Source organism: Nonomuraea monospora (genome assembly GCF_039531895.1).
GTDB lineage: Bacteria > Actinomycetota > Actinomycetes > Streptosporangiales > Streptosporangiaceae > Nonomuraea > Nonomuraea monospora.
Genome location: NZ_BAAAQX010000022.1, coordinates 1 through 55,672, shown reverse-complemented (window position 1 = coordinate 55,672; position 55,672 = coordinate 1). Strand labels below are relative to the sequence as shown.

The following is a 55,672-nucleotide window of genomic DNA, read 5'->3' as shown; positions in this document are numbered from 1 at the left end:
ACCCGCTCGTCACGTACTTCGCCGTCCACGGCACCGCCCGCCCCGAACACGCCGCCCTCCTGTCCCGCCTCCTGCGCGAATGGCTATCCCGCGCCCACCCTCCGACACCGGACGAGGACGCCCTGCGCGCCGAGGCGGACGCCTGGCGGCGAGGCGACCTGTGAACTGTACCTACTAGTATGTAGGTCGTGGACACCAGGGAACGACTCATCGAGAGCACCCGCGAACTGCTGTGGGAACGCGGCTACGTGGGCACCAGCCCGAAAGCCATCCAGCAGCGCTCCGGCGCGGGCCAGGGCAGCATGTACCACCACTTCCACGGCAAACCCGACCTGGCGCTCGCCGCGATCACCCGCAACGCCGAGGAGCTGCGCGAACGCGCCCGCGCCGCCTTCGACGGCCCCGGCACCGTCGCCGAACGCGTCACCGCCTACCTGCGGCGCGAACGCGACGCCCTGAAGGGCTGCCCCGTCGGACGCCTCACCCAGGACCCCGACGTGATGGCCGACCCCGAGCTGCGCGCGCCCATCGAGGAGACGTTCGCCTGGCTCACCGGCACGCTGTCCGCCCTGCTCGCCCAGGGCCGCGCGGACGGCGAGCTGCACCCCTCCCTCGACCCGGCCGCCACGGCCGCCGCCCTGGTCGCGGTCGTCCAGGGCGGCTACGTGCTCGCCAGAGCCGCCGGATCACCGGACGTGTACGCACAGGCCATCGAAGGCGCGCTCGCCCTCATCCATTTCCAGCAGAAGGACAACCACTGACATGCCTTTCGTCCGCATCGATGCCCTGCGCGCCGACGCCGACCGGCTCGACGCCCTCGGCCGCGCCGTCCACGACGCCCTCGTGGAGACCATCGGCATCCCGCCAGGGGACCTGTTCCAGGTGCTCACCGGTCATGACGGCGTGCGCGGCCTGCTCCGGTACGGGGACTTTCCCGACATCCAGCGGGACGACGACCTCGTGTTCGTGGCGATCACGCTGCGATCCGGGCGGACGGCGGACCAGAAGCGGGCGCTGTATCGGCGGATCGCCGAGCTCGCGCAGTCTTATGCAGGGACGGAGCCGCGCAACGTGTTCGTCTTCCTGACCGAGAACGAGCCGATCGACTGGTCCTTCGGGGACGGGCTCGCTCAGTACGCCCCCACCGGCCCGGCCTGACGTTTTCAGCGGCCCGCCCACGCCGCCAACCCCTCGTGACGCCCGCCCACCGCCTCGAACACGGTGGTGATCAACGCCCGTCCCTGCGCCGCGTCCTCCACCGCCCCATCGGTCGTAGGCCGGCCACCCGCGGCCTGCGCGCCAGGTCATCGTGCGCTGGGTTATCGTGCGCCGGGTCATCGGGCCTGCAGACCGGCCGCGGCGTCGAGGATCGCCTGCTCGCGCTCCCGCCCGTCCACTGCCACATTGTCCACTTGGACACTGTCTGAGAATCTGTCAACGGCAGCAGGAGGGCGGTGGTGCCGATGAGGAGGACGCCCGCGACGGCGATCGCCGTCCGCCCGCCGACGAGCCCGGCCAGCACACCCCACAGGGCGGTGGCCGCGGCGGTCGCCGCGCGGCCGGTGATGGTCCAGGAGGTCAGCACGCGGGCCAGCGTCTCCCGAGGCGGGCGGCGCATCCGGTACGTCACCAGGACCGGATTGAAAACGCCCATACACGTGATCATCGCCATCTCGACCGCCATGACGACGACGAGCCCGCCCGTGCCCGGCCCGACGAACGCCAGCCCCACCAGCCAGAGCGCCCGCGCCGCCCCGGACCCGAGCAGGATCCGCCGCTCCCCGAACCGGCGCACCAGCGGACGCGACAGCCGCGCCCCCACGATGCCGCCCAGGCAGGGGACGCCGAAGCCGAGCCCGTACTCCAGCGGCGTGAACCCCAGGTCGTGCAGCATGAGGTGCAGCAGCAGAGGCGCGGTGGCCATGATCAGCGCGTTCACCAGCAAGGTGTTGGCGAACAGCAGGCGCAGGTCCCGGTCGGCGGCGATGGCGCGCCAGCCCGCCGTCACCTCCGCCATCCGAGAGCCGCCGGAGCCGCGCACGGGCGGGGCGGGCTCGGGCGCGGCGATCGCGCGGATGCCGAGCGCGGACAGCGCGTAGCTGACGGCGTTCAGTACGACCGTGGCGACCGGGCCGAGCAGGCCGACGAGCGCCCCGCCGACCGGTGGGCCGACGGCCGTGGACACCCAGGTGACCGTCTCGAACCGGCCGTTGGCCTGGACGAGCCGCCCGTCGGGGACGAGGGACTTCAGGTGCGCGCCGCTCGCCCCGACGAAGACGATGTCCGACACCGCGACCACCACGGCCACCACCAGGAGCTGCGCGTAGCTCAGCAGGCCCAGCAGGTACGCGGCCGGCACGCTCATGAGCACCAGGAAACGCACCACGTCGGCGCGCACCATCAGCGGGCGTTTCGCCCGGAACTCCACGAACGGCCCCAATGGCACCGCCAGCAGAGCCCCGGCCGCCCCGGCCGCAGCCGCCATCCAGGAGAGCTGCGCGGCGCTCGCGTCCAGCACGAGGACGGCGATCAGCGGCAGCGAGTCCAGCGCCAGCCACGTGCCCAGGGAACTGGTCGCGTACGCCGCCCACAACCGGCCGAAGTCACGCCCGAGACCGTCGCCGCCCGCCATCCCGCTCCTCCCGATCGCACCGAACCGGATGCCGATCCAACACGGGGGAGGGAAGCGCGCTCAAACAACGGACGCGCCCGCGAGCACAACCAGCGGTTGTCCTTCGAGGTGGGGCGGCTGGTCGAGCTGGGCGAGCGGGGCGGCTGGGCGAGCGGGGGCGGCTGGCCCACACGGCGTCTCCCGGTGGACGGGTCAAGCCGGGCCTCAGAGGGAAGGCCCGGCGGACGGGTCAGGCCGAGCCTCAGGGGGGAAGGCCCGGCCTGACCGGCTCACGGATGCCGCCGGTTACGGCACCGGCGGGATGTCGCCGGTTACGGTTCCAGCAGGACGCCGCTGGTTACGGCTCCAGCATGATGGAGTTGATCGGCGACAGGTTCAGCACATAGTCGCCGGGCGCGTACCGGTCGCCGCAGTTCTGCCCGCCGTAGGACTTGCAGAAGCGCACGCCCGCGCCGCCCGTCTGGTTGTTGACGACCAGGCGGTTGCCGAAGACGTTCTCCAGGTTGTAGGAGCCGTACTCGAAGTACATGTCCGGGTCGCCGCTGGCGGACGCGTCCGGGTAGATGCACACGTACCCGGACGGGCATGCCGCCCTCGCACGCTGCAGCTCCGTGGCCGCCGAGTGGTGCGGCGCGGCGGCGGCCGGGAGGGACAGCGAGGCGACGACCGCGACGGCGGTGACGCCGCAGGAGACGAGCGCGCTGCGAAGGCGGGACGTGCGGGTGGCGGCCTGACGGAGGTTCTCACGCATGGTGGTGCTGCTTTCTCGAGTGGTTCGACCGCGATCCGGGGGGTTCCCGGGCGGCGCTGTCCCAGTTGAACGGGGCCGCCGGGGTGTCCAACAGGGAGGCGGACGGACCCGTGCGGACTCGTCCGAGGTGGTCCGGGAACGCGCCGGACTCGGACAGTTCCCGGCCAGATCCGGACGCGGTGCGTAATGGTTCGTATACTTTCCGGCGTGGGTGGGGTCAGGAGCGGGCCGGGGTCCGAGGGGCCGACGAACGCGGGGCCGACGAACGCGGGGCCGACGAACGCGGGGCCGACGAACGCGGGGCCGACGAACGCGGGGCCGACGAACGCGGGGCCGCCGGCGGGGCAGGAGGGCGGGCCCGCGCCGGAGACGGTGCACAGCCATGCGGAACTGGTGGCGTTGCTGGCCGAGCAGTTCGCGCGGGCGGACGTGTCGCTGCGGGAGTTGCAGGCGCGCGCCGACCGGGCGGGCGGCACCCGGCTGCCGCGCGCCACGTGCGCCGACATGCTGGCGGGGCGGCGCTTTCCGCGCAAGGCGGTGATGGTGGCCTTCCTGCGCGCCTGCCAGGTGCCCGAGCAGCGGCTGCCTGCCTGGGAGAGGGCTTGGGAGCGAGTACGGCTGTCCCGCATGCCCCCCGCCGCCCCCGCCGCCCCCGCCGCCCCCGCCGCCCCCGCCGGCGACGCGAGGCATGGTGGAGCGAAGGCGGGCGACGCAGGGCCTGGTGGGGTGGGGGCGGGCGACGCGGGGCCGGTCGCCGTGCCCGTCCGGAAGCGGCGCAGGGCGCCCCTGCTGCTGGTGGCGGCGCTGGTCACCGTCGCGATCGCGTCCACCATCACCGCAGTAGCCTGGACGAGCGGCCAGAACACCCGCACCGACGACGGCCGCGCCTTCGGCCCAGGCGGCTCCAGCAGCTTCACGATGAGGATCGACCCGAACGGCGGCCCCGTCCGGCTGATCCGCCGCCTCGACGCCCGAGTCTCCCGGCAACGCGCCGCCATCACCCTGAACGGCGCCTCGGCAGGCCACTGGGAGCCGCTGCCCGACGGCTTCGCCGGATGGGCGGACCAGCACCTCGACCTCCCGCCGTCCCTGACCGCGGGCCGCGGCTCGCTGACCGTGGCCACCGCGTTCGTCTCGTCCGAGTGGGACTTCAACGAGTTCGGCTACACGGTCGCCCAGCAGTCCGACGGCACCTGGACGACCACCGACACGCTCGACGTCGGCCCGGCCCACACGGGCGCCGAGGCCGCGCACGGCTACCGCGTCTCGGGCGAGACCTTCCGCGGCACCCGCACCCTGGACGCCCCGCCCGAGGCGGACCGCCGCGCGGCCCCTCCCGTCCGTTACGAGGCCGAGGCGGGGCGGGTCAACCACGCGCGGGTGCGCCCGGGGGCCGTGGGCGCGTCGCAGGGCACGGTCGTGGCGGGCCTCGACCACCCGGACAGCTGGGTGGACCTGCGCGTCTACGCGCCGCGGACCGGCCGTTTCACCGCGCACGTCACCTACGCCGCCGGCTACGGCGACGCGCAGCACGCCGTGACGGTGAACGGCTCCACCGAGTTCACCCTCGACTACCTCCACCACGGCTGGGACGTCTGGCGGCAGGTGACGGCCTCGCTGCCGCTGACCCGCGGCTGGAACACGCTGCGCCTGCAGTACCACAACCGCTGGGCCGAGCTGGATCACGTCGAGATCGTCTGACCTGCGGGCGTCGCGCGCCCCCGGCGGTTAGCCTGGCCGGATGAAGACGCATGGTGAACTGAAAGGCTTCTGGGAGCGCCGCCTGCAGTCCGACTGGACGGAGAGCGGGGTCGGCTACGCGGCGCTCGGCCGGGCGTTCAACACCTGGATGTACCGCGTGCGCGCGGAGGTCTTCGACCGCGAGGCCGCCACGATCCCGCTGCACCTGCCCGACGCGCGCGTGCTCGACATCGGCTCGGGCACGGGCTTCTACGTGCGCCGCTGGCAGGGGCTGGGCGTCAAGTCGATCGTCGGCTGCGACCTCACGGCGGCGGCGGTGGAGCGGCTGCGCGGGCGCTTCCCCGGCGTGGAGTTCCACGAGGTGGACATCGCCGAGCCGGGCGACGTGCTGGAGCCCGGCTCGTTCGACGCGGTGTCGGCCATGGACATGCTCTTCCACATCACCGACGACGCCCGCTACCGGGCCGCGCTGCACTCGGTGGCGGCGGCGCTGCGTCCCGGCGGCGTCTTCGTCCTGTCGGAGAACTTCCTGCAGCGGCCCGAGCAGCGCGGCGACCACCAGGTCAACCACACGCTGCCGTGGATCACGCACGCTCTGGACGAGGCGGGTTTCGACGTGATGCGCCGGATGCCGATGCTCGTCCTGATGAACGCCCAGGTCGACGCGAACCCCGTCTGGCGCAAGCTGTGGGGCGGCCTGCTGCGCGCGGTCACGCTGAGCGAGCGGACCGGCGGCCTGGCGGGCTCGCTGCTCTACCCGCTGGAACGGCGGCTGGTCAGGCTGCTGCGGGAGAGCCCCACGACCGAGATGATGATCTGCCGCCGCCGCTGAGCGCGGGGGCGGAGCCGTCCCGTCAGGAGTAGAAGTGCATGACGACGGCCAGCCCGACGACGTGCATGAGCGCCACGGCCACGAGCAGCGACACGAACACGAACTTGGCGGGGCCGTGCTCGAAGTGCTTGCCCTCCTTCAGCGGCGGCAGCTTGGCCTGGCGCTCGGCGATGCGCTCCTCCAGCGGCTTGCGGTGAAACACGGGAGTCCTCCAACCCGCCGAATATCTGTTTGTGCCCTAATGGTTTGTACACCAAGTAAACTACCAGGGAACGACGGAGGTGCGCACCGATGGAGCCTGTGACGGAGACGACAGATCTGCTCGCGCTGGACCGGCAGGTGTGCTTCGCCCTCAGCGTCGCCTCGCGCGGCGTGATCGCGCTCTACCGGCCGCTGCTGCAGCCCATGGGGCTGACGCATCCCCAGTACCTGGCGATGCTGGCGTTGTGGGAGCGGGAGCCGCTGTCGGTCAAGGAGCTGGGGGAGTTGCTGCAACTCGACCCTGGCACCATGTCACCCCTGCTCAAGCGGCTGGAGGCGCTCGGCTACATCCGGCGCGAGCGCAGCAGTAAGGACGAGCGCGCCCTGGCGGTGACTCTCACCCCTGAGGGACGCGCGTTGCGGGCGCAGGCGGAGAAGATCCCGCCCGCCATCGTGGCGCGGCTCGGCATGAGCCTGGAGGAGCTGCAGCGGCTGCACGAGTCGCTGACGCGGGTGATCGCGGCCGCTCGCCCCGATTGACGGTGTGCCCGCCTCCGCGGTCGGGAGGCGGGCGTCTCAGTATGGGAGCCGGCGCCCGGACGGCGTCCGCAGATCCAGGTTCGGACGCGGGCGTGCCGGCTTGGGCCGCATCGTCGTACGAGTGGTGCGCATCTCGGATCTCCTCGCTTCGGTATGCCTCTTCTACGTCGGAGGCGAGGGTGGCGGATGACGTACGACTTCCGGGCGGCGACTTTTTGGTGATCTACAACGTAAAGGCGCCCGGTCTTGTGGCGCCTGGCATCGTGAGCCTATAGTCATCGACATGACTAGTAATGGAGATGACTAGCAAAGTGGCCCTCCGGCACGCCGTGCTGGCCGCGCTGCTCGACGGCGAGTACAGCGGCTACCAGCTCACCAAGATCTTCGACGTCGGCGTCTCCAACTTCTGGTACGCCGCCCCCCAGCAGCTCTACGCCGAGCTGACCAAACTGGAGGCCGACGGCCTGGTCGCGGGGCGCGAGGTCGTCCAGCGCGGCCGGCCGAACAAGCGGGTGTTCAAGGTCACCCAGGCCGGCCTGGACGAGCTGGCCGCCTTCGCCGCCACCCCCGCCAAGCCGTTGCTGCTACGCGACGACCTGGCCGTCAAGGTGCACGCCGCCGACCTCGTGGACACCGCGCCGCTGATCGCCCAGCTACGCGAACGCGCCGAGGAGGCCGCCGCCAAACTGGCCTTCTTCGAGCAGACCCTGCGGCGGCTGCGCGGCGACCTCGACGAGGAGGAGTTCCTGCGCGCGGGCGAACGAGCCGGCCCCTACCTGTCCTGCCTGGCCGGTTGCCGGTTGGAGCGGGAGATGCGTGACTGGTGCCTGGAGACCGCGCGGACGCTGGAGGAACGCGCGAAAAGGAGGGTGCGATGAGGTACACGAGGTACGTCGCCCTCGGCGACAGCCAGACCGAGGGCCTCGGCGACGGCGACGACGTCCTGGGCCACCGCGGCTGGGCCGACCGGCTCGCCGAGAACCTGGCCCGCGCCGAACCGGGCCTGCTGTTCGCCAACCTCGCCGTGCGCGGCAGGACCGCGGAGCAGATCCGCGACGAGCAGCTCCCCGCCGCGCTGGAGCTGCGGCCCGACCTGGCGACGGTCATGGCCGGCATGAACGACGTGATCCGCCCCGGCTTCGACGCCGCACGGGTGGCCGGGGTGCTGGAGGAGATGTTCGCGGCCCTGGTGGGGGCCGGCGCGCACGTCGTCACCGTGACGTTCCCCGACATCGGCAAGATCGCGCCGCTGGCCCGGCGGCTGGTGCCGCGCGTCCTGGACGTCAACGAGCGCATCAGGAAGGCCGCCGCCCGCCACGGGGTCACCCTGGTGGACACCTTCCCGCTGACGTACATCACCGATGCGCGCATGTGGAGCAGCGACCGGCTGCACGCCAGCCCCGAGGGGCACGCCAGGTTCGCGGCAGCGGTGGCGCACGCGCTGCAGGTGCCGGGCAGCGACGACACGTGGATGGCGCCGCTGCCGCTGCTTCCCGCGCCGGGTGTCTGGCGGTCGGCGGCGACCGAGGCACGGTGGGTGGCGACGTTCGCCGGGCCGTGGATCGGGCGGAGGCTGCGCGGGCGCTCCTCGGGCGACGGGCGGACGGCCAAGCGGCCGCTGCTCACCCCCGTCGCATGCGATCATGGGGACTCCCCGACCGTCCTCTGAGGTGCGATGAACGCGATCACGTACGCCGAGCCGTCCGAGCCCCATCCCGAGATCCCGCTGGCCGGCGGGGACGTCACCGAAGGCGTCGTGCGCGCAGGCGACACCGTCCGCCGCCCGGCCGGCCCGAACGCGCCCCTCGTGCACGCGCTGCTGCGGCACCTGGAGCAGGCGGGATTCGACGGCGCTCCGCGGTTCCTCGGCGTGGACGCGGCCGGGCGGGAGGTGCTCAGCTTCCTGCCCGGCGAGGTCGCCGGACGGCCGCGCCCGCCGTGGATCGCCGACGAGGAGCGGCTCGCCTCGGTGGGGCGGCTCGTGCGCGCCTACCACGAGGCCGTCGCGGGGTTCGCCGTGCCGGACGGGGTGCGGCCGGGCTTCGGCCTGGCGGAGCCGCCGGGCACGCCGCCCCCGCCGCCGTACCCGGTGGAGCTGGTGGGGCACATGGACTACACGCCGGAGAACATCGTCTTCCGCGACGGGCAGGCGGCGGCGCTGATCGACTTCGACCTCGCCAAGCCCGTCACCAGGGCCGACGAGCTGTGCAACGCGATGCTGTACTGGGCGCCGCTCGCCGACCCCGCCGACGCCGACCCGCTGCTGCGGGAGGTGGACGCGCCGCGCCGGTGCCGGATCCTCGCCGACGCGTACGGAATGTCGGACGTGGACCGGTCACGGGTGGTGGAGGTGGCCGTCATGCGGACGCGGCGGTCGTGGGTCCTGATGCGGCAGAACGCCGAGGAACTGGGCGGCGGCTGGGCGCGCATGTGGCAGGACGGCGTCGGCGACCAGATCAAACGGCGCGAGGCGTGGCTGGAGCGGCACGGGGCCGACCTCGAAGCGGCGCTGACCGCGCCATGACCTCCCCGTGATCGCATGGTGATCGCGCGCGGGCGCCGTCAAGAAACGGCAGCAGGTACGCCAACCGGGGACGGCGACCGGCCCGGAGCCGGATAGAGTCGTCACGATGATCACCTGGTTGACGGAGGCCCCTCAGCGAGGCGGCCCATGCCTCCAGCGAGGCCGCCCATGCCTCCAGGGAGGCGGCCCATGACGGAACGCCTGCGGATCACCGAGATCGAGCTCGACTCCCACGTCACCGTGGTCACCGTCAGCGGCGAGCTCGACCTGGACACCTGCCCCCTGCTCCAGGCCGCCCTGGCCAGGGCGCTGCCCCGGGTGGCGATCGACCTCGGCGCGCTGACCTCGGCCGACTCGTACGGGCTGACCGTGCTGCTCGCCACCCACCGGCACGCGCTCGAGGTGGGCGGGCTGGCGCTGGTGTGCGCGACCGGTGACCTGATGAGGGCGGTGTTCCGGCAGCGCGGGCTCGACCGGGTGCTGGAGCTGCGGCCCACCCTGGAGGAGGCGGTGGCCGAGCTGCGTGCGCTCTGAGCGGGCTCGGGTGAGGGTGGCCGCCCAGGGGCCGTGCGCCGATCAGCGGCGCGAGCGCGCGGATCAGTGGCGCGAGCGCGCCGGTCAGTGGCACGAGTTCGCCGATCAGCGGCAGGAGCGCGCCGATCAGCGGCGCGAGCACGCGGATCGGGTCAGGAGCGCGCCGATCAGCGGCGCGAGCACGCGGATCGGGTCAGGAGGCCGGAGTCGGGGTCTGCGTCGGCTCCTCGGTGGGGGTTTCGGTCGGAGTTTCGGTCGGGGTCTCCGTCGGGGTTTCCGTTGGCGTCGCGGTCGGCTCCTCGGTCGGGGTTTCGGTCGGCGTCTCCGTAGGCGTCTCCGTCGGCTCCGAGGTCGGCGGCTCGGTGGGGAGGTCGGTCGGCGTGACCGTCTGGGTCGGGGTGGGGCACGGCGTCGGGGTCTGCCAGTTCGGCACGATCCCCCACCACTGCTTGGCGCGCCGCCACTCGCTCTTGTTGCGCGGGTAGAGCCGGATGGGCTGCGACAGGTCGAGGATGTAGACCGCCCTGGCCGTCTGCCCGTCCGTGGTGGCCGTCACCGACACCCAGGAGTCCTGCGCGATCTGCCGTTCCTCGCCGTCGCGAAGCCGCACCTTGGGCCGGCGGGTGGCGTCCTCGATCGTGTACGCCTGCTCGAACCCGTCCTGGCTGCGCACCGTGATGGAGTCGGCCGCCAGCGCGGTCACCTGCCCGGTCTGGGTGAGCAGCGTGACGGTGCCGCACCCGTCCTTGGTGGCGACCGTGAACTCGCCGTGCATCGTGCCGACGAACGCCAGCGGGTTGATGGGCGGCAGTTGCTCGATGGGGATCGGCGTCGCGGTGGGCGTGGACGTGGGGATCGGCGTGGTGGTTGGTGTGGTGGTGGGGGTTTCGGTCGGGGTCGGGGACGGGGCCGGGGTGGCGGCGGAGGCCGAAACGGTCACCGCGAGGCCGCTGCTCGCGACGATCGCGATGGTGGCGATCTTCAGGAGATGTTGCGGGATCCGCCTGGGGCGGGGACGTTTCTCGTCCGGCTGCATGGGCGTCACCTGGTCCTCCACGGGTGTCGGTGGGAACGGATCGGGGACGGGAGCCCTCCCCGGCGCATGGCGGCGATCGCCACGGCGGCGTACGAAAAGGGCTGACTCGCGTCGTTTGTCGTAGGCGAACACGTCTGACTACGGCGCCGGCACCGCCCATTCGGTGGCGTCTGTGCCCGGCGCGGGCGCTAGCTCTGGTTGGACGTCGTACGGACTCGGTGGGTTCCCACCGGTTTCTTGATACTCGTCCCGTTAGTAGCGTCCGGCGTGTTCCAGCTTCGGCAGTTGCTCCGTGTGCTCGCAGAGCAGCAGCCGTCCGCCCCTGGCGAGCACCGGCAGGCACAGGCGCGCCGCGTGCGGCCGGGGACTGACGACGGCGAACAGGTGGCCGCGGTCGTGGGCGCGCCGCCCCGCCTCAAGCAGGACGCTCATCCAGCGGGTGCCCGTCAGCCGGCAGCCGGACAGGTCCACGGCCACCCGCGGATGCCCGTCCACGGCCTCGTCGAGCTGGGCGCGCAGCGCCGGCATCCGCCGGTCGTCGGCGGTGCCGGTGACGCGGACGACGGCCCAGCGGTCGTGCGTCAGAAGGTTCGACATGTAAGCCATGGCTCACTCACCTCACCTTGAGCAGGTGATCGGTCGCGGCCACGCCTCCGGACCCTCCTCATGCGAACACTACCCCTGCGCCGCCCGGCTAGCGGATCACCGGCGGTCCGGCGAGCTCGGTCAGGGCGCGGTGCAGATCGGCGGTGCCGGTGCCCGCCCAGCCCACGTACCCGTCGGGGCGGACCAGCACGAGGGGGCCGCCGGGCACGGCGGGCGGCTCGACCCGGACCCGGTCCTGCCAGCCGGTGACGTCGGCGTCGCCGACGAGGACGAAGCGGCGCTCACGCAGCGCCTCGTACAGGCGGTCGCCGCCCGCGAGCTGAAGGTCACCGGCGCGGGTGCCGACCAGCTCGTCCGCGCCGTGCGCCGCCGGGTAGTGGTAGCCGATGCCGCTGAGCTGCCCGGTGATCTTCTTGTGGATCTTGGGGATGGACAGCGCCTGGCGGGCGGCGAAACCGCGCAGGGCCTGCCCGGCGGCCGACTCGATCATGGCCGCCCTGATGATGGCGCCGCTGCTGCGCAGCACCGACCGGCCGACCGGGTGACGTTCGGCCTGGTAGGTGTCGAGCAGCGCCTCGGGCGCGCCCCGCAGCACGGCGGCGAGCTTCCAGCTCAGGTTGGCGGCGTCCTGCAAGCCGGTGTTCATGCCCTGGCCGCCGGCGGGGGAGTGCACGTGGGCGGCGTCCCCGGCGAGGAACACCCGGCCCGTCCTGTACTCGGGCACCTGCCGCTCGTCGCTGTGGAAGCGCGACAGCCAGCGGGGGTCGTGCATGCCGAAGTCGGTGCCCAGGGCGTGCCGGGTGACCTCGCGCACCTCGTCCAGGTCGAGCGGCGCGTCGTCGGGCACGGAGTGGCGGCGGTCCCAGGCGAAGACCCGGTAGTAGCCGTCGCCGAACGGGGCGACGAACGCGAACGCGTCGCCCACCCCGTTGACGGTCAGCATCTCGGCCGGCTGCTCGGCCACTTTCACGTCGGCGAGCATGATGGACTTCAGCACGGACTTGCCGGGGAAGGGCTGGCCGACGGCCTGCCGCACCGCGCTGTGGTATCCGTCGGCGCCCACGACGTAGGCGGCGCGGCGCTCGCCGGCCGGGGTGGTGACGGTGACGCCGGTGCCGTCCTGCGTCAGGCCGAGCACCTCGGCGTCGTAGACGATCTCGACGCCCGCCTTCAGCGCCCGCTCCAGCAGCAGGTGCTCCACGTTGTACTGCGGAGTGATCAGCAGGAACGGGAAGCGGCTGGGCAGCGTGCCCAGGTCCACCTCCACCCGCTCGAACAGCCGCACCTTGCTCAGCGAGGCGCCCATGGGCACCAGCCGGTCGGCCAGCCCGCGGGCGTCGAGCTGCTCCAGGGTGCGGGCGTGCACGCCGAACGCGCGGGAGAGGTTGGACACCTTGCCGTCACGGCGCTCCAGGACCGTGACCTCGATGCCCGACTCCGCAAGGTCCCCCGCGAGCAGCAGCCCGGTGGGGCCTGCCCCTACGATGATCACCTCGGCCATGACGCCTTCCCTTCAGGTCAACGCTTGTTGGCACAACTTAATCACCGCCTCCGCACTGGTGTCAACGGTTGTTGGCAAACAAATGTGGGCACCTAGCGGACGCCTTCAGGCGGTGCACGCCCTGACCAGTTCGGGGACCAGTTTCCGCAGCAGCTCCTCGTCGCGCGGGTCGGCGGGCGCGTACTCGGTGATGCCCAGCCCGGCGATCTGGTGCCGGGCGGCGAGACCGGCGACGGCCTCGGCGAGCGCCTCCGCGGACAGGCCGTCCGGCTCGGGGTAGCCGACCGAGGTGATCCCGTCCAGCACGTCGAGGTCCACGTGCACGTAGACGACCGCGTCCGGGCCGATGGAGTCCAGGCCGCCGATCCCGGCTCGTTCGATGTGATCGGCCTCGGCCGGGTCCAGCGCGCGGGTGCCCGCCAGCGCGATCTGATCGGGGCGCAGGGCGGGGGAGCGGGCGAGGTCGGCGGGGCCCTCGCCCTGCAGCGTGCGCAGGATCATGCCGTGGAAGGCGCCAGAGGGCGAGGACTCCGGGGTGTTCAGGTCGCCGTGGGCGTCGAACCAGGCGACGTGCAGCCGGTCGCCGTGCCGGCGCAGCGCCGCCGTGACCGGCTCCAGCTCCACGCCGCAGTCACCGCCGACCGTGACGACGAACCCGTCCCGGGGGAGTGCCTCCCGCACCCGATCGGCCGTCCCGGCGAGGGTGCCGCCGGTCTCGACCCGCACGTGCGCGGACGCCCCCGGCACCATCGCGGCCAGCCGGGCGGCCCCTTCGGCCAGCCTGGGGGCGGTGGGCGACAACGATCCCCGCCACTGCGGCACCTCTACAACGGTCAGCATGTCGCTCTCCTCATCGGTGGGTGGACCGACAGTTTCGACCGAGCCGAACGGCAACGTCCACTTAGTATTCCTGCACTGATCTATAAGATGTGCTTGATGTTGGATCCGGTACGGCTGCGCCTGCTGCGCGAGTTCGCCGAGCACGGCACGATGACGGCCGTCGCCGAGGTGTGCGGCCTGACGTCGTCCGCCGTCTCGCAGCAGCTCGCCGCCCTGGAGCGGGAGGCGGGGGTGCCGCTGTTCGAGCGGGCGGGGCGGCGGGTCCGGCTGACCGCCGAGGGGCGGCGGCTCGTCCGGCACGCGCGCGTCGTCCTGAACGCGCTGGACGCCGCCGAGCAGGATCTCCGCTCGGCCTCGACGCCGCGAGGGCCGGTCAGGGTGGCGTGTTTCGCCACGGCGGCCGTCGCCCGGCTGCTGCCCGCCATCGCCACGGCCCGGGCCCGCCACCCTGACCTGCACGTCATCGTGCACGAGCTGGAGCCCCGCGAAGCCGTCGAGGCGCTGCGCGCGGGCAAGTGCGACGTGGCGGTCGCGTTCACCTACAGCCTGATCCCGGAGGAGCCGCCGGCCGGGGTCACCCGCCGGTTCCTCGGCGTCGAGCCGATGCTGATGGCGCTGCCCGCAGGCCATCCGGCGGCGGCCGGCGAGATCGACCTCCGGGCGCTGCGCGAGGCGCCCTGGATCGCGGGCTCCGAGGGGACCAGCGACCACGAGATGCTCGACCGCGCCTGCGCCCTGGCGGGCTTCCGGCCGAACGTCGTCCACACGGCCGATGACTACGCGCTCGTGCTGCGCATGGTGCGGGAAGGGCTGGGCGCGGGCCTCGTCCCCGAACTGGTCGCGACCGTCGTCGGCGTCCCCGAGGGAGTGGTGCTGCGGCCCATCGCCGCTGTCGGGATCACCAGGACCACGCACGCCCTCATCCGCGCCGCCACCCCGGCCGTCAACGCGGTGCTCGACCTGCTCCAGCAGTAAATCTACATTGTAAAGGCGCCGGGGTCGGGTCGCTTAAGCTTTTTTCATGGATCAAACCCCCCGCATCGACGAGACGAAGCCGCATTCCGCCCGCGTCTGGAACTACCTGCTCGGCGGCACCGACAATTACCCCGTGGATCGCGAGGCAGGCGAGAATCTGCTGCGCGCGTTTCCCGATTTCGCGCAGGTGGCGCGGTTGCAGCGCGATTTCCTCAAGCGGGTGGTGAGCTTTCTCGTCACCGAGATGGGGATCAGGCAATTCCTGGACGTCGGGGCGGGCCTGCCGACGGCCGACAACACGCACGAGGTGGCGCAGCGGCTGGCGCCCGAGTCGCGGGTCGTCTACGTCGACAACGACCCGCTGGTGCTGGTGCACGCGCGGTCGCTGCTGTCGGGGTCCGAGCCGGGGGCGACGGATTATCTGGACGCCGACGTGCGCGATCCGGACGTGATCGTGGCGGGGGCGGGCAGGACCCTGGATTTCTCCCGGCCGGTCGGGCTGATCATGCTGAGTATCGCGGGTCAGGTGCCGGAGTACGACGTCGCTGCGGGGCTGGTCCGGCGATTCGTGGAGGCGTTGCCGTCCGGAAGTCTTCTGGTGTTGTCGGACGGGGTGAATGCGAATCCGGCGTTGGTGGAGGCGGTGAACGCCTACAACCGGCAAGCCGCGTTCCCGTACACGTTGCGTGCGCCTGAGGAGGTGGCGGGGTTCTTCGAGGGGCTGGAGCTGGTGCCTCCCGGTGTGGTGCCGACGCCGCTGTGGCGGCCGGGGCCGCCACAGGCGTCGTCGGGTGTGGTCAGCGCGGTGTGCGCGGTGGGGCGTAAGGCTTGAGGGGTCAGGAGAGCCAGCGGTGGGCGTACGTGCGAGTCCAGCGGTAGGCGAAACCGTGGAAGCGGTCAGTAGAGCCAGCGGTAGGCGCGGATGATGTCGGCCGGGTCGAGGTCGGCGGCGCGGTTGGCGTCGGAGGTGCGCACGGCGCGGAAGGCGCCGACGATCTCGTCGCCGAGCGCGGCGCGGATGCGCGGGTTGCCCTGGAGCGCGTCGAGCTGCTGCTCCACGGTGGTGGGCAGCCGGTGGACGCCGTGCTGGGCGCGCCGCTGGTCGCTCCAGGTGGCCGGGTCCTCCTGGACGGGGCCGGGCAGGGTCAGGCCGTCCTCGATGCCGGCCAGGCCCGCCGCGATGACGGCGGTGAGGGCGAGGTAGGGGTTGGCGGCGGCGTCGGAGGGCTTGAGCTCGACGTTGGCGTGTCGCGGGCCGAGCAGCGAGGTGGACGGGACGAGGCGGAGCGCCGCTTCGCGGTTCTCCACGCCCCAGCAGGTGTAGGCGCCCGACCAGTAGCCGGGTCGCAGGCGTTGCAGGGAGGAGAGGCTGGGTGCGGTGATGGCGACGATGGCGGGCAGGTCGCGCAGCAGCCCGGCGAGGTAGGCGGCGCCTTCCGGGGTGAGGCCGGCGGGGCCGTCGCCGCCGGACAGGAGGTTGGCGCCGGCGCGGGAGAGCGAGGTGTGCAGGTGCCAGCCGTTGCCGACGTGCCCGGAGGTGACAAGCGGGGCGAACGCGGCGCGCAGCCCGTGGGCGCGGGCGGCGGCGTGGATGGTCTGGCGGGTGAGGAGCTGGCGGTCGGCGGCGGTGACGGGGTCGGCGGGAGCGATGTTGAGCTCGTACTGGCCGGGGCCGTACTCGCCGTGGAGCTGGCCGATCGGGATGCCGTTGCGGACGAGGTCGCTCAGGAGCTGCTCGGCGAAGGCGTCCACGGCGAGCATCTTGGTGGGGCCGTAGGAGGGGCCGTCGTAGACGGGGCGAGGGTCGTCGCCGGTGTCGCCGGCCGCGCTGAGGTGGAACTCGATCTCGTATCCGGCGCGCAGCTCGATGCCGATCTCGGCGGCCTGGGCGACCTGGCGTTCGAGTGCGGTGCGCTGGTCGTAGGGCCAGGGGGAGCCGTCGGCGGCGACCTGGCGGCCGGGGGCCCAGGCGAAGGCGGGCTGCCCGGCGAGCTGGACGACGCGGTCGGTGACGGGGAACAGGCGGATGTCGCCGGAGGGGGTGCCGAGCGGGGGGTGGTCGAAGGTGATGGTGTCGTGGGAGTCGAAGACGGCGAACAGCGGGGTGATGCCGAGGCCGCGCTGGGTGGCGGCGGTGAACTGTTCGATGGGGACGGTGCGTGAGCGGGGGATGCCGTTGTTGTCGGCCCAGGTGATGATGACGCCGACGACGCCTGCTGCGGCGAGGTCGAGGTCGAGGGTCTGGGGGTCGGTCTGCGGTGCGCCTGTGGTGGTGTGGTCGAGCATCGGCATCCCCTTGTCGTGTGCGGCCCGCGTGGCACCTTATAGGTGGCGGGGGCCGGTGCGGGGGATGCCGCGCTCGGGAGTTTTGGCTGGTGGAGGGGTATGTCCGGGGTTGTGTGGCTTGTGTGGTGGCTTCAGCGGGGCGGGCCGGCGGTGATGGTGGCTCGGGCGTCGCGTACGCCGCCGCGCCACCAGCCCATGGCCTCGATCCACCACGTCATGCCGGCCGCGGTGTAGGCGTCGACGAAGCCGTCGGCGGCGCGTCCTTCGAGGGCGATGTCGTAGCCGTCGAGCGTGCCGCGCTGCTCGCCGAGGAAGTCGACGACCCGGGCGAACTCGTCCGGCGGGACGGGGCGGTCCTGGCCGTAGTCGTGGAAGGTGGGCATGGCGCCGTCCCAGCGGGCGGCCCGGCGGAAGCCTGCGCGGGTGGGCCAGCGGCCGGGGCACCAGATGGGGATGCGGGGGCGCTGGACGGGCTGCGGCGGGAGCTCCTGCCACAGCCGGGTGAGGTCGTCCAGGCCGCGGTCGAGCTTGGCGGCGCGGACCTTCAGGTCGGGGTCCTCGCCGAAGTCGGTGTACTCGGTGTCCAGGGAGCCGAGGCCCGCGCCGAAGACGAGCCGGCCGCCGGAGAGCCGGTCGAGGCTGGCAGTCTCCTTGGCGACGGTCTGGGTGCGACGGCGCGGGAGCGCCGTCATGAGGATGCCCAGGCGGACGCGGTGGGTGCGGGCGGCGATGGCGGACAGGGTGACGGTGGGGTTGGCGACCGGCCAGCCGGGGTCGTGGTAGAGGAGGTGGTCCCAGAGGTAGACGCCGTCCCAGCCGTGGTCCTCGGCGGTGACGGCGAGCTCGGTGAGGAGGGCCGGGTCGCCGAACTCGCCGACGTTGGGCAGGCCGATCGCGAAGCGCACCATGGTTCAAAGGTTATGGGTATTCAGCGGGGGATGAAGCCGCGGTAGACCACGCGCCGCCGCCACAGGACGGGCCACTGGCGATCGCGGATGCCGTTCAGGACGAGGGCGCTCATGGCGCCGGTGAGGAAGCCGCCCACGATGAGGCTCATGATGAGCATGAATGCGATGGCCATCAGAAATTCCCTTCGTCAGAAGTTGAATTTTGAACGTGATGGCGTGAACAGCGCCGGGTCACGCGGTATTCCGACGGGGGTTCAAGCAAGGCGGGGGGTCATGCAAGGCGGGGGGTCATGCAAGGCGGGGGGCCGGGCAAGGCGGAAGGTCTGTTCAGGCCGTGGGTGCCAGGTCGCGGCGGCGCAGGAACGCCAGCCCCGCTCCCGCCAGCCCCGCCGCCAGCACGGTGAGCCCGACCAGCGGCGCCACCGGCGACGAAGGCTCGTCCAGCAGCAGCGCGGGCACGTGCACGAACGGCGACAGCGTCGGCACCACCCCGTCGGCCAGCTCGAACTCCGCCAGCAGGTCCACGGCCAGGAACAGCCCGAGCGCGGTCCAGCTCACCGCCGCCGCCAGCCGGGGCAGCAGCCCGGACAGCAGCGTCGCGATCCCGACGACGGTCCACACCGCCGGCAGGTACGCCAGCGTCGCGACGGTGACCCCGGAGACGTCCCCGCTGGTGAGCCCGGCCGCCGCGCCCAGCATGCCCAGCAGCAGTACGGGGCCGCCGGCGGCGAAGGCGAGGTGGCTCAGCGCCCAGCGCAGCCGGCTGACCGGGGTGGACAGCAGCAGCTCGGCCCGGCCTGCCGCCTCCTCGCCCCGGGCCCGCAGGGCGGACACCAGCGCGGCTGCGGCCACGAGCTGGCTGAGCACGTACATGACGAAGGTGAAGAACACCTCCGAGATGCGGGCGCCCGGCCCGCCGACGGTCGCGGCCAGCTCCTGGAGCTGCGGCGTGTCGAGCTGGGCGTCCAGGCCGCGCGCCGAGACGCCGAGCAGCGCGCCGAGCAGGCCGAAGCCGATGGCGAAGCCGGCGAGGGTGGTGCGGTGCAGCCGCCCGGCCAGCCCGAACGCGCCCGAGGGGCCGCCGCCGGCGGATCCCGGGCGGGCGGGCAGGAGGCCGCCCGCGAGGTCGCGGCGGGTGGACAGCGCGTAGGCGGATGCGACGAGGGCGGCGGTGAAGGCCGCGGCCAGGCTCAGCACCCACCAGTGGTCTCCGGCGTACGGCCTGGTCAGGCGGACCCAGCCGAACGGCGTCAGCCACGCCAGGGCGGGCACGCCGCCGGTGTCCGCCAGCGCCCGCAGCGCGAACAGCAGCCCGCCGGCGGCGACGGCCAGGCCGCGCGCCGTGCCGGACGAGGCGGTGAGCTGCGCGGCGAGCGCGGCCACCGCGGTGAACGCCCAGCCGCCGGCGGCGGTGGACAGCCCGAACAGCAGGGAGGAGCCCGCGGGCAGCCCGGCGGCGACCAGGCCGGGCACCGACAGCAGGCCCAGCAGCAGGTTGGCGGCCAGGACGACGGTGAGCGCGGCGGTCAGCGGGGCGTGGCGGCCGACGACGCCCGAGGAGAGCAGCTCGCGCCGCCCGGTCTCCTCCTCGGCGCGGGTGTGCCGGGTCACCAGCAGGATGCTGACCAGGCCGCCGATCAGGGCGAGGGACGAGCCGAGCGTCCAGGCGGTCAGGCCGCCCACGCTGGCGGCGTAGATGGGGCCGCGGGTGGCGAGCTGGGCCGGGTTGCTCATGGAGGCGGCGGAGAAGGCGTCGCGGGCGGCCTGCCCGGCGTACAGGTCGGTGGTGGCGGCGGCGATGCCGGCGGGGAGCAGCGCGGTGATCGCGATCCACACCGGCAGCAGCACGCGGTCGCGGCGCAGGATCAGCCGGACCAGCGCCAGGGTGCCGGTCATCGGGCGGCCCCCGCGTAGTGCCGCAGGAACAGCTCCTCAAGGGTCGGCGGGCGGGTCGTCAGCGTGCGCACGCCCGCCCCGGCCAGCTCGGCGAGCACGGCGGTGAGGGCGTCGCCGTCCACCTGGAAGTGCGCGCGGGCGCCGTCGAGGGCCAGGTCGTGCACGCCGGGCAGGGTGGCCAGGCCGGGCGCGGGGCCTGCCAGCTCGGCCGTCACTGACGTGCGGGTGAGGTGGCGCAGCCCGGCGAGGCTGCCGGTTTCGACGGTGCGGCCGGCGCGGATGATGCTGACGCGGTCGCACAGCGTCTCCACCTCCGACAGGATGTGGCTGGACAGCAGCACGGTGCGGCCGTCGCGCTTCTCCCGCAGGACGCAGTCGTTGAAGACGGCCTCCATGAGCGGGTCGAGGCCGGAGGTGGGCTCGTCCAGGACCAGCAGCTCGACGTCCGAGGCGAACGCGGCGACCAGCGCGACCTTCTGCCGGTTGCCCTTGGAGTAGGTGCGGCACTTCTTGCGCGGGTCGAGCTCGAAGCGTTCGAGCAGCTCGGCGCGGCGTCTCGGGTCGAGGCCGCCGCGCACTCTGCCCAGCAGGTCGATGACCTCGCCGCCGGTCAGCGACGGCCACAGGGTGACGTCGCCGGGCACGTAGGCGAGCCGCCGGTGCAGCTCGGTGGCGTCGCGCCAGGGGTCGCCGCCGAGCAGCTCCATCCGGCCGCCGTCGGCGCGCATCTGGCCCAGCAGGACGCGGATCGTGGTGGTCTTGCCCGCGCCGTTGGGGCCGAGGAAACCGTGCACCTCGCCGGTGTTGACGGTGAGGTCCAGCCCGTCGAGGGCGCGGGTCCTGCCGAACGTCTTGACCAGGCCGTCGGCGTGCACTGCGGCGTTCATCGTTGCCCTTCGTACTTCTCCAGGCCGGTCCGCGCCTGCTCGAACAGCTCGCGGCCGAGGAACTCGGGTCTGATCAGGTCGAGCTGGGCCTTGCCGACGCGCACGGCGCCTTCCCGGCCGTAGAGGTCGGTGCCGAGGGCGCGGGAGACGTGCTCGTGCAGCACGGTGAGGCCGAGCTTCATCGCGGTCAGGACGGTGGCGCGGGCGCGGTGGTCGGTCCCGTCGGCGGGGTCGTCGCTCGCCAGGTGCTCCTCGGTGACGGTGACGAGGTCGTCGAACATGGCGGCGGCGGCCGGCGAGCCCTCCACGAGGGCGCGGCCGAGGTACTTCATCAGGGGCGGTGCGGTGCGGTGCACGCTGTCGACGAACTCGGGGTTCTCCAGGTTGCGGTCGGTGACGCCGGCGGTGACCTGGGCGCGGATGTAGGTCAGGACGTACTCGTCGCAGGCCAGCCGGAGGGCTTCCTTGGTGCCGAAGTGGTGCTGCACCAGGCCGGGGGAGACCTTGGCGGCTTCGGCGATGCCGCGGATGGTGGTGGCTTTCACCCCCTGCTCGGCGAAGAGCGTCATGGCGGCGTCGCGGATGCGGGCCCGGGTGGTCAGGTCCTCTTCGGAGATTGGTCGCACGACCAGGATTCTATACAGATGTATTGGAGGCGATGCAAGCGTTCAGGGAGCTGCTAGGCGCGTACGCCGACGAGCTTGACCAGGAACCGATCGACCTGCTCCTCCAGCGGCGGCCAAGCCATCGCGGGCTCGTTGACCCGCATCGACACCGCGCCGTGCACCGCCGCCCGCAGGTCGAGCGCGACCTCGGCGGCGTCACCGGCGGGCGCGAGCCCCTCGTCCATGCAGCGCCGCACGGCGGCGGTGGTCCGCACGGCCAGCTCCTGCTTGAACGCCAGGTGCATCCGCTGGTTGATGGTGCTCTCGTGCAGCACCTTGTACAGGCCGGCGTGGTCGCGCACCCACGAGCCGAGGAACAGCAGCCGCGCCCGCAGCCGGGCCACCGCGTCGCCGCCGCCGGCCTCGGCCGCCTCCAGGTCGCGCAGCAGGTCGCGGGTGCACTGTTCCAGGGCGGCGAAGACCAGCGCGTCGCGGTCGGCGAAGTGGATGTAGACGGACGTGGCGGCGATGCCGACCTCGCGGGCGACGGCGCGCAGCGACAGCGCCTCGTCGTCGCGCAGCTCGTCCAGCATCCGCAGGGTGGCGTCGATGATGTCGCGGCGCAGCCGTTCGCCCTGGCCGCGTTTGTTGCGGCCCCGGGTGGACGGGGAGGTCGGATCCATGATCGGCATTGTACGCAACGGCCGTTTCCTCACAGGTGTAGCGCTACGCGCGTCGCGACCGCCTGATCAGGGCCTCCGCGACGGCGAGGTTGACGACCCAGCCGAGCACCTGGCCGGCCGGGATCAGGCCGGGCGCGCGATCGGCGATGGAGGCCGCCGTCACGCCGAACGGGAGCTGCGCCAGCAGCATGAGCGGCACCACGATCCGCGAGGTGACGGCCAGGAACGTCAGCGCGTAGTTGCGCATCATCCACTCCCGGTGCCGGGCGAAGTCGCGGCGAAGCGCCGCCCGGTAGGCCAGAGCGCCCGTGACCAGCCACAACACGGCCGGGATGGTCAGGCCTACCTGCGTGACGAGGCGGCCCGACAGCAGCGCCACCGGGATCCCGGCCAGCGCGGAGGGCAGCACCCCGGCCAGCAGGTAGCAGCGCCCGATCGTGCGGTGGAGCCGCCGCCGCGCCCGTACGGACGGGACGAACTGCAACGGGCCCAGCACGAGCGCGACCAGCGCGGTGAAGACGTGCGTGACCAGCAGCGCGTAGTGCGCGCCGGAGCGCACATCGAGCCTGCTGTCGGCGAGGTCCAGCCCGGCGTACGGGGTGACGAGTACGGCGCCGAACACCACCGCGGCGGCCAGCATCACCCACACCTTGCGCGCACCCCTGGCAGGCCTCACCTTCATGTGATCAGCATGCGGGCGGCGCGGGCGCCGGGAATCAGCCCGGGGTCGACACCCGCGCTACACCTCCCGGCGTACGGCCACCGCGAGCGGCCTGACGGGCGCGCCCGTCGCGCCGACCAGCGGCAGCGGGTTGACGATGAGCAGGACCTCGCGGTGGCCGGCGTCCAGCAGCGGCCACAGCCGCATCGTCTCCACGATGTTGATCCCGGCCTCGACCAGGAGGATCCGGTGCACCGGCAGGGTGGCGTGGCCGCGTCCGGCGGGGATGTGCTCGAAGGCGATGCTCTCGCCGCCCACCAGGCGCGGGCGCCGCTCGGCCAGCCAGCGGCCGGCCGCGGCGCCGGGGCCTGGCGCGCCGCCGGACTGGCCGGTGAACAGCTCGCGCTCGCCCCAGTGCCGTGACCAGCCGGTGCCGATCAGCAGCGCCTCGCCGGGCCGCACCTCCAGCCCGCCGGCGGCCCTGTCCAGGTCGGCGGGGGTGATCTCGTAGCCGGGCGGCAGCGCGGGGACGCCGTGCGCGGCGGCCACGTCGAGCAGCACGGCGCGGCCCACGTATGGGTCGAAGGCGTCGATGCCCAGCTCCGTGAACCCGTGGTGGCCCTGCACCGACGCCGCGTCGAGCCCGCCGTGCAGCCTGCCCTCCTGCGAGACGTGGGCCAGCGCGTCGACGTGGGTGCCCACGTGGCCGCCCGTGACGATCACCTCGTTGGCGGCGGACCCGCCGTCGGGGCGCACCAGGTCGCCGTGGCGGCGCTCCAGCAGCATCCGGAACGGCACATGGTTGGGCGACTGGGGCATGCCGGTGCGCATCGGCTGGGCCAGGTCGAACACCTCGGCTCCGGCCAGCGCCTCCCACGGAACCTCCACGCCACGACATCCCTTCCTGGTGTTCCAATACGAGGAAAGCTGTTCCAAACTGTACGGCAGGAACGCCGCCGAGCAGCAGGGAATCCCATGCCGACGACCGAGCACCCCCGGCGCCGCGGCGCGGACGGCGCCAGCCAGACCGTCGCGACCGTCGAGCGCGCGGCCGACGTGCTGGTGCTGTTCGCCGACCCGGCCGCGCGCACCCTCGGCGTCACCGAGATCGCCGAGCGGCTGGAGCTGTCGAAGGCGGCGGTGCACCGGATCCTGGCGTCGCTGCGGCTGCGCGGCCTGATCGACCTGGACGAGCAGAGCAGGCGCTACTCGCTCGGCCTGACCGCGATGCGGCTCGGGCTGGCCTACCTAGACCGGCTGGACCTGCGCAGGCTGGCCGCGCCCGAGCTGGTCGCGCTGTCCACGGCGCTGTCGGAGACGGCCACGCTGTCGATCCGCACCGGGTACGCGCGCGTCTACGTCGACCAGGCCACCCCCAGCCGGGAGGTGATCATGGCGGTGACGCTGGGCGTGCCGTACCCGCTGCACGCGGGCGCCTCGTCGCGGGCGTTCCTGGCGTACCTGGCGGAAGAGGAGATCGACGACTACTTCGCCACGCAGCCGCTGACCCGCCTGACCGAGCGCACGCCCGTCGAGGAGGCCGCGCTGCGCAGGGAGCTGGCGGCCGTGCGGCGGCGCGGCTACGCCCGTTCGCAGGCCGAGCGGCAGCCGGGCTCCGCGTCCGTCGCCGCGCCGGTGCTCGACCACCACGGGCGGCCGGCCGGGGTGATCAGCGTGTGCGGACCGCTGGAGCGCTTCCGCTCCCAGGAGAAGCGGTGCGTGGCGGCGCTGCTGGAGACCACCCGCCAACTCTCGGCCCGGATGGGCCACACCGCCGCGGAAGGGACACCATGATGCGATACGACCTGCTCGTCAAGGGCGGGACCCTGGTCCTGCCGTACCACGGCGAGGTCCGCGCCGACCTGGCCGTGCGGGACGGCCGGATCGCCGCCCTCGGCGACGGCCTCGACGGCGGCGCGGAGGTGCTCGACGCCACCGGGAAGATCGTCTTACCCGGCGCGGTGGACGCCCACTTCCACCTGGGCATCTACCGCGACCTGGGGGTGGACGCGTTCGAGGAGACGCGATCCTCCCTGGTCGGCGGGGCGACGACGGTGCTGTCCTACTTCAGGACCGGTCAGCACTACCTCGGCAAGACAGGGCCGTACGAGGTGATCCTGCCCGAGGTGCTGGCCGCGGTCGCCGGCCGCGCCTGGACCGACTATGGCTTCCACCTGGCGCCGATGACCTCCGCCCAGATCGACGAGATCCCCGCCCTGGTCGCCGAGCACGGCGTCACCTCGTTCAAGTACTACATGTTCTACAAGGGCTTCGACCTGGCGGCCAACAGCCGCGACGCGCGGGCGTTCACCATGAGCGACGAGTACGACCTCGGCCACCTGTACCTGATCATGGAGAAGCTGGCCGCGACGCAGGCCGCCCACCCCGGCCGGCGGCTGTCGCTGAGCCTGCACTGCGAGCAGTCGGAGCTGATGCGCGTCTTCATCGACCGCGTCCGCGCCGGCGGTGGCCCCCAGAACCTGCGCGCCTACGCCCAGGCCCGCCCGCCGCTGACCGAGCAGCTCGCCATCGCCGAGGCGGCCGTGCTCGCCGGGCACACCGGCGTCGAGGTCAACCTGCTGCACCTGTCGAGCGCCGAGGCGCTGGAGGCGGCCGCCCGCACCCCGGCCAGGCGCGAGACCACCCTGCACCACCTGTGCCTGGACCACGACGACCTGGACGCGCGCGGCGGCCTGGGCGGCAAGGTCAACCCGCCGATCCGCACCCGCGAGCACAACGAGGCGCTGTGGGCGGGCGTGGCGGACGGGCGGATCGACTGGGTGGCCTCCGACCACGCCTGCTGCCTGGAGGAGCACAAGGGCGACGATCTGTGGCCGGCGCGGCCCGGGTTCGGCGGCACGGCGCTGCTGTACCCCGTGCTGTTCTCCGAGGGGCACCTGCGGCGCGGGCTGCCGCTGACCAGGATCGCCGAGGTCGCCGCCGCCGGCCCTGCCCGCGCCTTCAACCTGTGGGGCCGCAAGGGCGGCCTCGGGGTCGGCTTCGACGCCGACCTCACCGTCCTGGACCCGGAGCTGAGCAGGACCGTCAGCACCGACCTGCTGCTGTCGGGGCAGGACCACTGCCCGTTCGAGGGCGTCCGGGTGACCGGCTGGCCGGTGACCACGGTCGTCGGCGGCCGGGTGGCCTTCCACGAGGGCAAGACCGCGGGCGAGCCGTCGGGCTCGTACCTGCACCGCTGAGGGAGTGGAGATGGGCGCGCTGCCCCTGGACGACGTGCGCGTCGTCGAACTCGGCCAGCTCCTGGCCGGCCCGTTCTGCGGGCAACTGCTCGGCGACTTCGGCGCCGAGGTGATCAAGGTGGAGGACCCCGGGCGCGGCGACCCGATGCGCCAGTGGGGCAGGGAGAAGCCGTACGGGCGGTCGTTGTGGTGGCCGGTCGTGGCGCGCAACAAGAAGTCCGTCACCTGCGACCTGCGCACCCCCGAAGGCCAGGACCTGGTCAAACGCCTGCTGGCGGGCGCCGACGTGCTGCTGGAGAACTTCCGGCCCGGCACCCTGGAACGCTGGGGCCTGTCGCCGCAGGAGCTGCACGCGATCAACCCGCGGCTGGTGATCACGCGGGTGACCGGCTTCGGGCAGACCGGCCCGTACGCGCCGCGCGCCGGATACGGGTCGATCGGCGAGGCGATGGGCGGCATCCGCCACGTCACCGGCGACCCCGACAGGCCGCCCTCGCGGGCCGGGATCTCGCTCGGCGACTCCCTGGCCGCCACCCACGCCTGCGTCGGCACCCTGGTCGCGCTGCACCAGCGCGAGCGCAGCGGCCGGGGCCAGGTCGTCGACTCGGCCATCTACGAGGCCGTGCTGGCCATGATGGAGTCGTTGCTGCCCGAATGGCAGCAGGCCTCCTACCAGCGCGAACGCACCGGCCCCGTCCTCCCGAACGTCTCGCCGAGCAACGTGTACCCGACCGCCGACGGCGAGGCCGTCCTCATCGCCGCCAACCAGGACAGCGTCTTCGCCCGCCTGGCCCGCGTCATGGACCGCCCCGAACTGGCCGCCGACCCCCGCTACGCCACCCACGGCGCGCGCGGCGAGCACATGGCGGAGCTGGACGCGCTCGTCGCCGCCTGGACGGCGAGGCTGCCCGCCGAGGACCTGCTGCGCACGCTGCACGAGGGCGGCGTGCCCGCCGGGCGCATCTACACGGCCAAGGACATGTTCGCCGACCCGCACTTCGCCGCCCGCGAGGCCATCGTGCGGGTGCCGCACCCCGAGTTCGGGGAGCTGGCCATGCAGAACGTGGTGCCGAAGCTGTCGGACACCCCCGGCTCGGTCCGCACCGCCGGGCCCGCGCTCGGCCAGCACAACGACGAGGTCTACGGCGGGCTGCTCGGCCTGCCGGAGGAGGAACGGGCCGCGCTGCGCGAGAAGGGGATCATCTGACATGACCGACGACCCCTACGACGGTGTGCTGCCGTTCGGCGAGCGGCCCGCGCTGATCCTCGTGGACCTGATGGCCGCCTACTTCGAGCCGGGCGGCGGCCTCTACGTGGGCTCGCGCGACTGCCTGCGCTCGGCCGCGCGCGTGCTGGCGGCGGCCCGCCGGGCGGGCGTGCCCGTCCTGCACACCCGCGTCGCGCACACCCCCGGCGGCCTGGACGGCGGCCTGTTCTACCGCAAGGCGACGCCGCTGCGCGACCTGCACGGCCCCGCCGGGCGGCTCATGCCCGAGGTCGCGCCGGACGAGGGCGAGGTGGTCATCGTCAAGCAGTACGCCAGCGCGTTCTTCGGCACCACGCTCGCCTCCACCCTCACCGCGCTGCGCGTGGACACCCTGGTCATCGCGGGCGTGTCCACCAGCGGCTGCGTGCGGGCCAGCGCCGTGGACGCCGTCCAGCACGGCTTCGTGCCGATTGTGGTGCGCCAGGCCGTGGGCGACCGCACGGCCGCCTCGCACGAGGCCAGCCTGTACGACATCCAGGCCAAGTACGGCGAGGTGTGGGAGGAACAGGCCGTCCTCGACCGGCTCGACCGGCCCTCACTCGACCGGCCCGAGCCACTCGACCGGCCCCGATCGTGAGGATCACCTACGGCCCGTGGGGGCAGACGCTGGCGGAGCTGGCCGCCGCCGCCCGCGCCGCCGAGCAGGCGGGCGCCGAGGTCGTCTGGGTGCCCGAGCTGCACCGCAGCGCCACCGTCAGCGCCGCCGCCGTCGCCGTCGCGCTGACCCGCGCGGGCGTCGGCACCGCCGTCACGCTCGCCTTCACCCGCAGCCCCATGGTGACCGCGCTGGAGGCGCTCGACCTGGACGAGCTGACCGGCGGACGGCTCGTCCTCGGCCTGGGCACCGGCACCCGGCGGCTCAACGAGACCTGGCACAACGTCGCCTGGGACCGGCCGCTCACCCGGCTGCGCGAGACCGTCGAGGTGATCCGCGCCGTCGTCGCCGGCGGGCCGATGGCGTACGAGGGGGAGTGCCAGCGCCTGCACGCCCCCGGCTTCCTGCGGCCCTACGAGCCGGTCCGCACCCGCGTCCCCATCTACCTGGCCGCCGTCGGGCCGCAGCTCACCAGGCTGGCCGGCCGCATCGGCGACGGCTGGCTCTCCCACGAGCTGTGCTCGCCCGCCTACCTGCGCGAACGCGTCCTGCCGAACCTGCGCGCGGGCCTGGACGGCCGCGACAGGAAGGAGTTCGACGTGGTCGTCTCCGCCTGCTGCTCCCTCGACCCCGACCCGGCCGCCGCCCGCCGCGGCGCAGCCGGCACGCTCGCCTTCTACGCAGGCGTCGCCACCTACCGGGACTTCTTCGCCTTCCACGACCTGGCCGCCGAGCACGCCGCCGCCGTCACCGCCTTCCGCGCAGGCGAGCGGCCCGGCGTGCCGGACCGCATGATCGACCCGCTGGTCCTGGCGGGCACGCCCGACCAGGTGGCCGAGCGGCTGGCCCGCTACGACGGGCTGGCCGACACGGTCAAGCTCACCCCGGCCGCGCACGGCAACCCGCCCGAGCAGATCCGCCGGAACCAGGCCCGCATCATCGAGCTGATCGGACAGTTATGAGACCGCTGCAGGACGTCAGAGTCGTCAGCCTGGAGCAGTACGGCGCCGGACCGTTCGGCAGTGTGCACCTGGCCGACCTCGGCGCCGAGATCATCAAGATCGAGGACCCGCGCGTCGGCGGCGACGTCGGCCGCTATGTTCCTCCTTACGCGGATGAGGAGGACTCGTTGTTCTTCGAGACCTTCAACCGCAACAAGAGATCCATCTCGCTGGACCTGTCCGTCCCGGCCGGCCGCGAGGTCTTCGAGGACCTCGTCCGGCACGGCGACGCCGTCTACTCCAACCTGCGCGGCGACGTGCCCGCCAAGATGCGGCTGCGCTACGCCGACCTCAAGCACCTCAACCCGCGCGTCGTCTGCTGCTCGCTGACCGGCTTCGGCATGACAGGGCCGCGCGCCGCCGAACCCGGCTACGACTACATCCTCCAGGGCCTGGCCGGCTGGATGGACCTGACCGGCGAGCCGTCGGGGCCGCCCGCCAAGTCGGGGCTGTCCCTGGTCGACTACTCCGGCGGGCTCGTCGCCGCCCTCGCGCTGCTGGCCGGGGTGCACGCCGCCCGCCGCGACGGCACCGGCATGGACTGCGACCTGTCCCTGTACGACACCGCCATCGGCATGCTCACCTACGTCGGCACCTGGGCGCTGAACACCTCCTACGTCCCGGCGCGCACCGCCTCCTCGGCCCATCCGTCGCTGGTGCCGTTCCAGAGCTTCGAGGCCGCCGACGGGTGGCTGATCGTGGGGTGCGCCAAGGAGAAGTTCTGGCAGCGGCTGGCCGTCATCCTCGACCGCGAGTCGCCCGGCGACGCCTTCGCCGCCGATCCGCGCTACGCCACCTTCGCCGCGCGCCGCCTGCACGCCGGGGACCTGCTGCCCCGGCTGGCCGCGATCTTCCGTGGCAGGGACGTGGCGTGGTGGCTGGCGGAGCTGCGGGCGGCCGGCATCCCCTGCGGGCCGGTCAACGACGTGCGCCAGGCCCTGCGCGAGCCGCACACCGCCGCCAGGGGGCTGGTCGTGGAGACCGCCCATCCCCGGTACGGGACGGTGCGGCAGCTCGCCTCGCCCGTACGGGTGGGGCAGGAGCCCGTCGAGCACCGGCGGGCGCCGGGGCGGGGGGAGCACACGGAGGAGGTCGTGCGGGGGCTGCTCGGCTACCCGGCGGAACGCTTCGCGGAGCTGCGCGCGGCGGGCGCGTTCGGGGAGAGCCCATGACGGCCGCGAGCGCCGGGCGGGGAGAGCCCATGGCGGCCCCGGGCGGTGCTTCCCCGACCCAGGCCGCCACGCTCGCGTCCTGGGCGCTCGGCCTCACCCTGGACGCGGTTCCCGAGCAGGCCGTGGCGGCGGCGAGCCGGCACCTGATCGACGGGTTCGGCTGCGCCGTCGCCGGACGCCCGCACGCGACGCCCGCCATCGAGGTGGCGCTGGGCCTCGGCGGCCCGCCGCAGGCGACGGTCATCGGAACCCCGCACCGGGTCGGCGCCCCGGCGGCGGCGCTGGCCAACGGCACCCTCGTGCACGCGCTCGACTTCGACGACACCCACGCGGGCGGCCTCGTCCACGCGACCGCGCCGGTGCTGGCCACGGCGTTCGCGGTGGGCGAGGAGACCGCCGCCACCGGCGAGGAGGTGCTGGTGGCGGCGCTGGCCGGATACGAGACGATCTGCCGGCTGGGCGCCGCCGCGCCGCACGGCTTCCACGCGCGCGGCCTGCACGCCACCTCCGTGTGCGGCGTGCTCGCCGCCGCCCTGGTCGCCGCCCGCCTGTACGGGATGACGCCGCCGCAGGCGGTGAACGCGCTCGGCGTCGCGGGCAGCCAGGCGGGCGGGCTGCTGGAGTTCCTCAGCACCGGCGCCGACACCAAACGTCTGCACCCGGGGCTGGCCGCGCACGCCGGGATCCTCGCCGCCCGCCTGGCCAGGGCAGGCGCCACCGGCCCCGGCACGGTGCTGGAAGGCGAGCACGGGCTGTACGGGGCGCTGCTCGGCAAGGCGGGGCTGCGGCCGATGACCGGGCTCGGCGAGGTGTGGGAGGTCACCCGGATCACGGTCAAGCCGTATCCCGCCTGCCAGCTCCTGCACGCCGCCCTCGACGCCGCCGCGACCGTCCACTCCCCGCAGGACGTCGAGAGCGTCGTGGCCGAGGTGCATCCCGACGCGGCGGCCATCGTGTGCGGGCCGGGCAAGGATCGGCCGCGCACGCCGTACGAGGCGAAGTTCAGCCTTCCGTGGAGTGTGGCGGCGATGCTGCTCGACGGCGAGGTGGGCGTGCGCACCTACGAGCGGGTGGACCGGCCGGAGGTGGCGGCGCTGGCCGGGCGGATCACGCACGAGGTGGTCGCCTTCCCCGGCGTCGCCGCCGACCAGCCGGGGCGGCTGCGGGTCAGGTACGCGGACGGCCGAGGGGCGGTCGCGCAGGTGCCGCGCAGCTCGGGCGGGCCCGGTGATCCGGGGATCGACGAGCTGGTCCGGCGCAAGGCGCTGGCCGGTGGGCTGCCCGTCGCGGTGATCGAGCGGCTGCTACGACTGCGGGAGCTGCCCGAGGTGACGACGTTGACGGCCGGGCTCGCGGCCGTACAGGAGGTCTCATGAACGGGTCCGATCGGGAGGCACCAGTGAGCGCGTCCGTCGCGCACGGCACCGTGCGGCTACCCGCGCTGCCCGCCCCCACGGCGGCCGAAGCCTACGCGCTGGCCGCCTCAGCGCTCGCCCAGGCCGGGTTGAGCGGCGACGACGTGGTGCACGTCGTCGAATACGCCACCCCAGGCGGCGAGGCCGGGCGGTCGGCGGGATTCGGCGCGGTGACCGTGTCGCGGGTGCCGGTCGAGCGGCTGATCGCGCCGCACGACCGCATCGCCGTCGAAGTCACCGCCCACCCCGGCGGCGGCCACCGTACATCCACCCCCGCAGGCGTCGTCACGATCGCCGGAGAGATCGTCTACCTCCCGACCACCCTGCCCGCCGACCTGACGGCGCCCTTCCGCGACCAGTACCGCTCCTGCCTCGAAACCGCCGCCGGCCTGCTGGAGGCGGCGGGCACCGGCCTGCACGCCCTGGTCCGCACCACCGACTACACCGCGACCGCCACCCGCGCCGACTACCCCCGCTGCGGACGCCCCCGCAGGGAACTGCTCGGCGGCGGCGAGGGCGGCTACCCCGGCGCGGCCGGCATCCTCGCCGACCACCCGGTGGCCGAGGGGGCGATGGTGTCGCTCGACGCGCTCGCCTCCCTGCGCCCTTTGCGCGGCGTCAACCCCGGCTGGGCCCGCTACGACACGCTCACCTACCAGCCGGGCGTGGCGGCCGGCGACACGCTGTTCATGTCGGGCTTCGGCGCGCTCGACCCGGTCACGCAGCGGGCGGTGTCCGAGGGTGACCTGCTCGCGCAGGCCGGCCACGTCTACACCGCCATCGAGGCGGTGCTGCGGGAGGCAGGGCTGGCGGGCGACGCGGTGGTGCGGCTCGTCGAGTACGTCACGCCCGCCGCCCTGCCCCGCTACCACGAGCTGGACGGGCCGCGCGAACGCCGCTTCCCTCGCGCCCACGCTCTCACCTCGGTGGTCTGCTCGGCCCTGCTGCGCCCGGAGTTCCTCATCGAGGTCGTCCCGACGGCGGTGTTCCCATGAGGATCGACGAGCTGAAGGCGATGGTCGGCCGGGAGGTGACGTACACCGCGCCGGAGGAGCTGGGCCGCGCCGCGCTGCGTTACTTCGCGCAGGCGGTCGGCGACGACAACCCGCTCTACACCGACGACGCCTACGCCCGCGGGCACGGCTACGACGGCGTCGTCGCCCCGCCCACGCTGATCTGCGAGACCAACCAGTACACCGGGCTGCCCAGGGACGCCGACGGCTTCGCCGGCCACTCCTGGCGCCTGGACGTGCCCGGCGCCCGGCTGGTGCGGGGCGGCAACGCCTACGAGTTCCACCAGCCGGTACGCCCCGGCGACGTCATCACGGTCACCTGGCGCGTCCAGGACGTACAGGAGAAGGCGGGCAAGCTCTTCGTGATCTCCCGCGCCACCTACCGCAACCAGCACGGTGACCTGCTGGCGGTCAACGAGGAGACGCTGATATGGATCCCGGCACGCTGATCCCGCCGCTGCGGCGCCGCATCGAGCTGCCCGACATGATCGCCTACGCGGGCGCCACCTGGGACTGGCACCGGCTGCACTACGCCCCCGAGGGCCTGGACCGGCCGGTGGTGGACGGCCAGCTCTTCGGCGCGCTGCTGGCCGAGCAGCTCCAGGACTGGCTGGGCCCGCGAGCCCGCGTCGTCCGGCTGCGTTTCCGGTTCAGGAGCATGGTGTTCGCGGGGGAGACCGTCCGCTGCACCGGCCGGGTCATCGGCCACGACGGCGGGCTGATCACCGTCGAGCAGCAGGTCGAGGTGGTCGGCGACGGCAGGGTGGCGGTCGCGCCCGCCGGGGCGGCGGTGAGGCCGGGATGACGGTCGCCGTCGTGGGCGTGGCCGAGTCCGACCTGGGGGTGACCGGCAAGTCGATCCTGCACCTGCAGGCTCAGGCGATCACCGGGGCGCTGCGGGACGCCGGGCTCCCGCTCGGCGCGATCGACGGCCTGGCCACGGCCGGGGCCTCGCGCTTCTCTGCCGCGCAGGTCGCCGAGTACCTGGGCGTCCAGCCCGCCTGGACCGACTCCACGTTCGCCGGAGGGTCGGCCTTCGAGATGTACGTGGCGCGCGCCGCCCAGGCCATCGAGGCGGGCCAGTGCACCACGGTGCTGATCAGCTACGGCTCGAACCAGCGCAGCGCCCGGTCGCGTTCGCTGGCGGGCGTGGCCGAGCCGCACACGCCGCAGGCCGAGTTCGAGGCGCCGTACGGGCCGCTGTACCCGGTGTCGTACTACGCGATGGCCGCCCAGCGGTACCTGCACGAGCGCGGGGCCCGCCGCGAGGACCTGGCCGAGGTCGCCGTCGCCGCCCGCGAGTGGGCGCTGCTGAACCCGAAGGCCTACCGCCACCGCGCGGGCCCCCTCACCGTGGAGCAGGTGCTCGCCCAGCCGATGATCTCCAGCCCGCTCACCGCCCTCGACTGCTGCCTGGTCACCGACGGCGGCGCCGCCCTCGTCCTCACCACTCTCGAACGCGCCCGCGACCTGCGCCCGGACCCCGTCGTCGTGCTCGGTTACGGCGAGTCCACCACCCACGACGGCATGGCCGCCCCGTCGGACCTGCTGCGCACCGGCACCATCGCGGCGGGCCGGCGCGCCTTCGCCCGCGCGGGGCTCGGGCCGCGCGACGTGGACGTGGCGCAGCTCTACGACTCCTTCACGATCACCGTCCTGCTCACCCTCGAAGGGCTCGGGTTCTGCGGGCCGGGCGAGGCGGGCGACCTCGTCCGGTCGCGGCGGCTGCCGTTCAACACGACGGGGGGCGGGCTGTCGTACTGTCATCCCGGCATGTACGGGCTGCTCCTGCTGGTGGAGGCGGTCCGGCAGGTGCGCGGCGAGTGCGGGCCGCGCCAGGTGCCGGACGCCCGGGTCGCACTCGCGCACGGCGTCGGCGGCATCTTCTCCACGCACGCCACCGTCCTGCTGGGGGCCGACCGGTGAGCGACGAGATCACCGCGCCGTGGTGGGCCGCCGCCCGCGAGGGACGGCTGCTCCTCCAACGCTGTACGGAGTGCGGCCACCTCCAGCACTACCCGCGCGCGTTGTGCACCTCGTGCGGCGGCGGGGAGCTGGGGTGGCGCGAGTCGGCCGGGTTCGGGGTCGTGGACTCCTTCACCGAGGTGCACCGGGCGGCGTCGCCGGGGATGGCGGTGCCTTACGTGGTGGCCAGGGTCAGGCTCGACGAGGGGCCCGTGCTGCTGACCAACCTGGTGGGGGAGGGGCCTTGGTGTTGTGATCAGCGCGTTCGGGTGGCTTGGCGGGACCTGCCGGAGGACGGGCGTCGCCTGCCGGTCTTCGAGAGCCTTCCCGTGGACAGTTGACCGATTCGTCCCCTTGGGTGGTGTGTGAGCGGCTACAGTCGATCTTTCATCGGCAGGTGGACGATCGGGGCGAGAGGTCGCATTGGGCACGCACATGTGGTCCGAGCAGCACGGGCGGCTGCCTGGTGGGCCCGGCGGCGAGTCGTTCGTGGGGCGGGAGGCGGAGCTGGGGCGGCTCGACGCCGCCCTTGCGATGCCCGGCGCCGTGCCGGTGGTCTTGATCGTGGGGGCGGGGGGAGTCGGTAAGACGTCACTCGCCCTGCACTGGGCACACCGCAACGCGGGGCTCTTCCCTGACGGGCAGCTCTACGTGGACCTGCGCGGCTTCGACCCCGTCGCCCCGCCCGTGACGGCGCAGGAGGCGGTGCGCGGCTTCCTCCTCTCCCTCGGCGCCGACCCCCGCACCATCCCCGCCTCGCCGGATGCCCAGGTCGCGTTGTACCGGAGCATGATGAGCGGGCGTCGCATGCTCGTCCTGATCGACGACGCCGCCTCCCCCGGCCACGTCGAGCCGCTGCTGCCCGGCACCGCCTCCTGCCCGGTGATCGTGACCAGCCGCCGGGCGTTCACGAGCAGTCGCGAGTTGCCGCCTCTTGAGGGGCCGCCGTCTGAGGGGCCGCCGTCTGAGGGGCTGGCGCTCGAGGTGCTGCCGCTGGAAGGGCTGAGCGAGCAGGAGGCGTCGCGGCTGCTCGTCCGTACGGTCGGGATGAGCCGGGCGCACGTGGTGCGCGACCTCGTCCCGCACTGCGCCGGACTGCCGCTGACCCTCACCCTCGTGGCCGCCCGCGTCGCGGCCCGGCCGCACCTTCCCCTGGACGCGCTCACGTCCGAACTCCGCGCCGCCGCAACCCGGCAGCCCACCCGCGACCTCACCCCCACCGAGACCGGCCCCAGCGAGATCACCCCCAGCGAGATCGGCCCGAGCCTCCGAGTCGCCTTCGACGCCTCCTGCCTCACCCTCGCCGACGACGCCAAGCGCCTGTTCCTGGCCCTCGGCCCCGCCCCGGTCCCCGACGTCAGCCTCGCCGCCGCCGCGTCGCTGGCCGCCGTCCCCGCCGCGCGCACCCGTACCCTGATGCGCCTGCTGGAGGCCGCCCACCTGGCGACCCAGCACCGACCGGGCCGCTACCGCATGCACGACCTGGCCCGCCGGTACGCGCTCCAGCACGCCGACCCCACCTCCTCGGCCACCGCGCTGCGCCGCCTGACCGACCACTACCTGCACACCGCCCACCGAGGCGAGCTCACCCTGGCTCCGCTGGCCCAGCCGATCTCCATGAACCCCCCGGCGCGCGGCGTGGACCTCACCCCGCTGACCACCGACGACGCCGCCCTCGAGTGGTTCGACGCCGAACACGACTGCCTCCTGACCCTCCTGCGCTGGACCGCCGACCACGACCGCAACGAGGACACCTGGCGGATCGCCTGGTCGATGGACGAGATGCTGCGCCGCCGCGGGCACGTGCACGAGCGCGTCCAGGTCTGGCAGGCCGCCGTGTTCGCCGCGGAACGGCTCGGCGCGGCCGGCGTCCAATGCCTGGCCTACCGCCGCCTCGGCCAGGCGCACGCCCAGGCGGGCGACCACGCCGCCGCGCTGCCCGCCCTCCGCCGCGCGCTGGCCCTCGACGACCACCTGCGCGAACGCCGCCGCCCGGCCCGCTCCACGGCGGTCACCGGCCACCTCGTCGGGTGACCGGGTTCACCGGGGCTCGCCGAACCAGGTGTCCAGAGCGACGGTGAGCGAGGCGCGGTCGTCCCCCGTCCAGGCGATGACGGCGTCGGGACGCAGCAGCAGCGCGTCCATGCCCGTCACGGCGGTTGCCACCTCCACCTCCACCCGGCCGGCCGCGTACCGGGCGAGGTCCCGCGTCCCGGGCGTGAGCAGGAGCAGGCCGCGGCCGGCGCGCATGTGCTCGTGCAGCCGCGACACCGCGCCGCCGCCGGACACCACCTCCAGGTCGGGACAGTGCCGCCCGGCCTGGTCCCGCGCGGGGTAGGGGAGCTCGTAGCGCAGGTTCACCGCGGACAGCAGTTCGGTGAAGTAGCGGTTGACGGCCGGGAGGTCCATCAGCTCCTCGATGACGTCCCGCAGCGCGCCGACGTGCGGGCCGGGCGCCAGCAGCGCGGACTGCGCCCGGGTGTTGCGCAGGACGGCCTCGCCCGCGGGGTGCCGTTCGGTGGTGTAGGTGTCGAGGAGAGTCTCCGGGGTGTCGCCGCGGATGACGGCGGCCAGCTTCCAGCCGAGGTTCATCGCGTCCATCAGGCCGAGGTTCAGGCCCTGGCCTCCGCTGGGGGAGTGCACGTGGGCGGCGTCGCCCGCCAGGAGCACGCGGCCGTGACGGTAGGTGTCGGCCTGGCGTGCCTGGTCGCCGAAGCGGCGGCCGTCGTGGATCTCCTCGATGACCACGTCGGCGCCGGTGACGCGGCGGATCGCGGCGGCCAGCTCACCTGCGGTCACCGGGCGGTGCGGCTCGTCGGCGGTCGGCTCACCGCCGGTCACCGTGCCGCCCGGTCCGCCCGCCGCCACCGTGCTGCCCGGTCCGCCCGCCGCCACCGTGCCGCCCGGCTCGTCGGCCTGCGCGGGCTCGCAGACGCCCGCCATGGTGCCGCCGCGCATGAACGTGCCGCTCTCGTACCGGCCCGCGGCTGGGATGTCGCCGGCGAACCGCACCCGGGCCGCGATCGTCCGCAGCAGCGCCGGGGTTCCGGGGAACGCGAAGCCGGCGAGCTTACGGACCGTGCTCCGGCCACCGTCGCAGCCCACCAGGAAGGGCGCGCGCAGGCGGCGTTCCCCCCGCCCGGTGGCCACGACGACGGCGACCGCACCGCCGTCGTCGTCGAGCGCGACCAGGCGATGCCCGCGCAGAATCGCCACCCCCAGCGCCTCGGCGTGCCCGCTCAGGATCCGCTCCAGCTCCGGCTGCCAGATCTGCGTGCCGGGCCGTCGCCCGTCCGGAACGAGCTTGTGGATGTTCGCGAAGTGCCCGCGGCTGCTCCCGTGGTCCCTGGCGAGATCCCGTGCGCCGCCGGGCTGCGCCTGCTCCAGCAGCGGCCCGAGCCCGCGCCGCCACAGCGCTTCGGTGGCGAGCGGGCCGATGCCGCGCGCCTTCTGCTCCTCGCCGGGCTTGTCCAGCCGTTCGATCACGACCGGACGGACGCCGCCCAGGCGGAGCTCGGCGGCCAGGAGCAACCCCACCGGGCCCGCTCCGACGATGATCACATCAGCGTCCACGACAACGCCTCCTTAACTTGTTAAGGGAGTAGCATGCCTTTAACAAGTTAAGGACGTCAAGGAGTGAACCGATGCCCATCGATGTGCGGACGGCGGTGCGTGCGGCACTGGAACTGGTGGAGGCCGACGGCCTCGACAAGCTCACCGTCAGAGGCCTCGCGACCCGCCTCGGGGTCAAGGCGCCCGCGCTGTACTGGCACTTCAGCGGCAAGCGGGCACTGCTCGACCACATGACCGACGCCATCGTCGCACCGGTGCTCGCCGAACTCCCACCACCCGGCGCGCCCTGGCTGGCGTGGCTGGAGGAGGCAGGGTTCGCCCTGCACGGCGCGCTGCTCAGCCACCGCGACGGGCCACGCATCGCGCTCGGGGCGGACCTGCGGGTGGCGCGGTCGCTGGGGGAGTTCGCCGAGCGCACGGTGGAGGTGCTGCACCGGGCGGGCTATCCGCTCGCCGACGCCACCCGGGCCGCCGGGGTGCTGGTCCACTTCATCCTCGGGCGTGCCGTCGAGGACCAGAGCCGGCCCCATGACCACGATGAGGTCGCTGCCATCGCGGCGATCCCGTTCCCGCTCATGGCGCGAGGGCTGCGGGAGCGTCACACGGCCGGTGCGACGGTGGCCGACGACTTCCGCTACGCGCTGGGCGTCCTGCTGGCCGGCCTCGCCGCGACCCGTCCCGCCTGACGTCCGGCTACGACGCCCGCACGGCCCGCGCCAGGACGTCGTCCGCCGTGCCCCCCGCCCCCAGCTTCCGCACCGCCTCCGCCAACTCGCCCACCCGATCCTCCGGCAGCGCCCGGCCCGCGTTGGAGCGGAACTTCGTCTCCAGCTCCGCCGCCGACAGCGGATGCTCCGGCCCGCCACGCGAGGAGTCCACCCGATGCTCCAGCGTCGAGCCGTCACGCAGCCGCACCCGCACCACCGCCGCGAACGCCGTCGGGAAGATCTCCGAGGCCCGCTCGTCGGCCACGCACCGCACCCGCCCCGCCAGCTCCAGCCGCGCAGGCTCCAGCGCGGCGAAGTCCTCCAGCGCCAGCCCGAGCCCGCCCCCGCCCAGCAGCGCGGCGGCCACCGTGTAAGGGGCGGAGAACTTCGCGTGGTACGGCGAGCGCGGCCGGACCTTCTCCTCCCACGGCTCCGCGATCGTCCGCAACACCGGCGCGGGCACCCCCACTTCGATCTCCGCGATCTCGGCGATCCGCGCCGGACCCAGCCCGCCGCGCCGCAACGCCAGCGCGCAGTCGATGACCGGGTGGGTGAAATGGTTGGTCGGGTACGGCTTGTACACGGTACGCAGCAGCTCCCACCGCTCACCCAGCCCCGACAGCAGCGCCTCGGCGTCGTACCGGCCGCCCAGCCACGCCTGGAAGAACCCGAACCGCCCCTCCAGCACCGTCGGCGGCCCCGTCAGCCCCTCGGCGGCCAGCACCGCCGCCGACACCCCGGCGTGCGCGGCCCAGCCGCAGTGCACCCGCTTGACCGTCCCGCCCGTGCGGTTGGCCTCGATCAGCCCGGCGCCCATCGACGCCGCCACCCCTACCGCGTCCGCGATTCCCTCGGCCGTCAACCCGAACAGCAGCCCGGCGGCGACGGCGGCGCCGAGGGTGCCGCAGATGGAGGTGGCGTGCTGGCCCTGCTCGAAGAAGCGCGAGTTGCGCTCCTGCGGCAGGTAGGACGCCATGCCGAGCCGCCCGCACACCTCCACGCCCGCCGCCACCGCCGCGATCAGCTCACCCCCGGACGGACCGAACCCCGCCGCGATCGGTTCCGCTCCGGACGGGTGCGCTCCGGGAGGGTACGTCCCGGATAGGTGCGCTCCGGGAGGGTGCGCACCGGGAAAGGGCGCCTTGGACGGGCGTGTGTTCTGGGGTGTTGCCGGTGCCGCGCGGAAGGCGCCCATGCTCTGGGCCGCCGCCAGTGCCGCCGGTATCACGGACGCGCTCGGGTGCAGCACGGACGGCAGGTGCGTGTCGTCGAAGTCGAGCGCGTGCGCGAGGGTGCCGTTGACGAGCGCCGCCGACGGGGCGGGCAGCCGGTCACCGCTCCCGATCGCGGTCGCCTCGCCGCTGCCGCCCCACCGCCGCACGGCGCGCAGCACCGCAGGGGCGGCGTCGCCGTCCGGGTCGGCGTAGGCGGCCAGGCAGTTGCCGAGCACGTCGAGCACCCGGCCCGGCACGTCCTCACGCACCGCCGCCGGCAGCTCCCCGTCCCTGCACGCGACCGCGAACTCGGCCAGCCGCCGCACGTACGTCATCCGTTCTCCTCACATGCCGTCGCCGTCCCATCGTCCGCGGGAACGGCTGCGTACCGGAAGGGTGGAGATGATGGGGGCGGGCACCGGGTCGCCCGGCTTCCAGGGGCGGCCCTGGCCCCAGTTGTGCGAGTCGCGTTCGTGCGCGTGCTCCAGCTCGGCCGGACCCGCACCCCACTCCCCGCGCGCGTGCGCAGCCTCGTGCGAGTGCCCGGGTCCGTGCGTGTGCTCATGCCCGTGCGAGTGCGAGTGCCCGTGGTCGGCGTGGCCGCCCTGGAGGCGGGCGGCGTCCATGGCCTTGGCGATGGCCACCAGGCTAGGGTCGGGGCCGTGGCCGGGCGGGAACCAGTCGGAGTCCGTCGCCCCCTGCGAGCGCGCGAAGCCCAGCGACGCGTTCAGCAACTCCCGATCGTGGTCACTGCGCCGCGTGGACCCCCGTCCGAGGTCGTGCGCCGACTGGGAGAAGCGCGTGCGCCCCTCGCCCGGCCCCCAGTTGATGGACTCGCCGCCCCACCGCACCCAGGAGTTCTCGGTGTACCAGTTGTACAGCTCGCCGTCGGAGCGCAGCAGCCACGTGGCGCCGCCCTCCAGGGAGGTGAAGTGGCCGTGCTTGACGCGGGCGGGACGGAAGAAGTACGTCCCCAGATCCAGCGTGCCGAAGTTGTACTCCATCAACCCCTGCACCGTGTACGCCTCCTCGTAGCAGGGATGGTGCGCCAGCCGGTGATCGGCCCACCCCTCCTGCGCGTGCACGAGCCGCGTGTAGAACCCGGTGACCGGATCGACGTGCAGGTACTTGATGAACAGGCCGGGCATCGGCCCGGGGTTGGGCACCGCGTCCCAGGTCATCGCGGCGGAGTCGACGACGATGACGTCCTCGCGGGCGCCCTCCCAGCGGGGCGCGCCGGGGCCGTCCACCGGGTCGAAGCCGGCGTCGCCGTACTCCCTGTAGTGCAGCACCTTGGTGCCCTCAGCGAACGTGACCGCGTCGGCCGGCACCCCCTTGGGCAGGTACAGGTAGCCGCCCGCGCCGATGCGCCGCCCCCCGTACGTCATGGAGCCGTCCAGCACGTAGAACTCGGTGGTGGCGTGGTGGATGCCGGGGCCGCGGCCCCAGCGGGTGTGGAAGTCCACGCGCAGGGAGCAGGAGCCGTCCTCCTCGTCCACCGACAGCCGCCGCTCGCTGGCGCGGCCCTCGCCGCCGGCCAGTTCGGCGGCGTGCCAGATGTAGTCGTCCTCGTGGATCACTTCAACGTGGGGGCGCATGCCTCTCCTTCAACGCGCGCTTGAGAATCTTGCCCGCGGCGTTCCTCGGTAACGCCTCGACCAGCTCCACCGTCCGCGGCACCTTGGGCCCGCCCAGCCGGGTACGGCAGTGCGCGACCAGCGCCGCAGGCTCCAGCCGGGCGCCGGGCAGGGCGACCACGAACGCGGTGACCCGTTCGCCCCACCGCTCGTCAGGCAGGCCGACCACCGCCGCCTCCGCCACGCCCGGGAAAGCGGCCAGAACCTCCTCGACCTCGCGCGGCGCGATGTTCACGCCACCCGAGATGATCATGTCCTTCTTGCGGTCGACGACGTAGACGAAGCCCTCGTCGTCGCGTTCGACGATGTCGCCGCTGGTCAGGAACCCGTCGGGGGTGGTGCAGGCGGCGGTCGCCGCGGGGTCGCGGAGGTAGCCGTTCATCAGGAACGGGGAGCGGCTGAACAGCTCGCCGCGCGAGGCCGGGTTGCCGTCGCCGTCCACGATCCTGATCTCGGTCATGAACCAGGGGCGGCCGACGGAGCCGAGCTTGCGGCGGGCGTCCGGGGGCCGGCAGTCGGTGACGATGCCCGCCTCCGTGGAGCCGTACAGCTCGTGCACGCCGACGCCGGGGAACGCGTCCAGCACCCACTCCTTGAGCGGCCCCGGCAGCGCCGCCGCGTTGAAGAACAGGGTGTCGAGCGAGGACAGGTCGTGCGCGCGCAGCGCGGCGGGGCCGAGCGCGCGCAGCATGTGGGCGTGCGTGGGGACGAGGAACACCGACTGGGCGCGCTCCCGCTCGATCATCGCCAGGAGCCGCTCCGGGTCCCAGGACCGCAGCATCGCCACGGTGCCGCCCGTGCAGAGCGGCGCGTAGCCGAACGCGAAACCCGCGCCGTGGTACATGGGGGCCACCGCGATCGTCCGGCGGCCCGGGCCCAAGCCCCACTCCAGGGCGGAGGCGTAGAAGGTGAGGCAGCGGGAGCGGTGGCTGATCACCACGCCCTTGGGGCTGCCGGTGGTGCCCGAGGTGTAGGCGACGCAGAACGGGTCGAGGTCGCCGGCGGCGATCCGCGGGTCGGCGGCCCCCGCCGTGGCCAGGGCCGCCTCGTACGACGGGCCGAGGCCCGCGCCGCCCAGGCACCACGTCACGGGCGGCATCGTGAGGCCTTCGAGGGCGGTGGCGTGCGCCTGGTCGGCGATGAGGGCCCGGGCGGTGGAGTGGCCCAGCACGTACGCGGTCTCCGGAGGTGTGGAGCGGGGGTTGAGCGGGACCATCACCAGGCCCGCCTTCGCGATGCCCGCCGCGACCTCCGGATATTCGAGGCGGTTGCCCAGCAGGACCGCCACCCGCTCGCCCCTGCGCAGTCCGGCGGCCAGCAGGGCGGTGGCCAGGCGGCTCGAACGGTCGTCGAGGCCGCGGTAGGTCAGCCGCCGGTCGCCGTCCACCACGGCCACGACGTCGGGGGAGGCGGCGGCCACCTCGCGGATGCCGCCCGCGATCGAGAGCCGCACCGTCACCCGACGGCCCCCCGCCCAAAACCCGCCCCCCGTTGCCCCGCTCGCGCCTCCCACGCCTGCCCGGCCTCGGGCTCCGGGGCGTGCCCCGCCCCTGGCCCCCGTGCCTGCCCTGGCCCGGAGCCGTGCTGCGCAGGAGCGGCGCCGTGCGCGTGCTGCGATGGCGGGGTGCCTTGCGCGTGCTGTGTTGGGACGGTGCCTTGCGCGTGGTGCGACGGCGGGGTGCCTTGCGCGTGCTGTGTTGGGACGCTGCCTTGCGTGTGGTGCGACGGCGGAGCGGCCGTGGCCGTGGGGGGTGGGAAGTCGCCCGCGCGGCCGAGCAGCGCCGGAACCTGCCTCCCGAGCCGTTCCCCGACGAAGGACGCGGCGCTGACCAGCCGATCGACCCGCACCCCCGTCCCCACCCCGGACCTGCGCAACGCGTACGCCAGATCCTCGGTGGCGATGTTCCCGGTGGCGGTGGGCGCGAACGGGCACCCGCCGATCCCGCCGCTGCTGGCGTCCAGCGCGGAAGCCCCCGCCTCCACGGCGGCCAGCGCGTTGGCGTAGCCGGTGTTGCGGGTGTTGTGGAAGTGGAACCGCAACGGCAGCGAGGTGCGCTCCCGCACGGCGGCCACCAGCCGCCGGACGTCCGCGGGAACCCCCACCCCGATGGTGTCGGCGAGCGCGATCTCGTCCGCCCCCGACTCGGCGCACCGCCACGCCAGCTCGGCCACGTGCTCGGCGGGGACCTCTCCCTCGAAGGGGCAGCCGAAGGCGGCCCCGATGGTGGCGGTCACCCGCACCCCGCAGGCGCGGGCGGCGATGGCGGAGAAGGAGGTCAGGGCCTCGGCGACGGTCATGTTCTGGTTGCGCAGGGAGAAGGTCCCGGTGGCGACCAGGACGACGTTCACCTCGTTCACGCCCGCGCCGAGCGCCCGGTCGAGGCCGCGCGCGTTGAGCACGAGCCCGATGTACGACAGGCCGTCGCGCCTGGGCACCCTGGCCATCACCTGTTCGGCGTCGGCCAGCTGCGGGACCAGGCGCGGGTGGGCGAAGCTGACCGCCTCGATCCTGGTGAGCCCCGCCCCGGCCAGGGCCTCGAGGTAGGCGACCTTGTCGTCGGTGCCGAGCAGGACCGGCTCGTTCTGCAGCCCGTCGCGCGGCCCGACCTCCACCACGGTCACCGAGCTCATGTGCCGCGCACCGACACGACGGTGACGCCGTCGTCGGAGGCGTCGCCGAAGCCGTACACGTAGGCAGCGGCGAGCGCGTCGCCCAGCGAGGCGCGCAGGAACAGCGCGCTCCACCTGGCGGCGGCGTCGATGCCGGCGTCCTGCGCGACGGTCTGCGCGGAGGGGTCGGGCAGGGCGCCCGCGGGCGTCTGCGTGTCGGTGACGCCGTAGTGGTTGGCGCCGTGCACGGTGACGTACGCCTTCGGCGGCGACGACAGCCCGTCGTAGGTGGCGCGCGCGGCGGCGGGCGGGTTGACGCCGTCCACCTTGCCCTGGACGAGCGCGACGGGCACCCCGGCGTTGGCCACGGGCACCACGGGGCCGCCCTGCGTGGCGGTGGCGGCGCCGTAGAAGGCGGCGGCGCGCAGCGCGGCGGGCCGCTGGTAGACGGGGCCGAAGCAGAACGGCGGCACGCACGCGTTCCCGACGGCGAACAGCCCGGCCGCGGCCCCGAAGGAGTGCCCGAGCAGCACCAGCCGGTCGGCGTCGAGCCGTCCGGCGAGCGGCGAGCCCGCGCGCGCGTTCTCCTGCGCGGCCCACGTCACGGTGGCGGCGAGCTGCGCGCTCTCCGGGTACAGCCCGCTGACCGGCCCGACGGCCCGCCGGTGGTCGGGCACCGCGACGGCGAAGCCGAACCCGGCGACCGTCCTGGCGAAGCCGCCGTAGCTCTCCCTGGGCACGTTCCCGCCCTGCAGCAGCAGCGCGACGGGCAGCTCGGTCCTGCCGGGCGGCAGGTAGACGGTCGCGGGGTCCGCGCCGATCTGGATCTCGTACGCGCTCACCCACGCGGGCGCGGCCCCGGCGGGGGAGGCGGGGACGACGAGGGCGGCGGCGGCGAGGGCGACGGCGGCGATCAGCCGCCTCACTGAAGTGGCGATGGCTTCTCTCCTGTCAGTTCGGAGCGGTCGTCGGCGGGGACGTCCTCCCGCGTCAGCCGCAGGACGGCCACGGCGAAGGCCGTCCAGGTGAGCGTGTTGAGCGTCTCCTCCACCCACTGCAGGGCGATGGTCTGCTCGGGGCGTGAGGCGAGCAGCCCCATGACGTACGTGCCGAGCAGGTTGAAGCCGAACAGCGCCCGCCCGGCGGGCTGCCGGGACAGCAGGAGCAGCCGCACCCCGAGGATCGTGGCGCAGACGGTGGTCACGATCAGCAGCGGCCAGGTGGCGCCGCTGGCGAGCGCACCCGCGACGCCCGCCAGAGCGAAGCCGCCCAGCGCCCAGAACGGCGGCCCAGGTCTGCGGACGGTCAGCACCGCCCACGCCAGCAGCGCGAACCCCGGCCCGAACAGGTAGAACTGCACCCCGGCCAGCCAGGCCACGTCCGGCCCGCCCGCCGCCACCAGCAGCTTCCACACCGCCTTGAGCAGCCCGCCGAGCACCACCAGCACACCCCCGGCCAGCGCCGCCCGCCCGGCGAGCGGCCCGGCGGCGCGGGCGGTGTACGGCACGAGCAGCGCGATCCCGGCCGCCATCGCCAGCACGGGCAGGAAGTCGACGAGCGCGAGAGCCAGCGGGTAGTCCATGTTCAGTGCTCCCGTAACAGGCTGCCGGCGCCGTGCACCCGGTCGTCGATGCCGTTCTCGCGCAGGGCCATCCACCAGGTGGCGGCGTTGATGGCGATGACGGGCAGGCCGAGCCAGCGCTCCGCCTCGTCGGCCAGGCCGACCATCGACAGGTTGGTGCCGCACTGCACGACCGCGTCGGCGCCGGTGGCGACCTCCTTGACGGCCTCGCGCAGCTCCGCCTCGGTGACGTGCGCGATCGACACCGCCGTGGGGCACTTCAGCCCCTTGATGGCGATCACCTCGAAGCCGATCTCGGAGAAGAACCGCACCACGTTCTCGTCGCCGACCGGCTGGTAGGGGGTGACGACGCCGATGCGGCGCGCCCCGTACAGCCGCAGCGCCCGCTCGCACGCCTCGGCGCCGGTGGCGACCTCCAGGCCGGTCAGGCCACGGATCTGCCGGACGAACTGCCGGTTCCCCTCGGCGCCGCCCCAGAACGTCTCGGCCGACATGCCCATCACCATGTAGTCGGGCTCGCAGGTGAGCACCCGCTCGCAGGCCGCGCCGATCTCGGCGCGGATCTGCTCCAGCAGCCGCTCCATGCCCTCGTCGCCGGCCATGCTCTGGTCGCGGATGTGGATGCGGCTGAAGTGCGCCGTCACGCCCGGCACGGTCATGCGGTAGAAGTCGGGCTCGACGATGGTGTTCGTGGACGGGGCGAGCACGCCGAACTTGCGGCGCCAGCCGAGCGCGTCGGTCATGGCAGCACCTTCCGATCGGTGAACGGGGCCAGCGCGCGCCGCGAGCGCGGCTTCAGGTCGCGCGGCAGCAGGACGGTGACCATGTCAGCACCCCGTGCAGGACGGTGACCATGTCAGCACCCCGTGCAGGACGGCGGCGAGCGCGTTGCCCTCGAACAGTTCGTAGGCCACGGCCAGGGTGGTGCCCGCGCCCATGCCGGGCGTGGCGTCCATCATGAACTCGCGCCCGGCCAGCCGCGTCCCGTCCGCGAAGTGCAGGCTGGGGTAGCTCGCCCGCCCGTACGCCTGCGCGTTGCCCCACGCGCCAGGCCCCTCACAGAAGGAGCGGAACCCGTCCCTGCGCACCTCCACGGTGTGGCGGCGCTCCAGCGCGCCCGTCCAGGTGACGTGGTGGCGGGTCCTGAGCAGGTCGATCGGCTTCAGCTCGACGGTGACCCGCACGGTGCCCCGCGGCTTGCGGTCCGGGCCGAACACTTCGCAGTCGCCGCCGTACGCGCCGGCGTCCTTCGTGGGCAGGATGAACGGCACCGGCCCGTTGACGGTCTCGTCGCGCAGCCAGCCGGCGACCTGGGCGGGGTCGCGCGTGTAAAGGCCGTTGAAGCAGCCCACCACGGCCGGGCCCTGGAACAGCAGCGACGAGTACACCTGGGTGTCGCCGATCGTCTGGTTCCAGGTGTTGAGGTCCACCTGCCAGCCGGGCCCGTAGTAGCGGGCGTCCACGAAGCCCCCGTACGGGGTGCCCGCGCCGTAGAAGTCGGGGCCCGTGTAGAGGCGGTCGCCGCCCGCGTCGGTCACGCCGAACGCGAACGGCGCGCCCAGCTTGAACCGGCCGGCCAGCGGGCCGCCGCCCTCCAGGCCGCCGTCCATGAAGTACGTGACCGTACCGTCGTCGAACACCGAGGAGCGGCGGATGTCCTCGTACCCCCGCCAGGCGCCGGTGGCGTCGAACAGGGACGGGCGGCCGTGCCATTCGCCCTGGATGCGCTGCTGCCACTCGCTCGGCCCGCTCATGACAGTAACTCCCCGCGCACGCGCTCGGCCTGCTCCTCGCCCAGCAGCCTGGTCACCTGGTGCCAGACGGGGTCCACCTCGGGGGAGAACAGGTTCGCCCTGCTGGCGCGGTCGCGGGCGGCCGGGTCCTCGCCGGCCGGCGGGACGCCCGAGGCCAGCAGGCGCAGCCAGTGGTCGAGGTAGGTGTCCACGGTGGGGCCGAGCTTGGCGAACGCCTCCTCGGTGGCGCGGCAGACCAGCATCCAGGGCGACATCATGGCCCGCTGCCGGGGGCCGACCGCCGCCGGCGACAGGCCGTCCAGGCGCCAGGCGCTCTCCAGCGGCTCGGTGAGCGGCAGGAAGCAGGCGTCGAGGTAGTCGAGGTGGACGGCGAGATCGGCGCGGGGGATCAGGTCCAGGTGCATGGCGTGGTGGTCGGCCGAGGCGACCGCGTCCAGCGTGAAGTGCGGGACGGCGGAGCCGGGGCGGGTGAACGCGAAGATCATGTGGCTGTCCAGGCCGATCGGCGGCACCACCAGCGACACCGCGACGACTTTGTCCACGTCCGGCTCGGCGGCCGGGCGCAGGACGCGCAGGCGGCCGACCGGCGCGGGCGACATCGGCGAGGACAGCGGCAGGTCCTCGGCCACCCGCAGGCCCAGCGCGGCGGCCAGGCGGTCCAGGGTGTGCTCGCTCAGCGTGGCGGGCAGGCTCACGGCTGTTCCTCCTCGGATTCGGCGCCGGTGCCGCGGGTCTTGTGCACCCAGGCGCGGGCCAGCTCGGGGTTCTCTCGGCGGGCCGGAGAGGGGATGACGGTGGCCTGGCGGCGCGGCACGTCGCCCGTCACCACGTCGTCGCCGCCCACCCACCAGCCGTCCTTGATGAGCTGCTCGCGCCGCCGCCGGTAGGCGACCTGGAGGGCGTCGCTGCGGATGTGCAGCTCCGCCGACAGGTCGAACGGCAGCAGCTCGGGCCGTTGCGACTCCACCACCGGGCGGTCCTGCTCGAAGATCCGGCCGATGCGTTTGAGCGCGTTGCCGTCGGCCCACCTGCCGGTGAAGAAGTTCCGGTAGCCGACGATCTTGACCTGGGTGCGGCCCTGCGTGAGCGGGATGTTGTGGTCGTACAGGATGAGGTCGCCGAACGGCAGCCGCACGTGCAGCTTGACGATGTTCGGCAGGTACCAGCCGTTGGTGACCACCACGTGCTCGGGCCGCACCCCCGAGCGCAGCAGCCCCCACAGGCCCTTCGGCGGCGGCGGGCTGAGCAGGATGTCGGCCTCCGCCTGCCACTCGTCCTGCGTCACCTCGAAGTCGGGGATCTCCGGCCGGTCCGGGTTGCCGAACGCGGTGCCGTGCACGAACGGCGTGTGCGCGGCGTCCACGACGTTCTCCATCGTGCGCTCGTAGTTCGCCTCCACCGTCGTCTCCCAGTAGACGGCGCGGAAGGCCGGGTCGTCGTGCTCGGGGAAGTGCGGCATCGGCGGGCGCCGCTCCTCGGGCAGGTCGCCCAGGAACGCCCAGACCAGGCCGTAACGCTCCACGCTCGGATAGGCGTCCACCCGCGCCTTCTTCGGGATGCCGCGCCCCGGCGGGTTGGCCGGGATCTTCACGCAGGTGCCGTCCGGCTCGTACTCCCAGCCGTGGTACGGGCACGCGATCCGGTCCTCGCCGGCCAGCGTGCCCATCGACAGGGCGCCGCCCCGGTGCACGCACAGGTCCGACAGCACGGCCACCTGCCCGTCGCGGCGCCGCCACAGGACGAAGTCCTGGCCGAGACACCTCACCTTGCGCGGCCTGCGTTCCACGGCATGGCCGAACTCGAGGGCGTACCAGAAGTTCTTAAGCATGGCTCCTCCTGAGGTCGAGCCCGTCCAGCACCGCGCGCGCCCGCGCGTCACCGTGCAGGTGGGCGCGCAGGAAGGAGGTGATCAGCCTGGCCAGCTCGGGGCGGCGGTCGGCGGTGGCGGGCAGGTCGAGGAAGGCGCGCGCCGCCGTGGGATCCACGGGGTCGGCGACGGCGAAGTGGTTGGCGCCCTCCAGGACGGCCAGCAGGTGCTCGCCGCCGCTCAGAGCCTCCTCGAAGGTACGGGTGACCGGGTCGTGGCCGTGGCCCTCCTGGCCGTAGCGGTCGGCGCTGCCCGAGATCACGCCGTCGCGGGTGCCGACCGACAGCAGGACGGGGCAGTCCACCTGGGCGGGCAGGACGGTTCCCGGCGGCCAGCCGAGCATGGTCGCCACCATGGTGTGCGCGCCGTACGCGAACACCGCCCGCACCTGCGGGAAGTGGCGGGCCGACTGCAGCACCACCGACCCGCCCGCCGAATGCCCGCCCAGCGCCACCGTGCCGAGGTCGAGCACCCCCTTCAGCAGCTCGATCCCGGCCAGCGACTCCAGCACCGCGCCGATGGCGGGGCAGGTCGGGCGGGTGCCGTACGCGGCCGGCGCGGCGGCGCCGAGGTCCACGCCGGGGGTCAGGCCGTGCTCGCCGCCGAACAGCTCGCCCACCCGGTCGAACGTCACGCAGACGAAGCCGGCGCTCGCGATCTCGACGGCCAGCCAGCGGTAGGCGTCCTGGCCGACGTTGATGCCCGAGACGAACAGCACCACCGGGTACGGGCCGCTGTGCGGGGGGAAGACGCCGGTCAGGCGGTCGCCGCCGGGGGCGGCGGGGTAGTGGACCTTGAGGTGGGCGGTGTCGAAGGGCGGCTCGCCGCCGGTCTTGGCGGCCCACCACAACGACCGCACCACCGGCTCGGACGCCGTCATGAGGGCCTCGGCAGGGTGCGGTCGCCGCCCCACAAGCCCCGCACCAGGCGGTCCGTCAGCTCCTGCCCGAAGTAACGCACGCCCATCACGTTGGCCGGGTCACGCTCGGCGATGTTGCGGCGCACCGCCAGATCGGCCGCCGCCAGCGCCGCCCGCTCGCCCTCCGGCACCGGCTCCGCCTCGTCCACCCACTCCAGCCACCGCCCGACCCGGGCGTGCAGCAGGTCCCGCACGATGTCGAGGTTCCCGGGGGAGCGGGGGAAGGAGTAGCAGTAGGCGTTCGGCGACAGGCTGGCGCGGATGAACCCGGCCCGGCTGGTGAACCAGGCGAAGTCCGGGTTCTCCTCCTTGAACGCCAGCCACTGCGCGTCCAGCGGCGCGTAGTAGCGGTCGAAGTGCCCGCCGTCGGCCGTGAGGCTCGCCCGGGGGATGAAGTCCTGGTAGAACCAGCCCTCCGGCCAGACGAGCAGTGCGATGCCGAGGTGCGGCACCCGGATGTGCGGGCCGAGCCAGGCGGTCAGGTGCAGGTTGGCGAAGCTCGCCGCCGGGTTGCCCAGCCAGGAGTGCACCAGCCAGTCGATCTCCGGCCCCGCGTAGGCGTCCAGCCGCCCGCCGGGGCCGTCCGGATGCGTGCCGTACGCGCCCGGCGAGCCCGGGTCGGCGCTCAGCTCGAACCTGGCGTCGATCCTGGCCTTGAGCTCTTCGAGGATGCCCTTGAGCCGCTCGAACGTCTCGGTGACGTCGATCACGGGCGACTCGTCGAGCATCTGCTCCACGTGCTGCAGGGTCTCTTTCACGGGGGTTCCTTCGCTGGGTCCTGCCACGAGTGCGCCCGCCAGCCGCCACGGCCGGCCCGCGACCAGGTCGGTGCCGCGCGAGACGAGCCGGTTGACGCTCTGGGCGGGGTGAACCGTGCCCTGGACGAGCAGATCCGCGTTCTTGACATGAGTCACCATGGGGTGACTGATCTGCCCCGTGAACGGGCCCTGCCACCTGGTCCACAGGGTGAAGTCGGCGGGCAGGGCGAGGATCGCCCCGGCCAGGCCGCCGGGGCCGTCCTGGCCGGCGGCGACGATGTTGAGCCGGTTCTCCGCCGAGCGTTCCAGGAGGCCGAGGCGCAGCTCCCAGGGCTCGGCCGGGGTGAACGGCACGGCCACCACGTCGGCATCGGCCAGGGCGGCGAGCCTGAACTCCTCGGGGTGCCGCGCCGCGCTCCCCGTGATCACGGCCAGCCTGCCCCAGGGCAGGTCGTAGACGCCATCGGCCTGCTGGATCGCTCCGTCGGCCCCCACCAGGACGCCCGCGCCGGTGACGACGTGCGCGTCCGTCCCCTTCACCGCGTCCGCGGCCTCCTCCACCGTCACCTTCGAGCCCTCGGGCAGCACCACCAGCCGGGCTCCTCCATCCACGGCCCGCCGCACCAGCCCGGCATCCCCCCGCACCACCGCGACCGGAAGCGCGGGAGCCCCCGGCGGGCCGGTGCGCTCGCGGCCGGGCGCGGCGAGCGGCAGGTACCGGCCCGGCCGCCGGGTGGCGAAGTGACGGGCCCGCCCGGCGTCGGCGGCAGGCGGGTCGATGTCGGCGACGACCACCGCCTCACCGGTACGCGGCCCCCGCGCCATCACGGTGCCGTCCGGCGCGACGACCTGGCTCTCGCCGGCCCCGTGCAGCCACTCGACCGGCACCCCGAGCCCGGCGCTCACCTCGGCCAGCCGATCGGCCGGGATCAGCGGCCCCACCTTGTTGGCGGCGACCACCCACACCTTGTTCTCCGCCGCCCGGACGGGCACGTGCAGGGCGGCCTCGTCCACGGCGAAGGAGTTGAGGCTGTTGAGCAGCACCTGCGCGCCGCGCAGCGCCAGCCCGCGGGTGACCTCGCAGATCACGCCCTCCATGCAGGCGTACATGCCGAGCCGCCCCACCGCCGTCCGCACCACGGGCCCGGCCGTGTCGCCCGGGTCGAGGTGGTCGTTCTCCGCGCCCATCAGCACCTGCTTGTCGGCCTCGCCGAGCAGCTCGCCGCCGGGGCCGTAGAGCAGGGACGCGCCGGTGGTGCGGCCGTCCCGGCGGGCCAGGGTGACGCCGAGCTTGACGTGGGCGCGGTGGCGGGCGGCCCGCGCGGCGATCGCGGTGAGGAACGCGTCGCCGTGCCGGCAGGCCAGCGCGCGGGCGTGCTCGCGGCTCTCGTACCAGGACAGGTGGTTGCAGAACTCGGGCAGCACGATCAGCTCGGCGCCCTGGCCGGCGGCGGCGTCGATCAGGCGCAGCCCGGCCGCGAGGTTGGCCTGCGGATCCGTGCCGACTTCGTACTGCACCGCGGCGACGCGCACCAACGCGGCCTCCTGTTACCTCTGGAGAAACGCTGTTTCCAACAAGTAGGATCTCGCGAACCATACGCGAATGTCCAGAGGAGGCGGCCCGTGCTGACCCACGTGGTGCTGATGAAGTTCGCCGACCCCGGCGACGCGGCCAGGGCCAAGGAACTGCTCGAAGGGCTGCGGGGGCGGGTCGAGCAGATCAAGGAGCTGACGGTCGGCCTGGACGTGGTCGGGTCGCCGGTCTCGTACGACCTGTGCATGACCACCGTCCACGACTCGGCGGAGGCGCTGCGCGGCTACCAGGAGCATCCGGCGCACCTGGAGCTGGCCGGCTGGCTGCGCCCCCGGCTGGCCGCGCGCGCCGTCGTCGACTACGAGACCGGCGGCTGAACGGTTCCACCGCGCGTAACCCGTCGAAGCAGGCGCCACCGGGGCAGAGGGCGGCGCTGACGAAGTCGCCCGCCCGGCCCCTTACGGCGCGTCACCCGGCGGAACGGCGTCGAGCAGCGCCGCGAGCCGGGCCCGGTTCCCCACCCCGAGCTTCCCGTACACCCGGGCCAGGTTGTTGTTCACCGTGGCCACCGACAACCCCAGCCGCTCAGCGATCACCCGGCTGCTGTGATGCACGGCGAGCAACGCCACCTCCCGCTCCCGCCGCGTCAGCACCGCCGTGACGTTCTCATGATTGAGCAGCGGCGTGACGGCCCCCTCACACCCGGCCCGCAACGCCGCCGCCCGCTCCGCCGCCATCGCCGCCCTCGCCGCCAGCCCCGCCTGCCGGTAGGCCCGCACCGCCCCCGTCGCCACCTCGGCGGCCAGCAACTGCTGCCCGAGCCGCACCAGCGAGTCGGCCGCGGCCGACAGCACCTGCCCGTCGCCGTGCCTGAGCCCGCCGGCCGCCGCGGCCAGCGCCCCGCTGAACGGCGTGCGCAGGACGCCGTCGAGCTCGTCGAGCCGCCGGCACTCGCCGTTCCCGCCGAGACGCAGCACGTCGTACCGGGCGGACGCCTCCACGGTGGGCAGGCCGAGGCCGCGCGCCAGGTCGGCGGCGTACGCGGCGGTGTGCGTGGCGTCGGTGAGCCGCCCTTCCGCCGCCAGCGTCCAGGCACCGGCCAGCACCGTCCACGGCGCGAACAGCCGGTTGGCGTCGTTGCCTGTCGCGTCGGCGCGCTCCATCCAGCCGCGCGCGCCGTCCCCCGCGCCGCCCAGCGCGGTGGCGGCGGCCAGCCCCGCCAGGAACAGGTGGGTGAGGCGGAAGGTGTCGCGGCCGTCGAGCGCGCTGACGGCCTCCCGCAGCGAACGCCCGGCGCTGTCCGGCCTGCCCTGGGCGTGCTCCACCAGCCCGCGGAGCCCGACGTGCCCGGCCGACATCATCGGGCTCTGCCCGGACAGCACCTGCCGGTACCCCTCGTCGGCGACCGTCCAGGCCGCGTCCAGCTCACCCATGGCCAGGTGGGCTAGCGACCGGGCGATGCTCAGCTCGACCACGCCCCACGGCAGCTCCGTCCGGCGCTCCTCGGCCAGGTGCTGGCCGCGCCGGTGATAGGCGGCGGCGTCCGCGGCCCGGCCGAGGAAACCGGCGGCGGCGGTGGCGGCGGCGGTGGCCCAGATGGCCGACTGCGCGCTCGCCGAGCGCGCGGCCAGCAGCCGCTCGGTGACCTCCAGTACGGCGGCGCAGCGGCCGTCGAACAGCAGGATCCAGGTCCGGATGCCCTCGGCCAGGTCCTCGCCGGGCAGGCCGCGCACCAGGTCGAGCGCCCGTTCCGCGGCGGGGGCGTCGCCGCTGCCCCAGTACAGGGTCTCGGCGCGGACCAGCGCCCACGCCGGCAGCTCGTCCCCGGCCGGCGGCTGCTCGCGCAGCACGGCCGCCGCCTCGGCGCTGCGACCCCGGTACTCCAGGACCCGCGCCAGCAGCGCGTCCGCCTCGACGCACGGCTCGGCCTGCCCGGCGGCCCGCGCCAGCCGCTCCGCCAGCGCCAGGTCAGCCCGGTCCACGGCCTGGCGCGCGCCCGTCCGCACGATGTCCGCGCGCGCCACCGCCCCGCCCTCGACCTGCCAGAGCGCGGCCCGCAGCAGGTCGTCGCGGCGGCGCAGCGGCGTCTCCAGCAGCGCCCCCGCCAGCCGCCACCACAACTGCCTGGCCCGGCCCGCCGGCAGCCCGGCGCGCAGCACCTCGCCGTAGAGCGGGTGCGCCAGCCGGAGCTGCACGCGCTCGCCCGCCCGCTCCGACACGGCCAGCCCGTGCGCCTCCGCCTCCTCGATCGCCGCCGCGTCCACCAGCCGCTCCAGCAGCGCCAGCGGCAGCGGCTCGCCGCACGCCAGCAGCTCCAGCACCAGCGGGGTGCGCGCGCCGAGCGGGCGCAGCCGGTCAGCCAGCAACTGCTGGACGGCGCCGCGCGGCCGGAAATGCCCCGCCAGGTGCCACACGCCGTGCCGCCGGTGCAGCGCCTGCCCGGCCACGGCCGCCGACAGCAGCTCGCGCAGCGCCAGCGGGTTGCCCGCCGCCAGGTCGCGCAGGCGGCGGCGGGTGACCCCGTCCACGTCGCCGTCCAGCGTGTGGTCCACCAGCCGGTCCACGGCGGACGCGGGCAGCGTCCCGAGGTCCAGCCACGGCGCCTGGCCGTCCTTCCACAGCGCCGTGATCGTGTCGGGGACGGGCTCGCCCGCCCGGCAGGTCGCCACCACGAACGCCAGGTGCTGGGCGGCGAGATGGCCGATCAGCGCGGCCGATCCGGTGTCGAGCAGGTGCGCGTCGTCCACCCCGACCACCACGCGCCGGTCCCTGCCGTGCTCCCGCACCCGTGCCGCCGCCGCGGCCAGCACCGGCAGGCCCTCGCCGTCGGGGACTTGTCCGGCGGGGAGCAGGCCCGCTACGGCGGCGAACGGGATCGCCGCCAGGGAGGCCGTGGCCGCGACCCACTCGGTGTGGCAGCCCAGCGTCTCGGCCAGCGCCAGCATCTCCCTGGCCAGGCGGGTCTTGCCGATGCCCGCCTCACCGCAGATCACGATCCCCTTCGCACTCCCGCCCCGCGCGCCACCGCCCTGTGTGCCGCCACCCTCGGCGCCGCCCCCTCTCGCGCCGCCCGGCCCCAGGCATGCCCGGATCGTGTCCAGCTCCCCATCCCGCCCCACGAACGGCCAGCTCCCCATGAGCCCTCCTCGACCGCATCGGTGTGGGCAATTCGCCGGACGGCGACCGGCGGATGACACCCTCCGGTGACCGGCTCAGGCACGATCCCGGCCGAGCGGCGGCCCGGCGGCGGCCCGGAGGCGGCGCCGCGGCGGCCCCGCGGCGGCGCGGCG

At 73.9% G+C, this 55,672-nt stretch carries 56 protein-coding genes and 1 pseudogene (1 of these 57 cut by a window edge); 27 read left to right on the top strand and 30 right to left on the bottom strand.

The window, feature by feature from the left end; translation table 11 throughout:
• The 3 genes in view from ABD331_RS35375 to ABD331_RS35365 are tightly spaced (at most 24 nt apart) and all read left to right on the top strand, a layout consistent with a single transcriptional unit that may run on beyond the window.
• Positions 1–164 carry the end of a DUF6300 family protein gene (locus ABD331_RS35375; protein WP_344484742.1) on the top strand. It extends 169 nt beyond the left edge of the window, so 164 of the gene's 333 nt are visible here — the last part of the coding sequence; its start codon lies off the left edge, out of view; it ends in the stop codon at positions 162–164.
• Between the two features lie 24 nt (positions 165–188).
• A complete protein-coding gene (locus ABD331_RS35370; RefSeq protein ID WP_344484739.1) occupies positions 189–761 on the top strand; it encodes a TetR/AcrR family transcriptional regulator in 573 nt (190 codons plus the stop codon).
• 1 nt (position 762) lies between these two features.
• Positions 763–1,158 (top strand): tautomerase family protein, encoded by a 396-nt coding sequence (locus ABD331_RS35365; RefSeq protein ID WP_344484736.1) that lies wholly within the window; start codon positions 763–765, stop codon positions 1,156–1,158.
• A gap of 70 nt (positions 1,159–1,228) precedes the next feature.
• Here the strand turns inward: ABD331_RS35365 and ABD331_RS35360 are convergent, their stop codons facing one another.
• Positions 1,229–2,632 (bottom strand): MFS transporter, encoded by a 1,404-nt coding sequence (locus ABD331_RS35360; RefSeq protein ID WP_344484733.1) that lies wholly within the window; start codon positions 2,630–2,632, stop codon positions 1,229–1,231.
• A 337-nt stretch (positions 2,633–2,969) separates the two neighbouring features.
• Complete coding sequence (locus tag ABD331_RS35355; protein WP_344484730.1) at positions 2,970–3,383, bottom strand: hypothetical protein; 414 nt, start codon at positions 3,381–3,383, stop codon at positions 2,970–2,972.
• Between the two features lie 207 nt (positions 3,384–3,590).
• On the opposite strand from ABD331_RS35355, the gene ABD331_RS35350 reads away from it, so the two are divergent.
• Positions 3,591–5,084, top strand: coding sequence for a CBM35 domain-containing protein (locus ABD331_RS35350; protein ID WP_344484727.1), 1,494 nt, complete (start codon positions 3,591–3,593; stop codon positions 5,082–5,084).
• 40 nt (positions 5,085–5,124) lie between these two features.
• Positions 5,125–5,916: a class I SAM-dependent DNA methyltransferase gene (locus tag ABD331_RS35345; protein ID WP_344484725.1), complete on the top strand. Its 792-nt coding sequence runs from the start codon at positions 5,125–5,127 to the stop codon at positions 5,914–5,916.
• 22 nt (positions 5,917–5,938) lie between these two features.
• On the opposite strand, the gene ABD331_RS35340 is transcribed toward ABD331_RS35345, so the two are convergent.
• Complete coding sequence (locus tag ABD331_RS35340; protein ID WP_148436317.1) at positions 5,939–6,118, bottom strand: hypothetical protein; 180 nt, start codon at positions 6,116–6,118, stop codon at positions 5,939–5,941.
• 89 nt (positions 6,119–6,207) lie between these two features.
• Between ABD331_RS35340 and ABD331_RS35335 the strand changes: the two genes are divergently transcribed.
• From ABD331_RS35335 to ABD331_RS35315, 5 genes are all read left to right on the top strand, one after another.
• Positions 6,208–6,657 carry a MarR family winged helix-turn-helix transcriptional regulator gene (locus tag ABD331_RS35335; RefSeq protein ID WP_344484718.1) on the top strand — a complete coding sequence of 150 codons (450 nt, stop codon included), beginning with the start codon at positions 6,208–6,210 and terminating at the stop codon, positions 6,655–6,657.
• A 299-nt stretch (positions 6,658–6,956) separates the two neighbouring features.
• Positions 6,957–7,535: a PadR family transcriptional regulator gene (locus ABD331_RS35330; RefSeq protein ID WP_344484715.1), complete on the top strand. Its 579-nt coding sequence runs from the start codon at positions 6,957–6,959 to the stop codon at positions 7,533–7,535.
• A complete protein-coding gene (locus ABD331_RS35325; RefSeq protein WP_344484712.1) occupies positions 7,532–8,326 on the top strand; it encodes an SGNH/GDSL hydrolase family protein in 795 nt (264 codons plus the stop codon). Before ABD331_RS35330 ends, ABD331_RS35325 begins: the two co-directional genes overlap by 4 nt.
• 6 nt (positions 8,327–8,332) lie before the next feature.
• Positions 8,333–9,181: a phosphotransferase gene (locus tag ABD331_RS35320; RefSeq protein WP_344484709.1), complete on the top strand. Its 849-nt coding sequence runs from the start codon at positions 8,333–8,335 to the stop codon at positions 9,179–9,181.
• A gap of 189 nt (positions 9,182–9,370) precedes the next feature.
• A complete protein-coding gene (locus ABD331_RS35315) occupies positions 9,371–9,715 on the top strand; it encodes an STAS domain-containing protein (RefSeq protein ID WP_344484706.1) in 345 nt (114 codons plus the stop codon).
• Between the two features lie 193 nt (positions 9,716–9,908).
• Here the strand turns inward: ABD331_RS35315 and ABD331_RS35310 are convergent, their stop codons facing one another.
• From ABD331_RS35310 to ABD331_RS35295, 4 genes are all read right to left on the bottom strand, one after another.
• The gene (locus ABD331_RS35310) at positions 9,909–10,751 is read right to left on the bottom strand and encodes a hypothetical protein (RefSeq protein ID WP_344484703.1); all 843 of its coding nucleotides are present in this window, start codon (positions 10,749–10,751) and stop codon (positions 9,909–9,911) included.
• A gap of 252 nt (positions 10,752–11,003) precedes the next feature.
• The gene (locus tag ABD331_RS35305) at positions 11,004–11,348 is read right to left on the bottom strand and encodes an STAS domain-containing protein (protein WP_344484700.1); all 345 of its coding nucleotides are present in this window, start codon (positions 11,346–11,348) and stop codon (positions 11,004–11,006) included.
• Positions 11,349–11,445: 97 nt separating this feature from the next.
• Entirely contained in the window at positions 11,446–12,858 is a 1,413-nt protein-coding gene (locus tag ABD331_RS35300; protein WP_344484697.1) for an FAD-dependent oxidoreductase, read from the bottom strand.
• Positions 12,859–12,963: 105 nt separating this feature from the next.
• Positions 12,964–13,698 (bottom strand): arginase family protein, encoded by a 735-nt coding sequence (locus ABD331_RS35295; protein WP_344484694.1) that lies wholly within the window; start codon positions 13,696–13,698, stop codon positions 12,964–12,966.
• A gap of 96 nt (positions 13,699–13,794) precedes the next feature.
• Here ABD331_RS35295 and ABD331_RS35290 point away from each other — a divergent pair, with 96 nt between their 5' ends.
• The gene (locus ABD331_RS35290; protein WP_344484691.1) at positions 13,795–14,673 is read left to right on the top strand and encodes a LysR family transcriptional regulator; all 879 of its coding nucleotides are present in this window, start codon (positions 13,795–13,797) and stop codon (positions 14,671–14,673) included.
• A 46-nt stretch (positions 14,674–14,719) separates the two neighbouring features.
• Entirely contained in the window at positions 14,720–15,505 is a 786-nt protein-coding gene (locus ABD331_RS35285) for an SAM-dependent methyltransferase (protein ID WP_344484688.1), read from the top strand.
• Between the two features lie 65 nt (positions 15,506–15,570).
• Here ABD331_RS35285 and ABD331_RS35280 read toward each other — a convergent pair whose 3' ends face one another.
• From ABD331_RS35280 to ABD331_RS35240, 9 genes are all read right to left on the bottom strand, one after another.
• On the bottom strand, positions 15,571–16,959 hold the full coding sequence (locus ABD331_RS35280) for a type I glutamate--ammonia ligase (protein ID WP_344484685.1): 1,389 nt from the start codon (positions 16,957–16,959) through the stop codon (positions 15,571–15,573).
• Between the two features lie 131 nt (positions 16,960–17,090).
• Complete coding sequence (locus ABD331_RS35275; protein WP_344484682.1) at positions 17,091–17,867, bottom strand: LLM class flavin-dependent oxidoreductase; 777 nt, start codon at positions 17,865–17,867, stop codon at positions 17,091–17,093.
• A gap of 20 nt (positions 17,868–17,887) precedes the next feature.
• Positions 17,888–18,040, bottom strand: a complete 153-nt coding sequence (locus ABD331_RS35270) for a hypothetical protein (protein ID WP_344484679.1) — start codon at positions 18,038–18,040, stop codon at positions 17,888–17,890.
• A 154-nt stretch (positions 18,041–18,194) separates the two neighbouring features.
• Positions 18,195–19,763 carry an ABC transporter permease gene (locus ABD331_RS35265; RefSeq protein WP_344484675.1) on the bottom strand — a complete coding sequence of 523 codons (1,569 nt, stop codon included), beginning with the start codon at positions 19,761–19,763 and terminating at the stop codon, positions 18,195–18,197.
• Positions 19,760–20,650 carry an ABC transporter ATP-binding protein gene (locus ABD331_RS35260; protein ID WP_344484672.1) on the bottom strand — a complete coding sequence of 297 codons (891 nt, stop codon included), beginning with the start codon at positions 20,648–20,650 and terminating at the stop codon, positions 19,760–19,762. Before ABD331_RS35260 ends, ABD331_RS35265 begins: the two co-directional genes overlap by 4 nt.
• Positions 20,647–21,276, bottom strand: coding sequence for a TetR/AcrR family transcriptional regulator (locus ABD331_RS35255; RefSeq protein ID WP_344484670.1), 630 nt, complete (start codon positions 21,274–21,276; stop codon positions 20,647–20,649). The genes ABD331_RS35260 and ABD331_RS35255 overlap by 4 nt, the downstream gene beginning before the upstream one ends.
• A 53-nt stretch (positions 21,277–21,329) precedes the next feature.
• The gene (locus ABD331_RS35250) at positions 21,330–21,938 is read right to left on the bottom strand and encodes a TetR/AcrR family transcriptional regulator (protein ID WP_344484667.1); all 609 of its coding nucleotides are present in this window, start codon (positions 21,936–21,938) and stop codon (positions 21,330–21,332) included.
• 43 nt (positions 21,939–21,981) lie between these two features.
• A complete protein-coding gene (locus ABD331_RS35245; protein WP_344484664.1) occupies positions 21,982–22,620 on the bottom strand; it encodes a DUF2306 domain-containing protein in 639 nt (212 codons plus the stop codon).
• Positions 22,621–22,677: 57 nt separating this feature from the next.
• Positions 22,678–23,487 carry a cyclase family protein gene (locus ABD331_RS35240; protein ID WP_344484661.1) on the bottom strand — a complete coding sequence of 270 codons (810 nt, stop codon included), beginning with the start codon at positions 23,485–23,487 and terminating at the stop codon, positions 22,678–22,680.
• Positions 23,488–23,574: 87 nt separating this feature from the next.
• On the opposite strand from ABD331_RS35240, the gene ABD331_RS35235 reads away from it, so the two are divergent.
• From ABD331_RS35235 to ABD331_RS35175, 13 genes are all read left to right on the top strand, one after another.
• Positions 23,575–24,393, top strand: coding sequence for an IclR family transcriptional regulator (locus ABD331_RS35235; RefSeq protein ID WP_344484658.1), 819 nt, complete (start codon positions 23,575–23,577; stop codon positions 24,391–24,393).
• Positions 24,390–25,799 (top strand): dihydroorotase, encoded by a 1,410-nt coding sequence (locus ABD331_RS35230; RefSeq protein ID WP_344484655.1) that lies wholly within the window; start codon positions 24,390–24,392, stop codon positions 25,797–25,799. The genes ABD331_RS35235 and ABD331_RS35230 overlap by 4 nt, the downstream gene beginning before the upstream one ends.
• Before the next feature lie 10 nt (positions 25,800–25,809).
• Entirely contained in the window at positions 25,810–27,006 is a 1,197-nt protein-coding gene (locus tag ABD331_RS35225) for a CaiB/BaiF CoA transferase family protein (RefSeq protein WP_344484652.1), read from the top strand.
• A gap of 1 nt (position 27,007) precedes the next feature.
• Complete coding sequence (locus tag ABD331_RS35220; RefSeq protein WP_344484649.1) at positions 27,008–27,643, top strand: isochorismatase family protein; 636 nt, start codon at positions 27,008–27,010, stop codon at positions 27,641–27,643.
• The gene (locus ABD331_RS35215) at positions 27,640–28,623 is read left to right on the top strand and encodes an LLM class flavin-dependent oxidoreductase (protein ID WP_344484646.1); all 984 of its coding nucleotides are present in this window, start codon (positions 27,640–27,642) and stop codon (positions 28,621–28,623) included. The genes ABD331_RS35220 and ABD331_RS35215 overlap by 4 nt, the downstream gene beginning before the upstream one ends.
• A complete protein-coding gene (locus ABD331_RS35210; RefSeq protein ID WP_344484643.1) occupies positions 28,620–29,834 on the top strand; it encodes a CaiB/BaiF CoA transferase family protein in 1,215 nt (404 codons plus the stop codon). Before ABD331_RS35215 ends, ABD331_RS35210 begins: the two co-directional genes overlap by 4 nt.
• Positions 29,831–31,210 carry an MmgE/PrpD family protein gene (locus ABD331_RS35205; RefSeq protein ID WP_344484640.1) on the top strand — a complete coding sequence of 460 codons (1,380 nt, stop codon included), beginning with the start codon at positions 29,831–29,833 and terminating at the stop codon, positions 31,208–31,210. Before ABD331_RS35210 ends, ABD331_RS35205 begins: the two co-directional genes overlap by 4 nt.
• A complete protein-coding gene (locus tag ABD331_RS35200) occupies positions 31,207–32,244 on the top strand; it encodes a RidA family protein (RefSeq protein ID WP_344484638.1) in 1,038 nt (345 codons plus the stop codon). Before ABD331_RS35205 ends, ABD331_RS35200 begins: the two co-directional genes overlap by 4 nt.
• Positions 32,241–32,711: an FAS1-like dehydratase domain-containing protein gene (locus tag ABD331_RS35195; protein WP_344484635.1), complete on the top strand. Its 471-nt coding sequence runs from the start codon at positions 32,241–32,243 to the stop codon at positions 32,709–32,711. Before ABD331_RS35200 ends, ABD331_RS35195 begins: the two co-directional genes overlap by 4 nt.
• Positions 32,693–33,067, top strand: a complete 375-nt coding sequence (locus ABD331_RS35190; protein ID WP_344484632.1) for a MaoC/PaaZ C-terminal domain-containing protein — start codon at positions 32,693–32,695, stop codon at positions 33,065–33,067. The genes ABD331_RS35195 and ABD331_RS35190 overlap by 19 nt, the downstream gene beginning before the upstream one ends.
• Positions 33,064–34,188, top strand: a complete 1,125-nt coding sequence (locus ABD331_RS35185) for an acetyl-CoA acetyltransferase (RefSeq protein ID WP_344484629.1) — start codon at positions 33,064–33,066, stop codon at positions 34,186–34,188. Before ABD331_RS35190 ends, ABD331_RS35185 begins: the two co-directional genes overlap by 4 nt.
• On the top strand, positions 34,185–34,568 hold the full coding sequence (locus ABD331_RS35180; protein WP_344484626.1) for a Zn-ribbon domain-containing OB-fold protein: 384 nt from the start codon (positions 34,185–34,187) through the stop codon (positions 34,566–34,568). The genes ABD331_RS35185 and ABD331_RS35180 overlap by 4 nt, the downstream gene beginning before the upstream one ends.
• Before the next feature lie 82 nt (positions 34,569–34,650).
• Complete coding sequence (locus ABD331_RS35175) at positions 34,651–36,261, top strand: AAA family ATPase (protein WP_344484623.1); 1,611 nt, start codon at positions 34,651–34,653, stop codon at positions 36,259–36,261.
• 6 nt (positions 36,262–36,267) lie between these two features.
• Here the strand turns inward: ABD331_RS35175 and ABD331_RS35170 are convergent, their stop codons facing one another.
• A complete protein-coding gene (locus ABD331_RS35170) occupies positions 36,268–37,800 on the bottom strand; it encodes an FAD-dependent monooxygenase (RefSeq protein WP_344484620.1) in 1,533 nt (510 codons plus the stop codon).
• Positions 37,801–37,871: 71 nt separating this feature from the next.
• Between ABD331_RS35170 and ABD331_RS35165 the strand changes: the two genes are divergently transcribed.
• Positions 37,872–38,486, top strand: coding sequence for a TetR/AcrR family transcriptional regulator C-terminal domain-containing protein (locus ABD331_RS35165; RefSeq protein ID WP_344484617.1), 615 nt, complete (start codon positions 37,872–37,874; stop codon positions 38,484–38,486).
• Between the two features lie 7 nt (positions 38,487–38,493).
• Here the strand turns inward: ABD331_RS35165 and ABD331_RS35160 are convergent, their stop codons facing one another.
• The 12 genes and pseudogenes from ABD331_RS35160 to ABD331_RS35105 form a co-directional block, all read right to left on the bottom strand.
• On the bottom strand, positions 38,494–40,056 hold the full coding sequence (locus tag ABD331_RS35160) for an MmgE/PrpD family protein (protein WP_344484614.1): 1,563 nt from the start codon (positions 40,054–40,056) through the stop codon (positions 38,494–38,496).
• A gap of 9 nt (positions 40,057–40,065) precedes the next feature.
• Positions 40,066–41,319 (bottom strand): DUF4437 domain-containing protein, encoded by a 1,254-nt coding sequence (locus ABD331_RS35155; protein ID WP_344484611.1) that lies wholly within the window; start codon positions 41,317–41,319, stop codon positions 40,066–40,068.
• Entirely contained in the window at positions 41,303–42,817 is a 1,515-nt protein-coding gene (locus ABD331_RS35150; RefSeq protein WP_344484609.1) for a class I adenylate-forming enzyme family protein, read from the bottom strand. Before ABD331_RS35150 ends, ABD331_RS35155 begins: the two co-directional genes overlap by 17 nt.
• A gap of 293 nt (positions 42,818–43,110) precedes the next feature.
• Positions 43,111–43,989, bottom strand: a pseudogene (locus ABD331_RS35145) (hydroxymethylglutaryl-CoA lyase); the annotation flags it as partial.
• Positions 43,986–44,894: an alpha/beta hydrolase family protein gene (locus tag ABD331_RS35140; protein WP_344484607.1), complete on the bottom strand. Its 909-nt coding sequence runs from the start codon at positions 44,892–44,894 to the stop codon at positions 43,986–43,988. The gene ABD331_RS35140 and the pseudogene ABD331_RS35145, both read right to left, overlap by 4 nt.
• Positions 44,891–45,550, bottom strand: coding sequence for a hypothetical protein (locus ABD331_RS35135; RefSeq protein ID WP_344484604.1), 660 nt, complete (start codon positions 45,548–45,550; stop codon positions 44,891–44,893). The genes ABD331_RS35140 and ABD331_RS35135 overlap by 4 nt, the downstream gene beginning before the upstream one ends.
• Positions 45,551–45,552: 2 nt before the next feature.
• On the bottom strand, positions 45,553–46,293 hold the full coding sequence (locus ABD331_RS35130; RefSeq protein WP_344484601.1) for a maleate cis-trans isomerase family protein: 741 nt from the start codon (positions 46,291–46,293) through the stop codon (positions 45,553–45,555).
• 84 nt (positions 46,294–46,377) lie between these two features.
• Entirely contained in the window at positions 46,378–47,304 is a 927-nt protein-coding gene (locus ABD331_RS35125) for a hypothetical protein (protein ID WP_344484598.1), read from the bottom strand.
• Positions 47,301–47,999 (bottom strand): hypothetical protein, encoded by a 699-nt coding sequence (locus tag ABD331_RS35120; RefSeq protein ID WP_344484595.1) that lies wholly within the window; start codon positions 47,997–47,999, stop codon positions 47,301–47,303. The genes ABD331_RS35125 and ABD331_RS35120 overlap by 4 nt, the downstream gene beginning before the upstream one ends.
• Entirely contained in the window at positions 47,996–49,132 is a 1,137-nt protein-coding gene (locus tag ABD331_RS35115) for an aromatic ring-hydroxylating dioxygenase subunit alpha (protein ID WP_344484592.1), read from the bottom strand. The genes ABD331_RS35120 and ABD331_RS35115 overlap by 4 nt, the downstream gene beginning before the upstream one ends.
• On the bottom strand, positions 49,125–50,051 hold the full coding sequence (locus tag ABD331_RS35110) for an alpha/beta hydrolase family protein (RefSeq protein ID WP_344484589.1): 927 nt from the start codon (positions 50,049–50,051) through the stop codon (positions 49,125–49,127). The genes ABD331_RS35115 and ABD331_RS35110 overlap by 8 nt, the downstream gene beginning before the upstream one ends.
• A complete protein-coding gene (locus ABD331_RS35105) occupies positions 50,048–52,381 on the bottom strand; it encodes a nitrilase-related carbon-nitrogen hydrolase (protein ID WP_344485148.1) in 2,334 nt (777 codons plus the stop codon). The genes ABD331_RS35110 and ABD331_RS35105 overlap by 4 nt, the downstream gene beginning before the upstream one ends.
• Before the next feature lie 90 nt (positions 52,382–52,471).
• On the opposite strand from ABD331_RS35105, the gene ABD331_RS35100 reads away from it, so the two are divergent.
• Complete coding sequence (locus ABD331_RS35100) at positions 52,472–52,759, top strand: Dabb family protein (protein WP_344484586.1); 288 nt, start codon at positions 52,472–52,474, stop codon at positions 52,757–52,759.
• An 81-nt stretch (positions 52,760–52,840) separates the two neighbouring features.
• Here ABD331_RS35100 and ABD331_RS35095 read toward each other — a convergent pair whose 3' ends face one another.
• A complete protein-coding gene (locus ABD331_RS35095; RefSeq protein ID WP_344484583.1) occupies positions 52,841–55,519 on the bottom strand; it encodes a LuxR C-terminal-related transcriptional regulator in 2,679 nt (892 codons plus the stop codon).
• Positions 55,520–55,672: the final 153 nt, after the last annotated feature.

Coding starts and splice junctions, on each gene's coding strand:
- ABD331_RS35365 (WP_344484736.1), top strand. CDS start 763: ATGCCTTTCGTCCGCATCGATGCCCTGCGCGCCGACGCCGACCGGCTC.
- ABD331_RS35360 (WP_344484733.1), bottom strand. CDS start 2,632: ATGGCGGGCGGCGACGGTCTCGGGCGTGACTTCGGCCGGTTGTGGGCG.
- ABD331_RS35355 (WP_344484730.1), bottom strand. CDS start 3,383: ATGCGTGAGAACCTCCGTCAGGCCGCCACCCGCACGTCCCGCCTTCGC.
- ABD331_RS35345 (WP_344484725.1), top strand. CDS start 5,125: ATGAAGACGCATGGTGAACTGAAAGGCTTCTGGGAGCGCCGCCTGCAG.
- ABD331_RS35335 (WP_344484718.1), top strand. CDS start 6,208: ATGGAGCCTGTGACGGAGACGACAGATCTGCTCGCGCTGGACCGGCAG.
- ABD331_RS35330 (WP_344484715.1), top strand. CDS start 6,957: ATGACTAGCAAAGTGGCCCTCCGGCACGCCGTGCTGGCCGCGCTGCTC.
- ABD331_RS35325 (WP_344484712.1), top strand. CDS start 7,532: ATGAGGTACACGAGGTACGTCGCCCTCGGCGACAGCCAGACCGAGGGC.
- ABD331_RS35320 (WP_344484709.1), top strand. CDS start 8,333: ATGAACGCGATCACGTACGCCGAGCCGTCCGAGCCCCATCCCGAGATC.
- ABD331_RS35315 (WP_344484706.1), top strand. CDS start 9,371: ATGACGGAACGCCTGCGGATCACCGAGATCGAGCTCGACTCCCACGTC.
- ABD331_RS35310 (WP_344484703.1), bottom strand. CDS start 10,751: ATGCAGCCGGACGAGAAACGTCCCCGCCCCAGGCGGATCCCGCAACAT.
- ABD331_RS35305 (WP_344484700.1), bottom strand. CDS start 11,348: ATGTCGAACCTTCTGACGCACGACCGCTGGGCCGTCGTCCGCGTCACC.
- ABD331_RS35300 (WP_344484697.1), bottom strand. CDS start 12,858: ATGGCCGAGGTGATCATCGTAGGGGCAGGCCCCACCGGGCTGCTGCTC.
- ABD331_RS35295 (WP_344484694.1), bottom strand. CDS start 13,698: ATGCTGACCGTTGTAGAGGTGCCGCAGTGGCGGGGATCGTTGTCGCCC.
- ABD331_RS35290 (WP_344484691.1), top strand. CDS start 13,795: ATGTTGGATCCGGTACGGCTGCGCCTGCTGCGCGAGTTCGCCGAGCAC.
- ABD331_RS35285 (WP_344484688.1), top strand. CDS start 14,720: ATGGATCAAACCCCCCGCATCGACGAGACGAAGCCGCATTCCGCCCGC.
- ABD331_RS35280 (WP_344484685.1), bottom strand. CDS start 16,959: ATGCTCGACCACACCACCACAGGCGCACCGCAGACCGACCCCCAGACC.
- ABD331_RS35275 (WP_344484682.1), bottom strand. CDS start 17,867: ATGGTGCGCTTCGCGATCGGCCTGCCCAACGTCGGCGAGTTCGGCGAC.
- ABD331_RS35270 (WP_344484679.1), bottom strand. CDS start 18,040: ATGGCCATCGCATTCATGCTCATCATGAGCCTCATCGTGGGCGGCTTC.
- ABD331_RS35265 (WP_344484675.1), bottom strand. CDS start 19,763: ATGACCGGCACCCTGGCGCTGGTCCGGCTGATCCTGCGCCGCGACCGC.
- ABD331_RS35260 (WP_344484672.1), bottom strand. CDS start 20,650: ATGAACGCCGCAGTGCACGCCGACGGCCTGGTCAAGACGTTCGGCAGG.
- ABD331_RS35250 (WP_344484667.1), bottom strand. CDS start 21,938: ATGGATCCGACCTCCCCGTCCACCCGGGGCCGCAACAAACGCGGCCAG.
- ABD331_RS35245 (WP_344484664.1), bottom strand. CDS start 22,620: ATGAAGGTGAGGCCTGCCAGGGGTGCGCGCAAGGTGTGGGTGATGCTG.
- ABD331_RS35235 (WP_344484658.1), top strand. CDS start 23,575: ATGCCGACGACCGAGCACCCCCGGCGCCGCGGCGCGGACGGCGCCAGC.
- ABD331_RS35230 (WP_344484655.1), top strand. CDS start 24,390: ATGATGCGATACGACCTGCTCGTCAAGGGCGGGACCCTGGTCCTGCCG.
- ABD331_RS35225 (WP_344484652.1), top strand. CDS start 25,810: ATGGGCGCGCTGCCCCTGGACGACGTGCGCGTCGTCGAACTCGGCCAG.
- ABD331_RS35220 (WP_344484649.1), top strand. CDS start 27,008: ATGACCGACGACCCCTACGACGGTGTGCTGCCGTTCGGCGAGCGGCCC.
- ABD331_RS35210 (WP_344484643.1), top strand. CDS start 28,620: ATGAGACCGCTGCAGGACGTCAGAGTCGTCAGCCTGGAGCAGTACGGC.
- ABD331_RS35205 (WP_344484640.1), top strand. CDS start 29,831: ATGACGGCCGCGAGCGCCGGGCGGGGAGAGCCCATGGCGGCCCCGGGC.
- ABD331_RS35200 (WP_344484638.1), top strand. CDS start 31,207: ATGAACGGGTCCGATCGGGAGGCACCAGTGAGCGCGTCCGTCGCGCAC.
- ABD331_RS35195 (WP_344484635.1), top strand. CDS start 32,241: ATGAGGATCGACGAGCTGAAGGCGATGGTCGGCCGGGAGGTGACGTAC.
- ABD331_RS35190 (WP_344484632.1), top strand. CDS start 32,693: ATGGATCCCGGCACGCTGATCCCGCCGCTGCGGCGCCGCATCGAGCTG.
- ABD331_RS35185 (WP_344484629.1), top strand. CDS start 33,064: ATGACGGTCGCCGTCGTGGGCGTGGCCGAGTCCGACCTGGGGGTGACC.
- ABD331_RS35165 (WP_344484617.1), top strand. CDS start 37,872: ATGCCCATCGATGTGCGGACGGCGGTGCGTGCGGCACTGGAACTGGTG.
- ABD331_RS35160 (WP_344484614.1), bottom strand. CDS start 40,056: ATGACGTACGTGCGGCGGCTGGCCGAGTTCGCGGTCGCGTGCAGGGAC.
- ABD331_RS35155 (WP_344484611.1), bottom strand. CDS start 41,319: ATGCGCCCCCACGTTGAAGTGATCCACGAGGACGACTACATCTGGCAC.
- ABD331_RS35135 (WP_344484604.1), bottom strand. CDS start 45,550: ATGGACTACCCGCTGGCTCTCGCGCTCGTCGACTTCCTGCCCGTGCTG.
- ABD331_RS35130 (WP_344484601.1), bottom strand. CDS start 46,293: ATGACCGACGCGCTCGGCTGGCGCCGCAAGTTCGGCGTGCTCGCCCCG.
- ABD331_RS35125 (WP_344484598.1), bottom strand. CDS start 47,304: ATGAGCGGGCCGAGCGAGTGGCAGCAGCGCATCCAGGGCGAATGGCAC.
- ABD331_RS35115 (WP_344484592.1), bottom strand. CDS start 49,132: ATGCTTAAGAACTTCTGGTACGCCCTCGAGTTCGGCCATGCCGTGGAA.
- ABD331_RS35110 (WP_344484589.1), bottom strand. CDS start 50,051: ATGACGGCGTCCGAGCCGGTGGTGCGGTCGTTGTGGTGGGCCGCCAAG.
- ABD331_RS35095 (WP_344484583.1), bottom strand. CDS start 55,519: ATGGGGAGCTGGCCGTTCGTGGGGCGGGATGGGGAGCTGGACACGATC.